We start from the raw sequence: 41,619 nt of genomic DNA on the forward strand, positions 1-41,619 counted from the left end.
AGATACCGTGCCGGGAATATCGCGCCAGCCCCAGGAATATCCGAAATTCAGCGAAGGGAATACCAGCGCGCCGGTTTCCTCCGAAACAAGGCCGGCCAGCTTCTCCGCCAAAAAAACGTCGGTGCCCAAAGGAAGGTGCGGTCCGTGCTGCTCGGTGGAACCGATCGGCACGATGGCAACCGGATACTGCCGGATACGCTCCGCAACCTGCAGCCGTGTCATGTCCTGTACGCGATACATCATTCCTTCGCCTGCTTTCCCAACGCCCCGACAAACGCTCTGGCATTCTCCGCGATAGCGGGCAGATCCGCGTCGGTGGCCCTGCGCGGCACCAGCCCGCCGCCAATGGCGGCTCCGTGGAAGCCGTGCTTCAGAAAGTCGGTGAAATTGTCCCTGGTAACCCCGCCGACCGCGACAAACTCAGCCTGCGGAAACGGACCTTTCAGGTTGGAAACATAATTCATCGGAAGGGAATCCGCGGGAAACAGCTTCAGGAGAGTGATGCCCCTGTTCAGCGCCTTCTGGACTTCCCCCGGCGTAAACACGCCGGGCAGAATCTCCATTCCCTTTTCCTGAGCGTATCCGACCAGCTCGTCGTCATAGCCGGGGGTCAGGATAAAATCGGCGCCCAACTCAGACACCCGGTCCACCTCGCTCCTGCGGACAACGGTCCCGACCCCCAGACGGAGCCGGTCCTTTGAAAAGGCCCGCTGCAAAGCCTCAATGCAGGCATATCCCCTTTCGGGGTTGCTGAGGGAGACCTCCACCGTATCGATGCCTTCCCTGAGCAGTACCTGCGCAATGCCGGTCACGTACCGCGCGTCCACATCCCGGATAATCGCGACGATTTTACTCTCCGTCAGCATTCCGGGCCCTCGAACACCGCGAGCCAGCGCTGCGGATTTTTAATAAAGATTTTCTCGATCTCGTCCTGCGTTACCCCTTCGTCCAGAAGGCGCGGAACAAACTTCGTCTTGATATAGCGGAAGCCGGGTCCGCCGCCGTAGGCTTCCAGATAGGAGGCCCTTCCCATGTCGCCGGAAATCAGAAGCTGGTCGATATGACCGTGGGCGATCAGGGATTTGATCAGGGCGACGCGGACGCTGTCCGGATAATATTTTACTTTTCCGGGGCCGTCGAACTGGATATAGATGCCGCGGTCGGCAAGTTTCAAAAGATAATACTCGTCCGGATTTCTGTCAAGGTGCCCCAGCGCCGTGGTGGTCAGATCGACCCCGTTGCTTTCCAGAAGATCGAGCACTTCCATGCCCATCGTTCCGGCCTCGGTGTGCCCCCAGATCGGCGCTCCGCATTTCTGCTGGGCGATCGCCGTGGCGGTGATGGTCTTCTTCTCCAGCGGATGGATCAGGTTGTAGTAGGTTCCGATTTTCATAAAACCGGCCCTTGAGCTGCCCCCGTCCCCGCCGACCAGAACGTCGTTGCTGAGGAGGTCCGCGATTTCTTCCACGGATTTTTCCGCAACCCAGTCCGGATAATAGATGTGCTTATTGAAGCCCGAGGTGGCAATCACGTTTACCCCGGTCTCTTCGGACATTTTCCGAAGCACGTTGAGATCCCTGCCGTAATCCAGAGTGGAGGCTTCCACCAGCGTACAGCCGCCCACTTCCTTAAAATTCAGCAGTTCGGCAGTACTCTTTTCATAGCTGCTGAGTTCCAGATCCCTGTCCTTCTGGCACGGAGGCGGAACCGCGTGAAGATGCTCATGCGTATATGTAAAGCCCATCTCCTCCGCTTTGATATCGCCAAGAACCGTTCTTGCATATTTCATTTTGAATACCGACCTTTCCGGCTCACAGACATAGGAATGCACAGCTTAACGTGAGCCCGGTTAAGATGTACATAAAACGGAATGAGAAATCAATGCGCGATGCCGAACAGCATGCCCAGCAGCTTCATGACTACGGAAACAATGATCGCGTCGGAGGATGCGAACCACAGTCCCTTTACGCCATAGCGCGCCACATCGATCAGCGGGTAAGCCACCGCGACCAGCATGGTGAACACAAAGCCGAGGAACAGGCCCGACACGACGGCGCCGCGTTTGCCGCCCAGCTTGTCGCCGAACACACCGGCCGCCGCGCCCATAAAGTACAGCCCGATGACACCGGGTAAAACCACGACGGACATCTGCGAGGTAATGGTCGTTGCGAGCAGTCCGCCCACCATGGCGGCGATAAATCCGACAGTCGTGGCAACCGGGCCGCTGGCATAGAAAATCGGGATATCCAGCGCGGGCCGCGCGCCGGGAACCAGCTTCTCACTGATGCCCTTGAACGCGGGGATGATTTCGCCGAGGAACATGCGCACGCCCTGTAAAAGGACGAGGACGCCGGCAACGAAGGTCAGACCCTGCAGGAGCGCGTAGAGAATGTAGTTTGACCCTCCGCTCAGCTCATTGACCACCGCGGGTCCGGCAACAATCGCCGTGACAACATAGACGACGGCCATGACGATCGCCATCAGGACGGACATATCCTTCAAAAAGCTGAGCTTCTCCGGAACATTGACCGATTCCCAGGTGTCCTTTTCAGGATCCCTGTCCTTCTTCGCCGTCAGCCCGCCGACCCAGCCGCTCAGGCAGACAAGGGAACTGCCCCAGAAGCCGAAGGCCACGTCGTCCGTTTTCAGGATCTTACGGACAAAAGGCTGGGCAATGGCCGGGAACAGCACCATGGAAACGCCCTCCACCACGGAGCCTATCGCGACGGCGGCCCAGCCGCGTACGCCGAGCTGGTCGAGCACAATAGCCATGGTTCCCGCAAAGGAAAACATCATATGCCCTGTCAGGAAGATGTATTTGAATGGTGTGATTCTCGCGAGAATCAGGTTAATGACAAAGGAGAACAGCATAATCAGCGGCGTTTCAAAGCCGAGAACCGTCTGCACCGCCGCCACGAGGGAATTATCCTCCGGGACGATTCCGGCAAGGCCGAACGCCTGGGTGAACATCGTGCTGAACGGAGCCAGAGCCCCGCAGATGATGGTGGAGCCGGCGCTCAGAACCATAAAGCCCAGGATGGTTTTCACGGTTCCGGTAACGACGGTCGCGGTCTTGTTTTTCATCGCAATCAGGCCGACGCATGCCACAAGGCCCAGTACGATAGCCGGTTCGCTAAGAAGTTTGACTAAAAAAGATACCATGGTGGTCCCTCCCTTTCGCTCGTTATTTCGTTAATAACGGCATGATTTTTTCCTCAATTTCACTTTTGCTCAAAAGATTGTCAATGGAAACAACCGGGACATTCTCCCCTTGAATCTGCTTTGCGATTTCCGAGGATGCCGCAATGAAATCGCATCTTTTTCCTTTGTATGAGCCCAGGTCAACTGCTTCGCCGCTGATTTCCATGCCGTGCTTTTTTCCAATTTCCTTGATCGACATCAGCAGCATCAGGCTGGTTCCGAAACCCATACCGCATACTGTAACAACGTGTATCGTGCTCACCTCCTTTGAGGGGTTTTCCCTCTTCTGATCATCCGCCGTCCCCTTTTACCGGACGCTCTGAATGAGCTTTTCCAGTTCTTCGTAATTCTTTAAGGAAAGCAGCTGTTCTATGTTCTTCTCGTCGCCCAACAGCCCGCTCAGGGCCTCCAGGACTTCAAGATGTCCATTATGTTGGACCCCGCCCAGCGCAAACACCAGTTTTACGGGGTCGTTTCCCGGATGATGGAATGCAACCGGATTTTTCAGCCTGACGAAAGAGATGCAGGGTTCCAGAACATCCCCCGAGGGTCTGGCGTGCGGAAGGGCGATCCCGGGCGTCATAACCATGTACGGCCCGATCGTTTCATACGCCTCCACCATTTTCGCAACGTATTCCTCTTTCACTTTTCCCGCCTTCACCAAAAGGGATCCGCTATAACGAATCACTTCCTGCGGTGAATGCAGGCCGTCCACATCCAGCGCGACCAGTTCTTTCGTAAGAATTTCCGACAACATTCCATTAGCCTCCGTTAAATTTTTAAATTCTCCAGGAATTCATTGTAATTGGTACTTGATATTAGATTTGCGGCCCTGCGCGGGTCAGAAACAATGGCAAACAGCTGGGACAGCAGCTTTTTGATCTGCGCGTCCCCCTCATGGAAACAGCCGAAAATCAAAAGGCTGATTTTTGCTTTGCCCCACATGACCGGCGTGCGAAGGATATAAAAGGAGATAAAGCTCGGCCCCTGAATGATGCAGTGCGGCATGGCGATATTTTCCGCGATCTCCGTTGACACCAGCGCTTCGCGGTCAAAAACCGCCTGCTTTTCTTCGGCGGTGAGCAGCCCTCGCCGCACAAAATCGTCGGTCAGCATTTCGAGCAGCTCCATCTTTTTACAGGGTTTTTCAATAATGGAAAACCGTTCGGGGGAACAGATGTCCTGAATGGTTTCCGTCTGGGAAAGCTTTGCAAGCATATCGGCCAGCGCCTTTTTGTCATCCTCCTTCAAAAACGGGGACAGCAGCAGGACGGGCTTGCCGTTCAGGGACGTTTGCTTCATGGGGACCGTGGTGATATAAAGATCGACGTCGGAGCGGGTTCGCTTCGCGTCGTTGATCGCGCACACATCGACGACCTTGATTTCCTCGTACTGGGTGGAAATCCGGCTGTTCAGAAGCGCGGCCGTACCAAACGCCGTGTTACAGAGGATGATCACACGGTACTTGTCGCGCTTTTCATTCCGCTCGATGGACGACGCGAAGTACAGCGAAATATAGCCCAGCTCGTTGTTGGAAATCCGTATTCCCGTCTGTTTCCAGATACACTCGGACAGCTCGATGGAATAGTAATACGCGCTGGGATAGTTCTTTCTCGCTTCCGCAAGAAACGAATTGTCCGTTTCCAGATCGAGCAGATATTTGCCGAAGCAGGACGAGATATGATCCACAAGCCCGCTGAAAAGGTTCGCGTCCCTCGTAAGATCAACCCCGTACTTTTCCTCAATGTTCTTCAGAGAATTTTGCACGAGCATACGGAAAAACGGCGCGGAGGACGGATTGTTTTCCTTTCCGGGGCTGCGGGTAAAAAAGGACTGCTCCCAGATCAGAGTAAGATAGGTGATTTCCTCTTTTGCCGGATGGGCCGATTCAAAATTGGGGATAAAAAGGGACAATAAGCTGGAAAGAAACCCGCGGTTCTCAGAAAACTGCGAAGACAGGGCGGCCTTTACCAGAGGAGCCGCCTGTCTGTCAAAGCGGATCCCATGGCCGCCTCTGACCCGGTAAACCGTCACAAACAGATATTTCAGAAACTGTTCGTAGCTCTGTGCGGTACAGCGAAGGCTGTTTTGTTCCACAAAGCCGTCAACGCTCTGTCTGGCACCGGAAATCTGCTCTTCGGAAAGCTGCATATTCAACGCCGTTTCCTCAAGCCCGGCGCCGGAAAAGAACACACGGCACATGCAGTTGCGCACGGCTGTTTCCTTTCCCTGCACGGTCAGGCCCGCGTGGGCCCTGCTTCCCAGCCGGACGCCGTAGCTTTTGAACAGCTTTGCGACGGAAGCGGTCATGCGGGACATGCTCGAGCGGCTGTAATGGAACTCTTCCGCCAGATCATCCAGTCTGATATTGTCATAAGTAAGGATGAGTGCGGCAACCTTCATCAGAATCTTCTCCGAGGGCGGCAGAGGGAGACTGTCGCCGCCCCCGCCGAGAAACCGCCCGAACTTTTCCCGGTCCGTAACCGCAAGCGTATATCCGCGCCCTTTGTGCGCACGGATCTCAAAGCCGTTTTCGGCACTGACCCGCTGCGCTTCCTGAACGTACCGGAGCGCCGAACGGCTGCTTACGTTCAGAAGGTCGCTCAGCTGCACGGACGTTGTATATTCTGTTTTCGCATTGGCCAAACATTTGACAACCGACATCACTTTTGCACACATTTGGCTGCCCCCGCTTCTCATTTTGCTTACTCCTTTGTAATCATTATATTTTTTTTGATCCGGAAAGTCGACATCAACAAATGACGGCTTGTAAGTGACATTTTCCATCTGTTTTAAGATGGGGAAATGGCGTCTGGCAGCCGAAGAATGATTGTGTTGACAGTCTTTTCGGAATGGGGCTATAATTTTTTTATCGATCATCAGGCGTACTTTATAAACACTGTTATTCTGGAAATGAGGAAGAAACATGAAGAAATTAAAATGGACGGTACGGGACGAATACGGGCTGCACGCAAGGCCGGTCGGCCTTCTGGTGAAAATCGCGGGCAAATTCCCCTGTAAAATCACCATCGCAAAAGACGGAAAAAGCGCGGACGGAAAGAAGCTGTTCGCCGTAATGGGCCTGGCCGTCACAAAGGGACAGACCATCGAATTCTCTTTCGACGGGGAAAACGAGGAACAAGCCTGTCAGGAAATCAAAGCCTTCTGTGAAGGGAACCTGTAACCGGCAGCATCCGATGGGCAAACCGCGGAATCCGGCAAAAAATCGGATATTTCTATTTTACAGCAGGCACGGGTATTGGTATTTCCTCAGATGATTTGCATACACGCCCAGCTTTATATTCCCCTAAACGGAAAGGAATAGCCCTCTCGGCTGAAAACGCAGAGAGGGCTTAAAAGTCTGTCCGGACCCCGTATTTTACGGATGGTTCCCGGTAAAGGAAAGCTTTCACACACCCTGGAATTTTCACATATATTGTGAAAAAGAAGGTGACGTTTTATGTTTATTCATGTGGTCGTGCCGGGCGAAACGCTTTGGCAGATTGCAAACCGATACGGTGTTTCCGCGGCGGAAACAGCGGCGGTGAACGGGCTTCAAAATCCCAATCGGCTTGTTATCGGTCAAGCCCTGGTGATTCCCGGTGAGGATTTTTATACCGTACAGCCCGGAGACACCCTGTGGAGGATCGCTCAGACATACGGGACCACCGTACGGGAGATCGTACAGGCAAACCAGATCACGGACCCGGACAGTATCCGCCCGGGGATGCTCCTGTATGTCCCCGCCCCCCGGCACCGGGTACAGCCCGGGGAAACCCTGGAGGGGATCGCGCAGAGGTACGGCGTATCGCTGCAGTCCCTCATTACAGTCAACCGGATTACCGATCCGGACGTGATCCTTCCCGGGACCGTACTGGTCATTCCGCGCAGGGCAAGGCTCCCTCTCAATGTAAACGGGTATCTTTACATGCTGGGGGAGGACGCCGTTCCGATCGTCAGGGAGGACGGCGGATTTCTGACCTATCTGAGTCCGTTTGCTTATCTGATCAGGGAGGACGGGACGCTGCAGCCGATCGACGACGAACCCGCCGTACAGGCCGCTCTGTCGGAAAGAGTGGTCCCCATGATGTCCATCACCAATTTTACTTCGACGTCCCAGGGAGCGAATCTTGCGTCCGTCGTGCTGAACAGCCCGCAGCTCGTGGAACGTCTGCTGACTGAAATCATTACCCTGATGAAAGAAAAAGGATACCGGGGATTAAACATCGATCTGGAGAACGTACTTCCGGCCGACCGCGAAGCTTACAATCGCTTTCTCCAGCGCGCGGTGGACCGCCTGCATGCGCAGGGCTTCTTTGTATCCACGGCCCTCGCGCCGAAAACTTCCGAGGGGCAGGCCGGTCTGCTCTATGAAGCGCACGATTACGCGGCGCACGGCAGGATCGTCGATTTCGTGATCCTGATGACTTACGAATGGGGCTATCGGAAAGGGCCGCCTCAGCCGATTTCCCCACTGAATCAGATCGAGCGGGTCCTTGACTATGCCGTCACAGTCATTCCGAGGGAGAAAATCTACTTCGGTTTCCAGATTTACGCCAGAGACTGGTTACTGCCCCATACCGAGGGGCGGGAAGCGGAAACGTTCAGCTCCCAGGAGGCCATTGCGAGGGCCGTCAGGTACGGCGCGGAGATTCAGTACGATTCGGTCGCCCAGGCTCCTTTCTTCCGGTATTGGGACGAACAGGGAAGGGAGCACGAAGTGTGGTTTGAGGACGCGCGCAGCGCTCAGGCAAAATTCGATATGGTGAAAAGCTATAACCTGCCGGGGATCAGCTACTGGGCCCTGGGCTATCCGTTCCCGCAGAACTGGACCCTGCTTGAGGATAATTTTACGGTCAGAAAATGGAATTTCTCCTCATGATCCCTCCCGCAACGCTTTCCACAAAAGCGGATTCCGTTCCGAAGCATCGGCCGCACTTCCGCGGAATTCCACAGCCCCCTCAGATGCAAAGCCCGAAGAAACGCTGAAAAGCGTTTTCGGGCTTTTTTTAAGAGGTCCTCAAAATGATACTTTTTTTCATCTCGTTCCACCGAATAACGGCGATATCACTTTGGCTGTCCGACAGGCGGCGGTAAAGCTTTTCCACGATTCCGGCGTCAACCGACAAATCGAATTTCCGCGCAAAAAAGCATCCTGAAGTCACCAGTTCCTCATAATCCTGTTCCCGAAACACATAGGGGCTTCCCCTTTTCCAGTCAACGTACCTCAGGCTGGACAGATAACTTCCGAACCCCTTGTAAAACAGCCGGTCCCGAAACGGCGAGTTCGCAACCAGCAATTGCAGGAAAACCTCATCGCAGCAGAGCGTCCAGCGGTACATTTTCCGGATTTCCTCTTCCTTTGCGAGGACATATTCTGCAAGATCATCCGTGATATCGAACCAGTTGGTCCCTTTCTGGAACACGGAAACGCCGTATTTTTTACAGTAACGCTTTGCCCGGCCGATCCGCAGCAGATGCTGCAGGCGGATGGAGGCATGCTCAATCCGGGAAAGCACCGAACTGTCCCGGCCGATCTTATCCTGGAAAAAGTGGTATACGTTGAACCTGTCGAATTCGTCGGCACTGATTTCAGGGCGGGAAAATCCGACGATTTCCTTTCCGTCAATCCGCTCGAAAAAAGTGTGGAATTCATTTTGGGAAACCAGCGGAACATCCGCTCCGGAAATCAGGTGGTAATAGGAATATCCTTTTTTGACGGCATTTTTCAGCAAAAGGAGCTCGCAGCGAATCTGACTGTATCCGCCCCAGACGACAGGGATGCGCTCAGTCAGAAAAAGCCCGGCGTTACGGGTAAGCGACCGGAAATCCTCCGGACGAAGTTCGGCCGATTTCCGGTCGATGTGGAGATAGATGTCGTTTCGTTCATCATCCAAATAAGCGATCAGCTGTTTCAGCAACTCCGGCTGACCGTGCGCCATAATCAGAAATGCGTGCTTTTTCATGGAAACACCTCCCCATGTCTCGAAAAGCAAAATATCCGGGATGACCGGCTTCCGGCAACGGTCTGTTCATCCGAGGGGATAACTTTTTACGCCGTGCCCGGTTTTTGCCTTGGTGTATTCAACTGTCACGGAGTCCGGCAGACGATAATATTTGCGGATGGCGGTTTCATAACCGTCGGCACTTTTGTCCGGTTTAAAACTAAAAGTCGCGTTGCAGAACGTCCAGTCGAATTGATTGTAGTCGATCAGGACGGTGCTCAGCCGGCCGTTCTGCGCCTTCAGGAGCTGCTGCTCTATTTTCCCGAAGGCAATCCCGTTAATGGCGGTGCCGCGCGCAATGCAGGCAAAGGAAACGATTCCTATCAGTGCCAAAGAACCCCGCAAAAGGCCCGCCCAGCGAATCGAAACGCCGTAATCATAAAGAATGCAGAAAATCGTCAGCAATACGAAAGCATACAAAGGCATTCTCGCGCGGCCGCTGCTGGGCGCCGCGACGGCCGGAATCGCCTGGGATGCCCACATGCCGACATACAGCACCGGCAAGTAGCAGCGGCTTCTCCCTTCGTCGGGTTCTTTCTCCCGCGCGAAAACAAGGAGAGCCACAAAAATCAACAGGATATACAGCAGCCAATAAAGAGTGAGCAAGCCCTCCGCCAGCAGTTGGAAGCGGCTCTGCGAATGCACTTTAAGGGGTACCGGCATTTCCGGTAACTGCAGCATAGGAAAGCGCAGGCTCCAGCTCAGAGGGATCAGCAATGCGCCGAAACACAAATAAAGCTGAATAAGCTTTCCCGATTTCCCCCTGTTTAACCGGCTCAGGAGGAAAACCGCCGCAAGCCCCATCGCAACCAGCCACGGCCAATAATCATTTACCAAAGGGACCAGATAGTACTTAAAGTTCCGCGCAAAATTCGTTATTGCGCCTTGTTCCGCTCCGTTTTCCTGCTGTACGCGGGAATAAGCCCCCGGCGCCGTCAGCATAAGGATCAGCGCGGCGGCGTTGATCGCGGTCAGTACTTTCAGACAAAGCGGAATTTTTTCCTTTTTATTTTTTCCCAGATAAAAGAGCGCCGAAACGCACATGCACAGCAGCATCATCGTCACCTGCTCATGCAGCAGTGCCGCGGCAACAAAGCAAACCGGGGAAAGCCATAAAAAAATTTTGGGCAGAGCTCGTCCGCGGAGCCTGTTGTAAAACGGCAGGAAGCCCACCATCATCAGCAGGAACGGATAGAGATAATTTGTGGAGCCGTCCAGCCAAAGGAAGGAATCGGAAAAGAGCTGCGAGGACATGGGCAGCAGTCCCGGGAACACCGCGCACACGCACGCCGAAAGCATTATACGCCGGTCGTGGATTTTCTCCGGACGCAGCGAACCCACGATATAATAGAAGAAAATCAAAGAGAGTGCAGCGGCCGCAAACGCGGTCGTCACTTTCCAAACGCGCAGATCCATCATAAGGAATACGCCGGCCAGCAGATTGCCCATTCTGGCGCCGCCGTATGTGTAATATTCCAAATAGTGCCGCCATATCTTCGGAAGGCTGCCGCCGTTGTTGGCGAACCGGTAGTCGTCCCCCTGCAAAAAAGTGTGAGAATAAATGATCAGCCAAAAAACAAGCGCCGCCAAGAAAGGAATATACAGGACGCCGCGTTTCCAATGGATTGTTTTTTCGCGCATTTTTTCACTCCCCGGCAGTTTTGGCAGCCGCAATTTTGTTTTTCCCGATACTGCCCAAATATTAAGCTTCCCATCTTTTTTGAAATTACCAGAGCGAGTATGCAAATCGGAAAAACGACGGCTATTTCGCTGAAAAGGACTTCGTATCCGGAGCATTTTTGACGACGAAGGAGTCCTTCTCAGCAGAAACAGACTGAATTTAGGAGTTTGCATACACGTTCCAGAGCGATTGCATTTATTTTAGAGTAAATTACCCCGCTCTTGAGAATAATAGCGATGATTCTTGCGCTCACCAAATATTTTGCTCACATGAGGAAGCAGACAGAATGACGAATTACAAAATAACGGGGAAACAGATGACAAGCCTTTTTTATCTGTACTGGTTTGGGACTCTTGTCCTTTTCGGCGCCGATAAGGATGTAAAGCAGGATTTTTGGGTATCGATTTTACTCGCGGCTGTTTTTATGATCCCGATGGCCGCGCTGTATATCCGGTTAGTAAAGCTTTACCCGGAAAAAAATCTGTACGAAATACTGTTCGCCGTCTTCGGGCGTTTCTTCGGAACCGTCATGTCGCTTGTCGGCGTGTTTTTCTCCCTCTTTATCGGGTACAGGGTGCTGGGCTCGTTCACTCTTTACATGAAAGCGACCGCTCTGGACAGTACCCCCAGAAACGTTACCGCCATATTTTTCATTATGGTGACCATATCGGCCGTTATGTGCGGAGCCGAAACGATTGCCCGCACTTCAAATTTTGTGACAAAAGCAGTGGTCGCCTTCGTATGCATTACAACCCTTATCTGCCTTGGTAATATGGAGTTGGACAATTTAAAGCCGGTGATGAATGCCGATTTGAAAATAATTTTGAATTTATCCTATAAAATATTCATCATTCCCTTGTCGGAATCCTTTATTTGCCTGTCTTTCTTTTCTAAAATAGATCGAAAAGAAAACATCGGGAAAATCTTTACCAACGCCCTTCTGTTTATCACCCTGACGCATTTGGTGATAGGACTGCGGAACGTGCTGGTTTTAGGCCCGTCGGCATCCCTTTATTATTTTTCGTCCGATGCGGCGATCAGTACGGCTTCGCTGGGCGATTTTTTCGAGAGATTTGAAATATTGGTAGGCGTAAATATGATCCTTGCCGGGTTCATAAAGCTTTGCGTCTGTATTTACTCCGCCTCTTTAGGGCTTTCCTGCGTCCTGCGCAATACGGACAGGAAGCTTCTGGTTGTTCCCTGCACCCTCATTATCCTGACCGTCAGCCTGTTTTCCCTTCAGAAATTGGACGATATATTCGTACCGATTCCTTCTCTGATGCTTTTTATGACTCCTTTTGAAGTGATTTTTCCCGTAATCATATGGATTACCGCTGAAATCCGAAACCGAAAAAAAACGGATCCGGCCGCCGATCTTCCCGGCGATCTTCCCGGCGCCGTCCCGTAATGCCGCGGCCGGACAGCAGTACAGCCGGTGCAGATGTTTTTAACACCCGCACCGGCTGTATGGCTGAAGACAGAGCGTCGGGAAAACGGCGCTCTGTCCCAAGACTGAAAAACCAGCCAATTTTCATTGGCTGGTTTTTCGTCATTATGATTTTATTCTCTGGTAATCTTTTTCCGCAGCACCACCACGGCTAAGATCGCCGCTCCCATGGCGGTCCCCAAAGCGGGCAGGGAAATCGGGGTTTCTCCCGTTTTGGGAGAAGGCCCGAACTTGCCGACGTCGTCGTCTCCAACGGTTTCATTCGGGTTCGCGGAGGAAGAGCTGCCGGGTCCGGCCTGACCCGTGGGATCTTCTCCAATCGATTCCGTGGGGTTGACGGAGGAGGGATTGACCGAAGACGTGCCGCTGGACGTCGTATCCGAACTGGATCCGCCGCCGCCACCGCCGCCGGAATGGCCCGGGTTGCCGATCTTCGTGTTGTCCACCGTCAGGGTGATATTTCTGGAATCGGCTTTCACCACAATACCGCTTTTATAATAAGTACTCTTTTTGTACCCGTCCGGCGTTTTTGTCTCACGCAAAGAATAGGTGCCGTAGCTCAGTCTGCTGAAAACGGCCTTACCATCCCCATCCGTCGTAAGGATCTGCACCGGATTTCCGTATACATCGTAAAGGGTGAATTCGGCGCCGGAAAGCGGGGTTTTGTCTTTTCTGTCCTGCTTTAACACCGTAATACTGCCCAGCGGGAGGGAACCCCACCCGTCGCCGCCCGCCGACTGGTCGACAACCGCGACCAAACCGCTGGTTGAGTCCGGGGCCTTGATGACGCCCTGAAAGTTCACCTTGTTTTGGAAAGGGCTCTTGGTCTTATCCGTCACAAAGGTCCGGAATTCCAGCCGGTATGCCTTGGACAAATCCGTATCTTTCGGGAACGTAAACACAAACTCCCTGGTAGCCTCGTTATAGCCGACATTGCCTCTCTGCAGGGACACAGGGGCTCCATTGGTAAAGGTATTTCCGTTGTCGGCGGTAGTCACCGGATAGAACGCCACGGAGCCGGTGTCCAGAGACAGGCCCTCCTGAAGGGTGTCGGTAACCTTGATCACCTTGTCTGTTCCGTTTCCGATCGGCACCTGATTGCGGTTAATCAGCACCTTCCAGTCAATATAGAGATTTCCGCTTGTATATTCAAACCCTTTTTCAATCACGGAATGGGCTATGATCTTGGTGTCTGTGTCGGATTCTCCGGAATCGGTTCCATTGCCAAAACGGAGATTCGCCGTATTTTCGTAGGAAAGGGCCTGGTTGTTATCCTGAAACTGGCCGATATCGACCGCCGTCTGATATTGAATGGTGCCGGCCGCAGACAGGTCGCCCAGATGGATGGTTAATAAAGAGTCTGTCAAAGTGTAATAGGGAGCTGCACCGCCCGGCGCTGTCTGCTTTTTCACGGCAGTATCGCCAAAGGTAACGGAGTCCTCTTTCAGGGTAAGCCCGGCCGGGATGGTGTCGGTGATCACGGCGTCCGTCATGGTCATCCCGTTTTGGTTGACGTCGATCTTCCAGCTTATCAAATGGCTGTCATCATAACCGTAGCCGAGAGCGGTTTTTTCGATGACCTTGCTTGTGACCTCCTGGCTGGCCGTCGCGGACTCGTTGACGTCACCCGTGTCGCTTGTCCCGGTAAGAACCGCTGTGTTGTACACCGTGTGTGTGTCGTTGACCGCATAATAGGCCGGGTCCGTCACTTCGGAAACGACCGTAAGAACGACGGGATCGTCGCCGGCTGCAAAGTCCTTTAAATGAACGGTCAGCGTCTTTCCATCGATGAAGTAGAAAGGAACCGTTCCAGTATCGGCGTCAGTTCCCGCGTTGAGCGTAACCGGGACATCAGGAATATCCGGGTCCCCGTTATGTTTGACAGCGGTGACGCTGATAATTTTCTGGTGGTCGCGCTCCGTTTCGCTCGACTTTGGGTCGATCGTATCCGTGACGACGGGATTTTGAATAGCTATTTTGTTGCTGTTTACCGTAATTTTCCAGCTCAATTGGTGAGTGGAAGGATTGTAGGAACCGGATGTCCCTTTTTCGATAACATGCGTAGCCGTACCGACGATGGTTCCGGTTGTCGAAGAGCGCTCTTCTCCGATGCCCTGATTGTTTTCCGGAGTTGTCAAAGTAGCTTTATTGGTAAACCCGCCGGAGTTGGTGTTGTAGTATTTGTCGTCGATCTTCGTGGTAAAAGTAATGGTCTGCTGGGCGGTCGTTGCTTCGGCAAAATGGAATATCACGGTCGTCTGTCCGCCGGAGGAAGAGGTCGTATAATAGATAGCGTCATTGATTTTTCCGGTCGCGCCGGTTTTGTCCGGGATATCCGACCCGTTCACCTGGACGGTATCCGTATCCAGATTGAGGAACTTGGCCAGCGTATCCGTCACGGTCGCCCCCGCGGGCAAATGCTGGTTCCGGGGATTGACCTGAATGGTCCATTTGATCTGCTGATTGGGAGCGTCGTATTCGCCGCCTTTATAAATCCAGTCCACCGGCACATCGACCGTATCGTCGTCGGAAGGAGTTTTCGTAATGTTGTCGGCCCCCAGCTCCGCCTTGTTGGTAAGCGTGACCTGATCCTGATCCGACTGATAAATATCGTTGGAAACTGTGGGGGTATAGATGATTGCCGCGTCCGTGTTCGCGGGGATATCGCCAAGATGGAATTCGATTTTACCGTTTTCCAGCTTCTTATAATAAGGCGTTTCTGTACCGTCGTCGCCTTCAGCGATCGGCTGGGAATCGTCTCCGATCTTCAGGGAAGCCCCCTCGAAAGTCTGATGTTCCCCGAGCGTATCGGTAACGACCGCATTTGTCAGGCCCGCGTGATCGCGGTCGCTGCCGGAATGGATCGTCACCGTCCAGGTTACGCCGGAGTCCTTGTCATAACTGCCGTCCTTTTCGATGGACGGGTCCTCTACGGCATAAACGGTGGTCACGGGAACCGTAACAGTTTCCCCATTGATATTGAATTCAAGTTCCTGGTCGGAAGAGCCGTCTTCCGACGTGCCGCTGAACGAAGTCTCCACGTAAAAATTGCCGCCGCGGGACTTGTGCTCCGCCGCATACTGATTAAACGTAAGGGTTACCGTCTGATCGTCGTTTATTTTATAAGTACCCAGCTTTCCAATATCCCCCGTTTTACCCTTAAAGTTGTCGGCAACGGGTAAATTTGCGGGGAGGAAGAGCGTATATTGGGCGCCATTCTGGATCTCCAGTTTATCCGGAAGGGTAAAGTCATAGGTCAGGCGCACAGTGGTGCCCGCCTGTATTTCGACGGGACCCGGTTCGGGCTCCGTGATGTTTACCGTGTGCTGGCCGGAATCATTGGTATAAACAATCTCCACGCCGGTAATGTAAGGATCCATGAGATTGGAATCCCTGGCTTCCGCGTTTGCAACCGGAGTCATGATGATGATGGAGCACAGCATTGAAAAAGCAAGCAGTAAAGCGGTTGCCGAATTTTTAACTTTAATCATTTTCTCTCCTCCTATACGATTCCCAAAAATCAATAACGATTTCTATTATTTTATTCAAATTATACTCGTCAAAGGAGGAAAAAGATATTCGCGATTTAGCAAATAATTCCCCGATCCCATGCGGAATATCTCAACATTCTGCGGTGGCGCTGAACGCCGAAAGTGCAAAGTGATTCGGGGGCGCTATTTTTGTGACCGGATTATCCGAAATAAATGGAAATTCTGTCAAAAAACAAGCCGTTTTTCGCAATCAGAATTTTATTGAAAATAAGCGTCAGACCACGATCAGCTCATTTTCCTCAGCCATATAGCGGGTCAGGACAAACAGCGCGCACAACAGGCCGCCGTCCGTTATAAAGCTGCTCTCCAACTCATATCCCCGAAAGGGACGGTACCCCGACAGAGTCCCCAGCGTCCGGTTCTGCTGATCGTAAATCCGGCAGGAGCCGTCCCGTTCCATACGGATGGTCATGCCGGACTGCCCGGGCTCTTTTGCCTGTATATTCAGGCGCTCCGCCCGCGGCAGCTTATAGGGAAGACGCCGCGCGTCTTTCCCGCCGGAGGCTTCATAGCCTATGGAGGCTGTCAGCACCGGTTCCGTTTCTCCGGAGCCGCGGCAGACGATATACCGGCGGGAATCGGGCCCGCCGGCGGACGCAAAAGAAGCTTCCGGGACGATAATGTCGGTACAGTACAAAATTTCATGATGACCGGCCGCGATTACTTTTTGAGGGCTGAAAGGGCGGCCCTTTATCTGATAGAGCGGTTGGCCGGAAGGGTCACGGGCCACCGTCTGAAACAGGCGGTTTTTCAGGATCAATTTCACCACAATACCCTCTTTCATGTATCACAAGGAAATACGCGCGCAGGCAGACAATTGTAAAATAATACGATACTATAAACTTTATATCATAAATCCTGTGATTGCAAGGGCAATGCCGTCTGAATTCCGCCCCCGGACACGGAAAAACTGCCGGAGTTCTGACCCCGGCAGTTTTTATAAGGACGCGGACGGATTCTGTTTGTTATCGCTTCATAGACGCGATCAGGCTGTCGGCAAGGGCGTCCATTTCCGGCAGGTTATCCTCGTTCATGGCGGAATTCAGCGTCAGCTTCTCATCCAGCACGTTGATATCCTTCATCTCATTTTCGAGGAATTCGCGCATCAGGGTCCCGGACTTGCACGCCCAGGAGCCGTTTTCCACAATCGCGACGGTGCGTTTCTGAAGATTGAGCGCCTTCATATCCATCAGGAAATTGTGCATCGGCGGGTAAATCCCCAGATTGTAGGTAACGGAGGCCAGCACAATATGGCTGAGGCGGAAGGCTTCTGAAATCAGGTAGGACACATGGGTTTTGGACACGTCGTACATCACGACATTGGTCATGCCTTTTTCCGCCAGCCTGGTCGCGAGTGCTCCCGCAGCGCTTTCGGTATTTCCGTACATGGTGGCGTAAACAATCATGATGCCCTGCTCTTCCGGCTCGTAGCTGCTCCAGTGAGCGTATTTATCGAGAAAATATCCCAGATCGGTGCGCCAGACCGGCCCGTGCAGCGGACAGATGATCCTGATGTCGATCCCGCCCGCCTTTTTCAGAAGCGCCTGCACGTGCGGCCCGTACTTCCCGACAATGTTGGTGTAGTATCTGCGGGCGTCGTCGATCCAGTCGCGGTCGAAGTTCACCTCGTCGTTAAAGAGCTTTCCGTCCAGAGCACCGAAAGAACCAAAGGCGTCCGCGGAGAAAAGCACTCCGTTGGTCGTGTCGAAGGTCACCATTGCCTCCGGCCAGTGCACCATCGGCGCGGACACGAAGGTCACCACATGTTTCCCGAAGGATTTTGTGTCGCCCTCCTTCACTTCCTCCATGCGGCCGTCGATATGGAAACCAAACTGACGCATGAGCATGAAAGCTTTTTCCGTGCTGATAATTTTTGCCTTGGGGTAGCGCAGCAAAATTTCCTCTATGGACGCGCCGTGGTCGGGCTCCATGTGGTTGATAACCAGATAATCGAGCGGCCTTCCGTCCAGAAGATACTCCACATTCTCCAAAAACTGGCGGCAGGCCGACCAGTCCACCGTATCGAACAGAACCGCCTGCTTATCCAGAAGCAGGTACGAGTTGTAGGAAACGCCGCGCGGAATCGGATGAATATTCTCAAAAAGGGCAAGCCGGCGGTCGTTGCCTCCGACCCAATAAAGATTTTCCGTTACTTTTCTGACACAATGCATGGTTCAATCCTCCTTGATACGAAATCATTGTTTTCCGGCTTCCATACCGGGTCAGACCTCAATAAACTGGTCTTTTTCCTCACCGCACTCCGGGCAGATCCATTCTTCCGGGAGCGCGTCGAACAGGACGCCGGGACGGATATCGTTTTCCGGGTCGCCCACCGCGGGGTCATATTCGTAACCGCAGCCGTTGCAGACATAGGTGTGCCAGGAGGGCTTTATCTTCTTCACAACGGCGCGTTTCATTTTCTTCATGGGAGGCGCAGGCTTTTTAGCCTCCCCGTTGTCCAGTGCGGCAGTGAGCAGCGGGAGGATTTCCAGCACGTCGCCCACAATGCCGTAGTCGCAGTTTTTGAAAATTGGCGCGTTGGGGTTGTTGTTGATGGCAACAATGGTGGCGGCGTCCTTGATGCCTTTCAGATGCTGGCCCGCTCCGGAAATACCGCAGGCTATGTACAAATTGCCGTTGAATTTCTGGCCCGACATTCCCACATAGCGGTTCAGCGGCACATATTTCAGCGTTTCCGCCACCGGGCGGGAGGAACCGAGCGCCGCACCCGCCTGAACGGCAAGAGCCCTGACCAGTGCCATATTTTCCTTTTCCCCGATGCCCTTTCCGGCGCTGACCACCCGCTCCGCCTGGGTGATGGGAGTGTCGATGTCGATGCCGACGGTAAAGTCGTAGCCGTCCGCTTTCAGGGCCTCCACCAGCGTGTTCACCCGCTCCCCGGCGGCGCCTTCCTTGAGGATCATCTTCTTGCGCACGCCGGTAACGGGTCCATGCTGGGCACCGGACGGAACCGCATCCTTCGGCATCTTTCCGATAATGTGCGAAGCGATGACCACTCTCTGAATCTCGTTGGTGCCTTCATAAATGGTGCAGATTTTCGCGTCGCGGTAGGCACGCTCCACTTCCATGCCCTTGAGGTACCCGTTGCCGCCGAAAATCTGGAGGGCGTCGTTGACGATTTCCAGACAGACATCGGAAGCATACTGTTTTGCCATGGCGGACTCCATGCCGTAAGGCTCGTGATTTTCCTTCAGCTCGGCGGCGCTGTAGACCAGAAAACGGGCCGCGCGAAGCTTGGTCGCCATATCCGCCAGCTTAAAGGAGATGATCTGCTGCTGACAGATGGGCCTGCCAAACTGGACGCGCTCCTTGGAATACTCCAGCGCGCTTTCGTAGGCGCCCTGCGCAATGCCCAGCGCCTGCGCGGCGATCCCGATTCGGCCGCCGTCCAGCGTGGACATGGCGATTTTGAAGCCTTCGCCCTCTTTTCCGAGAAGATTTTCACAGGGGACCTTCACGTCGTTGAAAATCAGCTCCGCGGTGGAGGAGGAACGGATGCCCATTTTGTCGTAGTGGTCGCCGAAGGTAAAGCCTTCCCAGCCCTTTTCCACAATGAACGCGCTGATTCCGTGCGTGCCGATGTCCGGAGTGGTGACGGCAAACACCACATAGGTATCCGCCTTGTCGGCGTTGGTGATAAAAATCTTGCCGCCGTTCAAAACGTAATGGCCGCCGTCCAGCACGGCGGTGGTTTCCGTTCCGCTCGCGTCGCTGCCCGCGTTCTGCTCGGTCAGGCCGAAAGCGCCCAGCTTTTCGCCTTTGGCCAGCGGAATCAGGTATTTCTGTTTCTGTTCTTCCGTGCCGTAGGCAAAGATCGGCCAGGACCCGAGCGAGGTGTGCGCGGACAGGATGACGCCGGTTCCGCCGTCCACCCGGGCCAGCTCCTCCACGGCAACGGCATAGCTGACCATGTCCAGCCCCGCGCCGCCGTACTCCTTCGGATAGGGGATTCCCATCAGCCCTATTTGCCCCATTTTTATTACAATGTCTGCGGGAAATTCATTCTCCTTGTCCAGCAGGAATGCCAGCGGCTTCACCTCCGCCTCGGCAAACTCCCGGACCTTCGCACGGAGAGTTTCGTGGTCTTCCGTCGTTTTAAAAGACATATTGATTCCTCCCTTTAATAACCAGTTATATTTCATTTTATGAATTCCATAAGAAATTTATAAAACAGAATCGTAAGGAAACGCGGCGGACCGGGAAAACCGGCCTCCGCTCAGCAATATACTTGATAAATCTTATCCAGTTTGGCCGCAAAAAACACCGGCTATGCCGAAGTATTTTCAATCCGCCTGAAACAGCATCTGATGAAGGCTGACCGCACGCAGCTCCGCGTCCAGAATGCCCTGAATCCGGGAAAGCTGCCGATGAACCGTACAGGGAGCGCTGCATTTCTGCTGCCACGCGCACTGAAACCCGGGCTGCATACAGGCGCTGATGAGCTTTTCCGCATCCATCACTTCCGTCAGGTCGTAGAGGCTCACCTTTTTCAGATCCGCCGCCAGCCGGCAGCCGCCGCCCGCACCGCGGGTGATTTGAACCAAGCCGGCCCGTTCCAGCTTTTTGAGAATTTTATATACAAACTGCTGCGGCAGCAGTTCCCGCCGGCAGATTTCCCCGGCCGTAAGCTGTTCCCCGTGGGACACCGCGCGCAGGATGCGCAGCGCGTAATCCGTTTCCCTTGTAATCAGCAGATAAAACCCCTCCGCTCCATAAAATGGAAGTTTCTATTCATCGATTATAGTGTATCATTCTGGATATAGTTTGTCAAGTTTATAGCCAATATTTTCTGCTGTTCGCTGATAAAATTGTGCCTTTTTTCCAAAAGCCGTCCGTATCGGTTTCGTACCGCCCGAAAATAAAATATTGATTTTCATCGTGGGAATATTGCATCTCCTCCGTCGTCATACTATCATAGAGACAGCACAGCCCGATTTTATTTTAGGAGGAATCTCTTTTGAAAAAATGCCTGATTGTTTACGACTCCTACCATCACGGCAACACGGCAAGGGTCGCCTCCGCTATGGCGGAGGCTGCCGGCGCGGAGCTCTGCAAAGCGGACGGAATCAAAAATAAAAATCTTTCGGATTACGATATCATCGGATTCGGCGCGGGCATCGCCTACGGGAAACATTACGGCGGGCTGATGGAAGCCGTGGAGGGGCTCAGCCTGAACGGCAAACCGGTCTTCGTGTTTTCTACGAGCGGAATGGGAGGTACCGCAGGCCACGGCGCCCTGAGTGATCTGCTGAAAAAGAAAGGCGCCGTCATCGCCGGAAATTTTTCCTGCAAGGGATTTGACACCTATGGGCCGTTCAAGCTCGTCGGGGGCATTTCCAAAGGGCATCCCGACGACGCCGACCTGGAAGCCGCCAGTCAATTCATTCTGGAAATGGTAAAATAGAACCGCGCGCCATCTCCCTCACAGAGGGCGGAACAGGGAGGGACGCGGGGCTTATCGGCAAGCGGGCCGGGGCAATCTTACCGATTGCCCCGGCCCGCCGCTTTGCGTGGGATATTATTCAGAAAAAAGTGGAGTGGATAAATATCTTTCCCCGGTATCGGGCAAAAGCGCCACGATCGTTTTCCCGGCGTTCTCAGGCCGCCTTGCCAGCTCGGCGGCCGCCCACAGCGCCGCCCCGGAAGAGATCCCCGCGAGCAGGCCCTCCGTTTTGGAAAGCTCCCTGCCGGTCCGGAAAGCGTCTTCGTTTTTCACCTTGATAATTTCGTCATACACCGCCGTATTGAGTACCTTCGGTACAAAGCCCGCGCCGATTCCCTGGATTTTATGCGGCCCGGCCTTGCCCCCGGAAAGGACCGGTGAATCGAACGGCTCCACCGCGACGACCTTGACGCCGGGATTTTTGGACTTCAGATATTCCCCGACCCCCGTGATCGTTCCGCCGGTGCCGATCCCCGCGACAAAGAAATCGACCTTGCCCCCGGTGTCCTCCCAGATTTCCGGACCGGTGGTCTCCCTGTGTATCTTTGGATTGGCGGGATTGTCAAACTGGCCGGCGATAAAGGAATTCGGAATCTCCCCTGCAAGCTCATCCGCCTTATCGATCGCTCCCCTCATGCCCTTGCCGCCGTCCGTCAGCACAAGCTCCGCCCCGTAAGCCTTTAAAAGGTTCCGGCGCTCCATGCTCATGGTTTCCGGCATGGTGAGAATTACCCGGTATCCCCTGGCGGCCGCGACGGAGGCAAGGCCAATCCCGGTATTGCCGCTGGTCGGTTCAATAATGACGGAATCCGGATTTAAAAGGCCCTTTCCTTCCGCGTCGTCAATCATGGCTTTGGCAATTCTGTCCTTTACGCTCCCCGCGGGATTGAAATACTCCAGCTTCGCGACAACCGCGGCTTTCAGGTCATGCTTCTTTTCAAAGTTCGACAGCTCCAGCAAAGGTGTTTTTCCGATCAGATCGGTCAGACTATGATAGATCTTCGACATTTACGGGAAACCTCCGTTCAAATTTAATGATTTACAGCATTTCCAGTTGATTCTGCAGCAAGATTACGTTTTTCCCCCGCCGAAGGCGGGGGAAAAACGTGCTTTGTCTCTCAAACCGAAATGAAATTGCTGTAGATATGCAAATTTTCATATATGTTTAATATATAAAAATATTTTAACCGGAAAGAATCCGCTTGTCAAGGCCGCAAAGAGCCAGCAAGCGGGATTTCCCGGCCGCGGCTGTTGGCAGGATCTCTGTTTTCGATACCCGGAAGACCCGCGCCCTCTTGACGAAATCCTTCTTTCAAGATATGATAAATAGGTATTATAAAAATATGATCTTTATAAAGGAGAAACCCATGAGAATTTCTTCAAAAGGAAGGTACGGACTGGCCGCCATGATCACCATGGCGCAGAATTATGCCGCCAACGAATGTATTACGATTGTGAGCATATCGGAAAAGCTGGGGATTTCCAAAATTTATTTGGAGCAGGTGTTTTCCCTCTTAAAAAGGGCCGAGCTGGTAATCGCCGTCAAAGGAGCACAGGGAGGGTACAAGCTTGCGATGCCCCCTCAGAAAATAAACGTATACGAAATCCTGCGGTCGCTGGAACAGTCCCTGTTCGAGAAAACGGAAGAGTCGGTGGAAAAGAAAGCCCCCGCAATGGAACAGGCCATGCAGCACTCCGTTTTTTCCGTCATCGACAACGCGGTTGAGGCGGAGCTGAAAAGGATCTCCCTTTATGATATTGCGGATGACGTGGAAAAGAGGACGCAGGAAGGCGGGTTCATGTTCTATATCTAAAACCGGGCCCGGAGGGACGTTTGGACGTACCCCCGGGTCTTTTCTGATTTTGAACCCCCGGCGCGACCCTCCCCGGAGGAGCTTACAAAACAGATTTCTTAAAATTTTCAGATCAGCTTCACCATAAATACACATAATATGCCTATACTATAATCATCGCAAATACATTTGAATCCCCGGTCTTTGTCAGTGACGCGACGTCTGCGCAAGGGCCGGAAAATCAATTACAAGCACCTCGGGTGAGGGTTTCAATATCTTTTTCATATTTCTCTTCTTTCTTAAAATACCGCCCGTAAAACGGCGGTATTTTTCTGTATATAAAAAGCCGCGCGTAAAACGCACGGCTTGCCCCGGATCGCTGTTGTAAGCCTGCTCCCAACGAAGAAGGCTCTTTGATAAAAAACGCAGGTCAGGACTGTGCCTGTACCGCCGTCATGGCGACGACGCCGACGATATCCTGTGCCGAGCAGCCCCTGGACAGGTCGTTGACCGGCTTTGCGATTCCCTGCAGCACCGGGCCGAACGCTTTCGCTTTCCCCAGTCTCTGTACCAGCTTATAGGCGATGTTGCCGCAGTTCAGGTCCGGGAAAACCAGAACGTTTGCCTGACCGGCCACGCTGCTTCCCTTTGCCTTGGACTGGCCGATGCTCGGCACCAGCGCCGCGTCCGCCTGCAGCTCCCCGTCGAGCGTAAGCTCCGGCGCTTTTTCCTTTGCCAGCTTCGTCGCTTCCGCCACTTTGTCTACCAGCTCGTCTTTGCCGCTTCCGTAAGAGGAGAAGGACAGCATGGCGACCTTCGGCTCCGCTCCGACCATATTTTTGAACGACTTTGCCGACGCGATCGCGATTTCGGAAAGCTCGTCCGCGTTGGGGTTAATATTCAGCGCGCAGTCCGCGAAAACAAAGTTGCCCTCGCAGCCGTATTCGCAGTCGGGAACGGAAAGGACGAAAAAGCTGGAAACGAGCTTTACGCCCGGAGCGGTCTTAATAATCTGCAGAGCCGGACGGATCGTATCCGCCGTGGAGTGCGCCGCGCCGGAAACCATTCCGTCCGCATCGCCTTTTTTCACCATCATCACGGCCCAGAAAACGTTGTCCGACATGATTTGCTCCGCCTTTTCCGGCGTGATGCCCTTTGCTTTTCTCAGCTCATAAAATGTATGAATATAGTCCTCGCGGCTGGAGGAAGTCAGAGGATTTACAAACTTTGCTTTTGAAAGGTCCAGCCCGCCGGCCTGTTCTTTGATCTTCGCTTCGTCGCCCACAAGAATCAAATCGGCGATTCCCTTTTCCAAAACCTCCGCGGCGGCCTGCAGGGTTCTCATATCGCCGCTCTCCGGCAGGACAATGGTCTTTTTTGTCTGTTTTGCTCTCTCAATGATACTCTCAATAAATTCCATGCTTATCACCTTTCTGCTGTTTTAATGATATCGACGTTTTCACTATAACACTCATGTTTCAAGATTACAATCCCTTCATCCGCTGTTTTCATAAAACGCGTCGGCATTCTGTTACCAAGTCACAGAGAAAATAAAAGAATCCGGTTATATTAATAAAAAAGAAAGGCGATGAAAGAATGTTCAATACATTACTCAGAACAAAAACATATGAGGCTGTTTCCCCGAAAGAGGCAAAAAAAAGATTGGAGGAAAACCCGGATCTTCTTCTGCTTGACGTCAGAACCCCCGAGGAATACAGGGAAATCCGTATTCCGGGAAGCAGGCTGGTCCCTCTTAACGAGCTTGAGCAGGGAATCAAGAAGGCTGTGCCGGATAAAAGCCGGGAGATTCTGGTTTACTGTCTGAGCGGCGCGCGGGCCGAAGCCGCCTGCAGGCGGCTGTCCGCAATGGGGTATACCCGCGTCGGCAATATGGGAGGAATCCGTTCCTGGCCGTATCAGACGGTAAGCGGCCGGTAAAATTTACGAAGGATGCTTTTGCAGGATTTACTGATTATCCGGATTTCGGCAGGCTGACTGTAAAGACAGTTCCCCTGTCAACCTCGCTCACGACCTCCATGGTTCCCCGGTGGGCTTCCACAATGGCCTTCGTGATCGTAAGCCCGAGGCCCAGGCCGCCGGTCAGCCTGTTGCGCGACCGGTCCGCCCTGTAAAACCGTTCGAAGATGTACGGCAGGTCCTCCGGCGGAATCCCCTTCCCGCTGTCGCTGACGATCAGCTCGGTACTGTGCTCTTCCGTGCGCACGCGCACCCGTACCTGTCCGCCCTCCGGGGTATATTTGAGCGCGTTGGAAACAAGATTGGTGACGACCTGGCTGATTTTATCCCGGTCGGCGCGGAGGATTTCCGGCTCCCCCTCAAAGGAGAGCGCGACGCCCTTTTTGCGGAACTCCGATTCAAAATTATGCAGAATGTGCCGGATCAGATCGGACACGTCAAATTCGGAAAGCGAAAGGGATGCGTTTTCCGCCTCATACCGTTCCAGCTTTTCCAGGTCGCCGACCAAGCGGTTCAGCCGGATGATTTCTTCATGGCAGCTTTCCAGCCGGGTCTCATCCGGCTCCCAGATCCCGTCGAGCATTGCCTCCATGGAGCTTTGCAGGTTTGCAAGGGGCGTTCTCAGCTCATGCGCGACGTCGGCGGTCATCCGCTTCCTTAAATCCTGCTGCTTTTCCAGAGAGTCCGCCAGATAGTTGATGGTATCCGTCAGGCGCGCCATTTCCCTCGTTCCGGAGCTTTCCGTGATTCTCTGTCGAAAATTCCCCTTTGCGATCTGCCCCGCGGCACGGATGGATTTGGAGATCGGCCCGCTCACCCGCTTTGCCATAAAGGTCCCCAGAATCAGTGCCATCACGAGCGACAAAATGCCCACCGCAATCAGGATGGTGTTGACGCTGTTCAGGAAAGCGATGTCGTTATCCGTAAAATAATAAGGGCCGTAATACCCCAGCTCGACGTGCCCGACTTCCTTTGCGCCTGCCCTGACGGAATACGTCTTCTGCTCATACCCGCCCTTGAAGCCGGGATAGCGGCTGTTCATATTTTCGGACATATGGGTCAGCATCTGTACGCAGAGGCCGTTATTGTGGACCGTGGCGTCCCACACCGTTTTCCCTTCCGCGTTTTTCAGCCTGACAATGACTCCCTGTTCCAGGGCGTTCACGCCGATATTTTCAATGACGTTCGTATTCCAGCCGCCGTTCAACCCGTTATACTGCTTTTCGATCATGCTGACGATTTCGCTGTTCCTCTGCTCCCGCTGGTTGATGACATAGTCCTGAAAACGGTTCTGCAGCAAAACATTGATGCAGAAGCTGATAATCGCGACCATCAGAAGCGACATCACCGCATAGGAAAACGACAATTTTGATTTTAAACTGTATTTCAGCTCAATCGCCTCCGAACTTGTATCCGACTCCGTGAACCGTCAGAATGTACTCCGGATTTCTGGTGTCCGTTTCGATCTTCTGGCGGATATTTTTAATATGGGTATCGATGACCCTGTCAAATCCGTTAAAATCGTCCCCGCTGACAATGGCGATCAATTCCTCGCGGGTAAACACCTTGTTCGGGTGCCTTGCCAGCGCGCCGACAATTCTGAATTCATTGGGGGTCAGACCGGCCGGACGGCCGCTCAGCATGACGTCGTAACCGTCCATATCCACGATCAGTTCTCCCCGGCGGAAAGAAAGGACCGGGGACGAATTGCCTTCCGTCCTGCGAAGAACCGCCTCCACCCGCGCCACAAGCTGGCGGGGGCTGAACGGCTTGGTTACGTAATCGTCCGCGCCGATCTGCAGCCCGCGCAGGATGTCCTCTTCCTCCACCTTGGCGGTCAGCATGATGATGGGGACGTCGGACTTCTGCCGCAGCGTCCGGCAGATTTCCTCCCCCGTAGTGTCCGGGAGCATCCAGTCGAGGATCACAAGGGACGGCTTCTCCCTTTCGAAGCTTTCATAGGCTTCTTTTCCGCTGAAAACGCCGCGCACGGCGTATCCGCTTTTTTCAAGATAGGACGTCACGACCTCCACAATCTTCGGCTCGTCGTCCACAACCAAAATCCACTTTCTGTTCCGGTTCAATCCGTTTTCGCCTCCAATGACAAAAGCCCCTTTCTCAAAAGGAGCCTGCCGTTTTGATTATTATACCATATTTTCCTGCCGATTCTGAAAGCGGCGTATTATTTTCGTGGCCGGTCGTTGGTCTGACGGTTCATTTTACAGCAGTCGGGTACCCCGCCGCCGAACTGCTTCTGGTTTTCCTTTGCCATGCGGTCCAAAGATCGTTTGACGGAAGCTTTCATTCGTCTAAAAATTTTCAGCATTCAAATTTCCTCTTTCACAAAATTATCCGCAGCAGCCGGAGCCGCCGCCCGCGGGAACATAGTTCTGCACCTCGGCTTTGATCGCATTCAGGTCCGCCTTGCCGAGGTCGTCGACCACCTTTACGTAGCCATGGAGCATTCCCATTCCGCACTGGAAAGTAAAATCCTCCTCGGGCGTGATCGGCGGCGTTTCCTTATCCGTGCTCAGATTCAGCTGACCGCCGTATTCCGGAAAAACCATGATGCTGTTACAGGAATTCAGGCTGCCGGTATCAAATTTGATCTTCGCCGGAATCCCCTTTTGAAGAACGACCACCGCGGGCGTGTAGCCCTGATCGTCCACCTTAACCGTTACTTCCTGCTCCTTGCCGCTGATTTTTGCAACGCCGATGCTGTCCGTGGGGACCCCGCCGTCCGCGAATCTCGCCGGGGTGTTGCCGCAGCACCCGCCCGCCGCAGCCGCGCCGCCCGCGGAAAGGTCGGACTCCTGTGCAACCTCCTGCCCGGTAATATTACCGAGATCGTCGACGACCGTAATATTGCTCCGGATCATCCCCATCCAGCAGGTATAGGTGATTTTACCGGTCTCCTGCGGGGTGAAATCGATCTCGTTATCGCCCGGTTCCAGCGTTCTGGTAATGTTGTACTGCGGAATCGTGATGGTCCGGTTGCAGCCGTTCAGCGAGTCTGCGTCGGCCCTGATCGTCCATTTTACCGGGACGCCCTTCTGTACGACAAGCGGGCTGTAGCTGCCGGGCTGCAGCGTTGTCGACACGGTCTGCACATTGTTTTCGATTCTGGCGATATTGCCGCCCCCGGCCGCCGCCGCGGAAACGCCGGGAAACCCGATTCCCGAAAGGGAAAAGCCCCGGTTGAGCATCACGACGCCCAGAAGCATCACCAGAACGGCGCTGGCCTTCATCATTTTATGGGTGAATTTACCGCTCAGGAAAGAGCTGAGCGCGCCGAAGCCGAACATCAGCGGCACGGTGCCGAGGCTGAAAACGAACATGGAGGCCGCTCCGGCCAGGACGCTCCCCGTACCCAGCGCGTAAATCTGCATCGCCTGCAGAGGGCCGCAGGGCATTAACCCGTTCAGAAGCCCCACATAGAACGGTCCGTGCTTCCCCTGATTCCGGTAAATCCTGCTGCCGAAAAATTTGGGCATACGGGGAACAAATTTACGCAGCCACGGGAACAGGTCGAGCATATTCAGACCCATCATCACCATAAACACGCCGGAAAGGATCGCGACGATCCCCTTTGCCGTCCCCGAAAAGCTGACGATGGAGCCCAGGCCGCCGACGACGCCGCCCACAGCCGTGTAGGAAAGCACCCGGCCTGCGTTGTACATCAGGCTTGGTTTCAGCTTTGCCCATTTGCCCGTATCGTTTTCCCCGTACCGGTAGGACACGCACTGCGAAAGATTGATTCCGCCGCACATCGCCACACAGTGCAGGGAGGTAATCAGGCCGACCACAAACAGAATTCCGTATCCCATATTCTGGGAGACCTCGGGAATAAAATTCAGGCCGACCGTATTTTGAACAATCAGATAGCCCGCGAAAAGAAGCAGGCCGACGCCGATGAGCTGGCTGACGAATTTTTTGTCCGCCGTCCCGCCCGCCTTTTCCTTCCCGGCGCTTTCTTTTTTTGCGCTCCGGCGGTTTTTATCGTCTGTTACATGATAATCCAGCTCTTCAATCGCGGCAATAATTTTCTCAAGGCGAATGATTTCCGGGTCGTAAACGACGGTCGCCGTCCCGCTGCCGTAGCTTGCGGACACCTTTTCCACCCCGGAAAGCCCGCTGAGTGTACTTTCAATTTTCAGGGCACAGTTCGCGCAGGTCATGCCCTCTATTTTCAGTGTTTTCTGTGCCAGCTTCCGTTCCATACCATTTCTCCCGTCCGAAGATGATTGTAGCTGCATCCTACCAGCCCGCTGTGAAGATTTTATGAAGATCGAAGAAGAAAATGAAGACCTGACCGAGAAAGCAGTACCGCCGGCCGGCGGTACTGCTTTCTATCCTCTTTTCCAGTTTTCAAACAGGGTTTTGCTCTGCTGGAGGAAATCTTTTGAAATGGTTATCGTCGTTCCGCCGTCCGTTTTACCGTCCTCCGGAATCGGCACGGGGTTGCAGCCGTTTTTCTGCTTTTCCACCTGACTGATCTGGAACCGGTTCCCGCAGTTCTGGCAGACCAGCTCGTCGCCCTCCTGCACATAGTACCCCCTGCCGGAGTCGTAGCAGACCTGACAGGTGTTCAGCGCCGTCCTGATCGTGCCGTCCGGCGCTTTTACGGCGATCAGTTCCATATTGATACCCCCGGCGCTATAGGGAATAAACTTCGCCGTTTCGGTGATCTCGTTTTTGGCAATGGAAACGTCCGCGCCCGTCTCTGCAACGCTGGTCAGCGACGCGCCGGACGGAGCAGTCGTTTTGGGGACGGTCAGCCCCTTCACAAGAAAGAAAGCCGCGGCCAGAAGGACCAGAAAACCCGCGCTCAGATAAATCGCGCGATTGCTCTTTTTCTTCGCGTCCGCCCTTCGGCCGGAATTTGGTTTTTGGGAATTTGCCATTTCATGCACTCCTCTGATCTGTTTTGGCATCATCTTATCAACAGATTGTGGAGAATTTATGAAGATGGAAGCGAACGCAGAAGCAAATTACCGCCCTACGACGGCATTCACCGCACTGCAGATATCGTCCAGCTCGGCGAGCGCGCCTTTTCCAAGAGTTCCGCACGCAAGCAGGCTTTCCTTCGGTTCTATCAATTGGTAACCATATTTTTTCAATTTAGAAATATTCCCCTGCACAATCGGATTTTCCCACATATTCGTATTCATCGCCGGAGCGATCAGCACCGGTTTGTTCCTGACGGCCAGAATCGTGGTGGAAAGCATGTCGTCCCCAATGCCGGAGGCGATCTTCCCGATGATGTTGGCGGTAGCGGGCGCGATCAGCACGACGTCCGCTTTCGTGGCGAGGGAAATATGATTGATTTCCTGCGGAAAATCGTCCTGAAACACATCCGTGTACACGCGGTTCTGCGTCAGGCTGCGGAACGTGAGCGGCGTTACGAATTTCGTGGCGCCGTTCGTCAGGATCACCTCTACCTGATAGCCCTGTTTATAAAAGCGGTGGGCCAGATCGGCGGCCTTATACGCCGCAATGCTTCCGGTCACTCCCAGTATCATATTTTTCATCCTTGAGCCTCCATCAGTTTTTTCAGCACGCTGTCCGCGACGCCCTTCGCAATCTGTTCCTTTCCGGAAAACGCCGTATAGCTTCCGCTCTCGTCCACCAGAAACCCTTCGTGGTTTCCCCGTGCGACGGAATCCATATCGTTGGCGAGGACGTAAGTACAGCGATTCTTTTTCAGCTGGCCGTACGCCGTATCGATCAGCACTTTCCGGCTGACCCCGCTGAGCAGCTTGAATCCGACCAGAAGGGTCTTCGGGCTGGCGTCTTTGATCAGGCCGATAATCTTCGGCGTTTTTTCCAGCACCAGCACCGGATGCTCCAAGTCGGAGCTGATCTTGTGCTCCGCGCTGAGCGGCCGGGCAAAAACCGCCTGCGCGACCGCCCGCTCCCACTCCGCTTCGGGAAGCGGAAGCGGCGCGCTTCGGAATCTTTCCATCAGCGCCCGCGCAATGTGCTCCGGCGTCGTCACGCTGCCGACTTTATAATCGCTCACCGCCATGGAATGGATGACCGCGTCGATCTCCCGTTCTTTCAGCAGGCCGATCAGCGTATCCTGCAGCTGATCGGTCCCTTCAATATGCAGGACGCGTATCTTCCCACTCTCTGTTTTTGGAAGGCACGAGCCCGTACCGCAGAGAAAGTAGACGGTGTGTTCTTTTCCCGAAAGCCTTTCGGCCAGCTCTTCCGCAATCAGGCTGCCCAGCTTCCCGGTGGCCTCGTTCGCAATGGTCCGGACCGCGTCGATTCTTTCCCGTGTACCGCCCGCGGTAACAATGAAATTCAAGCGCTCACATCCTTGCTTATCCATATCAATTTCCTGTGGTTTTAATGTATATGATTTCGCGGAATTTGTCAACTCGCCGCGTTCCGGTTCCATCCGTGTCCCATATTAGAATTCTTCCTTTTTTTCCGTTTACTCCGTCGATTACAGAAACCAAAAACGCTCTTTCAAAATATTATGGAAGGAAGGCCCTTCTGGGACTATTTCATAATGGAAAGAAGCGCGATTAGGATGAATTCGGGCTACAACGGTCCCATCGGTTATCTGGACCGTATCAGACGCGCGCGGGGAGCGAACTTCTGCAGAAGCACTTTCCTGAGAACGGAAAGGGGAAACAGGCAAAACGCCGTCAGGCTCATCAACGACGATAGGCTCCTCTTTGCCACCCTGTTTGTCCTGCAGCCGGAGATCCGGGAGCGGAACCTGTATCAGGAGCTCAGTGAACGCAGCCGCACTGCGCTGAACATCTGCCAAAAAATCAGGAACGCAAAAAAGCCGCAGGACGGTACGGGCGGGGAAATTTCTTTAAAAAGCGAGGACGTCCACTCCGTAATGCTCTGGATGTTCAACACCGGCGCGGGCGAAGACGGGCTGAGCGCCGAATTCGACCAGATTCTGGATATCATCGCGTCCGTGCTGGTGAAAACGCACCATGAAAAAACGGTTCTGCCGGTCATAGCGGACCTGATTTTCCGACGCAACCGCAGGGGCGTTTATAACCACGACCTGATCTGGGCTTTCTTCCGGGCGCGCGACCCGCAGTCGCTCACACACATTGCGGCGAAGCTGCGTTCCCCCTACAAAAAGGACGTCGAGCTGGCCTGCCAGCTTCTGCACATTCCGGAGGATACGCCGCTGAACACAGGCAGTGACAAACAGAAGCAGTACGACGCGTACCTTTCATGGCTGAAGGAAAACAGCCCCTATGTCTATTTCACGGGGGAAAGCCTCCAGCTGACCAACGCCCCCTCCGTCTGCGGGGTCAATCTGGAAGCAAAGTACCTTTGCAAGGATGTTTCCCCGCGCAGCAACAGGCCTCTCACCCCCCTGACCGATGAGGAAATCGCCAATCTGGAGCATTTCCACGAGGTGGAGGAGGACGAAAGGGCCGCCCTCGCGACATTTTCCCACAACCTCCATACCAAAAACGAGTCCTCGTGGAACGAATGGATGCAGTATCCTGTCAGCAAACAGGTCGACATTGCCAAATATGGCCGGAGGGAACTGGCATGATTGTGATAGCAGGAAATACGGTTCAGCCCGACAGCATAGGGGAATACGCCCCCGGCAGCATAGAGAGGACCATCCTCGATATGCTCGCTTCCAGCAGCGCGAAAAGCGTCTACGACTCCGCCGATCAGCTGAAATTTGAGCTGACGCTGCGCAAAGAAATCATAGCAGCCTCCCTGCAGCTTTACCGAAGCGGGCTGGGGTTCGAAATTTTCCGTGAAACCCGGTGCAACCCGGATTACTGGAAAAGGACGCAGGAGGGGGGCTTCCTGCTGAAAGACGGCGTAAAGCCGTCCAAAGCGATCATGGATATCTATGAAAACGGCTCCAAATACGGCACGGAATGCGCCACCGCCATGATGATCGTCTATTATAAGGCGCTTCTGTCCGTCTACGGGGAAACCCTGTTCGACAGGACCTTCCCGAAAATCGAACTGATGAACTGGCACCATATCGACCCGCTTCTCCGCGAAGTCGGCTATATCAGCAAAAGAGACGTCTACCTGCCGGGGGACCGGCGGTATTTCGCGAATCCCGACGTCGACCCGCTGGTCCCGCAGTGGCAGGGTGAAAATGTCATCGACCTGGGCGACGGCAAATACTACGGGCACGGCATCGGCATCCGCAACGCGGACCAGATTATCCGCGCACTCAACCAGAACCGCAGCGAGGACGCGGACGAATACGCTCATCTGCTCGATTCGGCCGGACGGCCGAACTTTAACCGGCTCTACGGTATCTCCCGGCGCAGCGCCGCCTGACGTGTTGTTTTCTCCGGCGCCGCCCCTGTAAAAGCGGGAGCGGCGCTTTATTTTGCTTGTATTTGACAGATAAGTATTTTATAATAGAAGGCAATCCGTAAGCACCGGATGAATAACGAAGATTTGAGTGATGACAGTGGTCTTGATCGATATCCTGAAAGCGCTTGTGCTGGGAATCATAGAAGGGCTGACCGAATGGCTGCCCATCAGCAGCACCGGGCACATGATCCTTGCCGATGAATTTATCAGGCTGAACGTAAGCCCCGCGTTTAAGGAAATGTTTCTAGTGGTCATCCAGCTCGGCGCCATCATGGCGGTCGTCGTTCTGTATTTTCATAAGCTGAATCCCTTCTCCCCCAAAAAGACGGCCGGTCAGAAGCGGGAAACCGTCGATCTTTGGCTGAAAGTTCTCGCCGCCTGCATTCCGGCGGGCATCATCGGGATCCTGTTCAACGACCAGATCGATAAAATCTTTTACAATTACCAGACTGTGGCGGTCACCCTGATTCTCTACGGCGTGCTGTTTATCGTGATTGAAAACCGCAACCGGAACAAGCGGCCCGCTGTTCGCAATTTTTCGCAGATGACCTATAAAACAGCCCTTTTCATCGGCATCTTCCAGGTGCTGGCGCTGATTCCCGGGACCTCCCGTTCCGGGGCCACCATCGTCGGCGCTATGCTGATCGGGACCTCCAGAAGCATCGCGGCGGAATTTACCTTTTTCCTTGCGATCCCCGTGATGTTCGGCGCCAGCTTGATCAAGATGCTGAAATTCGGATTCGCCTTTACCCCCGCGGAAGGGATGATTTTAGCGACCGGTATGATCACGGCGTTCCTCGTTTCCGTCTTTGCCATCAAGTTTCTGATGGGGTATATCAAGAAGCACGATTTCAAGGCGTTCGGTTATTACCGGATTGTCCTGGGAGTGGTGGTGGTCCTGTATTTCCTTCTGGCTGGAAAATAATCTTCATAAAAACTGCCCGCTCCGAAAAGGAACGGGCAGTTCTGTTTCTGTCGGTTTTGCACGGCGGACTTTTACCGGATAAAATTCGTGACCTGCGGCTCTTCCGCCTCCGGGATGGAAACGCCCGCCTGTTTTCCGGCCTCAATGGACTTTAAAAGCCAGGCCATGTTTCTGCCCAGAGTCCTCATGGTCTGCATCCCCTCCAGGTCCCGGCGCACTTCCTCGGGCGTATTCCCATGCACCATGTTCCAGTACTGGGAGGAAACCACCGGCATGCTCGAAATGGTAAAATATTTGTTCAGCTGGTCGAACGCGGCCGCTGCCCCGCCGCGGCGGCAGCTTACCACGGACGCGCCCGGTTTATACTTCAGGACGGTGCCCGCATAGAAAAACCGGTCCAGAAAAGACGTCAGCATTCCGGACGCCGCCGCGTAGTGGACGGGAGAGCCGAAAACAAAGCCGTCCGCTTCTCTGGCCTTTTCCAGCGCGTGGTTCACGGGATCGTTGCCGAACACGCATTTGTTGCCCTTGTTCTTCTTGCAGAAGCCGCAGTCGATACAGCCGCGGATCGGCTGCTGGCCAAGCTGAAAAATCCCGGTTTCCACTCCGGCTTTTTCGAGCTCACCGGCAACCTCGCACAAGGCCGTATACGTGCAGCCTTTTTCATGAGGACTTCCGTTGATCAGCATGACTTTCATTTTGAACCCTCCATCCTATTTTAATCTCACCGCGGACGGCGGAGAGATTTCCTTCAAAATCTCCGGAACAGCGATCCGTCCCGTAAGGTGATCGGACCGGGCCGGTTACAGCAACCGGTCCGGTCCGATCTGCACACAGGAATACAGACTGAATTTTCAAAACGCAATACGTCAACGATCTATTCCGATTAAATTATGACTCCTGATCGCCGTAATGTCAATAACAATATGAGGGATTTTGAAATATTTTCCATCCGTTTTCAGAAGCGCCGCGCCGTCGCTCAATTGACAAAAGCTCCGCGCTGTGGTAAAATAATATCAATATAAGCCATGAAGGCCGCGATCAAACATTTCTTTTGAATTTGATGAACCCAAAAAGCAGCTACTGAAGTAGTTCTTTTTGGGTTATTTTTTGTGATTGGAGAGGTTGTAACATGCATATTCCCGACAATTATCTGAGCCCCGCCACCTGCGCGGCTTTGGGCGCGGCCGTCGTCCCGGTCTGGGCGGTTTCCGTGAAAAAGGTAAAGAAGGAAATCACCAGGGCCAAAATGCCCCTGCTGGGAATCGGCGCTTCGTTTTCTTTTTTAATGATGATGTTCAATGTTCCGCTTCCGGGCGGCACAACCGGCCACGCGGTGGGCGGGACCCTTCTGGCGGTCCTTCTGGGGCCGTTTTCGGCCTGTATTTCCGTTTCGGTGGCACTGCTGATACAGGCCCTGTTTTTCGGCGACGGCGGAATCCTTTCCTTCGGCGCAAACTGCTTCAACATGGCGTTCGTGTTACCGTTCGTGGGATATTTCGTTTATAAGCTCATCAGGGACAGGGTGCGCTCTGAAAAAGGCGAATATCTCGGAATCGTCATCGGCTCGTACATAGGCATCAACGCCGCCGCGCTGTGCGCCGCGATTGAGTTCGGCATTCAGCCGCTTCTGTTCCGGAACGCCGCCGGTCAGGCGCTTTACAGCCCTTATCCCCTGTCCGTCTCCGTCCCGGCCATGCTGATCCCCCATCTTCTGGTTGCCGGCGTTGTGGAAGCGGTCTTTTCCGCCGCCATTTTCGCATTCATTAAAAAGGTATCCCCGGGCACGATATACGAAGGCGCAAAGGAAAAAAGCAAAGCCGTATACGGGCTGCTTGCCGCTTTGATTCTGCTGACGCCGCTCGGCCTGCTCGCCACCGGCACCGCCTGGGGCGAATGGGGCGCCGACGAAATCCGGGAGGTCGTCTCCGACGGCAAAGCGCTCGGCTTTATCCCTCAGGGAATGCAAAACGGCTTCCGCTTTGAATCGATGATGCCCGACTATTCGGTCGGCGGTATCCCCGAAGTCGCGGGATACATTCTTTCGGCAGTCGCCGGCGTCGCCGTTTTGCTGATCGTATTTAAAATCGTATCTTCCCTGAAAAAGAACAATCACGGCGTTCACGAATAAATTTGGAAGGAAACCGTAAGATATGCCCGAATGGCTGCTGAAGGATGAAAATTACCAACCGCTTCCCGACAGGGACACCTTTATCGATAAAAGCATCTTTTCCCTGCTGCGCATCCTGTCGCGCGTCCGGGCGCAAAGCGGCTACACCGGCGGAAAACACAGCGTACACGCGCTCTGGAAGGTTGCCGGCACGTTTCTGCTGATCGTACTGCTCTCCCTTTCCAAAAACATCTGGTTCCTCGCCGCCGTCGGGGCGTATCTGCTGGCGGCTTTAAGCCTGATGCCCGCCGAACGGATTCTCCGCGTTTTAAAAACGGGGCTGGTCATTTCGTTCTTTTCGTTTCTGATCCTCCTGCCGTCGTTTTTTATGGGGAACCGGTACAGCCTGGTGATGATCCCGCTCAAAACGCTCGCGACCGTCACAGCGGTCGGCATTCTTTCCCACACCACGGGCTGGCACAGTGTCACCGGCGCGCTGAAAAGCTTCTTTATTCCGGATATTTTCATTTTTGTTCTGGATATTACCATTAAGTATATCGTCCTGCTGGGCGAGTTGTCGCTGGACCTGTTTTATTCGCTGAAGCTGAGATCGGTGGGAAAAAACACGGGAAAATATTCCTCCCTTTCGGGGATCGCCGGGACCCTGTTCCTCCGCTCGAAGGAAATGGCGGAGGACATGTACTCCGCCATGGAATGCAGAGGATTTACCGGCAGCTACCGCGTCCGGCGGCGTTTCCGTTTTACGGCGTCGGATTTTCTGTATGTCATGGTCCATGCCGCGTTCATCGTCATTTTTGTTTATTTAGGATGAAGAAATCAATGATTGAATTAAACGACGTATCGTATTCCTACGAGGGAATTCCCGCGCTGAAGCATATCAGCCTGCGTATCGAAAAAGGCGAGTCCGTCGCGCTGATGGGCGTGAACGGAAGCGGGAAATCCACCCTTTTAAAGCTTCTGAACGGCATTCTCTTTCCCGACGGCGGAGAATACCGTTTCGCGGGAGAAAGCATTACGCGGAAAAAAATGCAGGACCCCGTGTTTTCCAAGCGCTTTCATCAACGGATCGGCTTCGTGTTTCAGAATTCGGACACACAGCTGTTCTGCTCCGACGTGTACGACGAAATTGCCTTCGGCCCGCGCCAGATGGGCATGGATGAAAGCGAAGTCGAAAAAAGGGTGGAGGATTGCCTCGCACTCCTGAATATCCGGGATTTCCGCCACCGCCAGCCGTATCATCTGAGCGGCGGCGAAAAGAAAAAAGTGGCCATTGCCTGCGTGCTGGCGCTGAACCCCGAGGTCCTTGTTTTCGACGAGCCGCTGAACGGGCTTGACCCGCGGACACAGCGATGGTTCGCCTCTTTCCTGATTCAGCTGCACGAGTCCGGAAAAACGCTGATCTCCTCCACACATGACCTGGAGATGGTGCAGGAGATTGCGGACAGAGCGGTCCTGTTTGACGAAAACCACACCATTGCCGCCGACAAACCGGCTCAGGAGCTGCTGGAGGACACAGAGCTTCTGAAAAAAGCAAATCTGATCGACGAATACTACCACAGGCACCCGGGAAACGGTCACCAGCATTTCCATATTCATCCTTTTTAATTTTTTGTTTTGCAAAGTTCAAACTCTTTCCAATGATATTTTGCATTTTCATGGACAAAATAACTGTTGGAAAGGAGGTCTTTTAAAATGATGAACAATGGAAAAAAAGCCAATGAAAGTATAAAATGTTCTGTTGACCAGTGTGAATATCACTGCCAGAGTCAGGACTACTGCAGCCTGGACTGCATCCAGGTCGGTACCCACGAGGCTAGCCCGACAGTGGAAGAGTGCACCGACTGCGAGTCCTTTCAGCGCAAACAGTAATTAAAAGCGAAATCATTACGAACCGAACGGGCAAAACGCTTTTGCTTCTTCGGTTCTTTTTTACCGCTAAAGCTAAAAAAGCACGATAGCCGTCCGCATCCGCGCCCGGCTATCGCTTTCCCAGAAGATTTCTATTTTCTGCTTGTTCGGAGCAGAATATTCAGCCCTGCGGCGTCCAGATAATTCAGCTCTCTGACAGAACGCACAATCTGGTCAGCCGCCAGCGTATCGTATCCGTTGCTGAAATACACGCCGGCCAAAGCAGTCAACGCCGCGGGACTGTTTATGTCGTTTAAAACATACAGCAGCTTCTGAAACAGATCGAACTCCCCCGCGCGAATCAGTCTGTCAAAAAGGACCGTCACTGCATTTAAAACTCTCTTCCAGTTTTCATCCTTCCGGAAAGCAAGCCCGCCGTTCCCCCGGTATACGTTCCAGATCTGCCGGAAGGTACGGACGGTTGCTTCGTCGCAGCCGCCTTTCGCCAGACGGATGCACTCCTCCGTCTTTCCGTTTCCCAGAATCAGGGATAAAAGATACAGGTACTCCGCGCTCTCCCCTCCGGCCTGCCGCAAAACGGCGCCCGCGGGGGTCGTGGCCGCCAGCGGTTCAAACAGCTTCCATGCCTTTTCATACTCCCGCGTATAAAAATACAGCTTCGCCCGCAGAAAAGTTTTGTCCGTTTCGTATGCGGGCTGCTTCGCAAGAATATCCCAGTAAACCACGCCGTAAGCGTAAAGCTTTTCCTCGATCAGAATATCCGTGAGCACGATGAGGTTGGGCGGATCCTCCAGATTGGAAAAAAACGCCGTCAGCTTTGCGACGGCCGTCCGTTTGTCCTCATACATCTGGTTGAGGACATGCCCGACGGAATAAAGGGTCTGGTAGTGGAAGGGTTCCTGCACGACCGCCTGCTTGTAGCATTGGAAAGCTCTTTCGTAATCGCAGAGCCGCACGTACAGATCCGCAAGAAGCAAAAGCGGCCCGGCCGGATTGTCCCCGGCCAGCCTCAGTTCGGGCGGAGGATCGCCCATCCGCATACCTCGCTGAAAGCTGTCGATCGCCAGCGTATATCTTCCCCATTCCGAATAAACCGCGCCCCGGAGCAGCTCCAGATCCGTGCACTGGGGATAAACGGCAAGCGCCTCTTCAATCGCTTTCAGGGAGCGCTCATACTGCTTCAAGCGATCATATGCGATTGCGCGCCGGTAAACCAGATGGGGCGCGTAGGGCTGCGTCTCATCCATATTGGCGTATGCCCTGTCATAAAAACAGGCCGCGTTTTTATAATCGGAATCCGACAGATATTCATTGCCCAGATGGAACTGAAGGAACGGATTCTCCGGCTCTTCTTCGAGCTCTTTCAGAAGAACCGCGCAATTCTCTCTTCTCTTTTGTTTTTCCTTCGCGGCTTCCTCAAAGCGGCTGAAGCGGTAAATTCTGAAATCCTTTCGCTCAAACAATCCCTTCGCGACCTTTTTGCCGTCCTTTCTGCAAAGCTGCTCCCGTACCTTCCCCCGAAAACAGTAAAGTCCGTCGTTGCGCAGCAGGCGCAGGGTATTGGACATCGTATAGCACGGTCCGCCTTCGGGATTTTCCGCGGGACTGAGGACGGTAAAATGGCATCCATGGTTTCTGGAGTGCTGAACGTACTCCACAAGGGCTTCGCGTCCGCTCTTTTCAAACACCTCGCAGTCGTCCATCAGCAGGACCCATTTTCCTCCCGCTTTACTGATGGAATAATTTCTGACGTCGCTGATGCTGCCGTTCCACGGAAGGGAATAAACCTTTGCTCCGAATTTTTCGGCGGTTTCCGCGATTTTTCCGGCTGAACCGATATCGACAAGAATAATTTCGTCAGCGGCATCCCCCACGCTCTCAAGACATTCTTCTACAGCGCTTTCGTCCTCTTGCACAATTACACACAGGCTGAGAGTTCTTTTACGACCCATATCTGCATCACTCCCTGTGGATTACTGAAAATGACTAAAAACGGGATTTGCGTACAGCTTTCGTCCTGAGACGGGCTCTGATCCGCAAAAATACGGGCCTGTTTTCTTTCAGGCTTTCAATATATTCACTATCATTCTATGAATTTGGAATATATCTGGTTCGATATATTTTTCCTGTCCATCGATATTTTTTTCGCAGTCAGTTTCGTAAAAAGCAGTCTGCCGGTTCGCTCGTAGGAACGAACCGGCAGACTGCTAAAATAAAGGACAATGCGTAAATTCTAAAAAGATGAAAAATCAGGATGAAAGAAGTAAAATTACAATTGCCTGAGAAAGCCCAAAATTACATACAGTGCGTCAGTGCCCAGGCGACGCCGCGGTCGCGCTCTTCCGTCGGAACCACAAGCGCACCGCCGGGCAGCTTCGGAATTGCGGAGCCCCGGCGGACAAACACCGCCGTCTCCGCAAAATCAAGCATAGGCAAATCCGTTTCACCGTCCCCGACCGCCATGACCTCTTCCGGAGAAAACCCCAGCCGCCCGCACACAATGGAAAGCGCTTTGCCCTTGTTGGCCGTCGGCGTATTGACCTCTCCCAGATAAGGGTAGGAGCGCCCCGTTGCAAGATGCCCGATCTTCTCCGGCCATGTGGCCAGCGCCTGTGCGACTGACTGGGCGTCGCCCAGAAACATGACCTTATTCACCCGCTCAAGCGGCAGGTCGATCGGCGCAGGGACGCCGAACCGCTTATAAAGCCGGAACGAATCCAGAATATCCGACAGCCAGTTTTTGTCCATGTCCTGCGGGAACCAGTAGGGGATGACCTCGGGCTGAAAGGCCAGCATAGAGACGCCGCCGACCGTGATTCCATGCTCATAAACAGCGCGCAAATCCTCCGGGCTCAGAAAATCCTGATACCACACCTCATCCCCCGACAGGACCAAAGCCCCGTTTCCCAGAATCAGCGGCCCGTTCATTCCCAACTCCCGGCAGATGGACTCCACACCCTGGAGCGGCCTGCCTGTGGCCAGGATCACCCGGATTCCAGATTCCATGGCCGCTTTGACCGCGGAAGCATTTTCCGCGCTGATTCTGCCCTCTTCATCGGTCAAGGTACCGTCCACGTCCAGCGCAATCAGCCTGATGGACATTCCTCCGCCCCCTTTTTCAGTGATGTATGGCAAGGATGGATCTTATAGATAGGGAATGATTTGCTTAACAGAGTCAAAGATCAAATGGGGTTTGACATCCGAATCCGGAAGGTCCTTCAACTGTGCCTCGCCG

The 41,619-nt window shown here is 53.6% G+C and carries 39 protein-coding genes (1 of these 39 running past the window's edge); 13 read left to right on the forward strand and 26 right to left on the reverse strand.

Features of this window, described 5'->3' with window-relative positions; all coding sequences use genetic code 11:
* The 7 genes from ACQGQ5_RS10125 to ACQGQ5_RS10155 all read right to left on the reverse strand — a co-directional run.
* A protein-coding gene (locus ACQGQ5_RS10125; RefSeq protein WP_455736382.1) for a creatininase family protein crosses the window boundary here: on the reverse strand, positions 1-243 show its beginning. Its footprint begins 489 nt before the window's first position; the window shows 243 of its 732 coding nt (coding positions 1-243); its start codon is at positions 241-243; the stop codon falls past the left edge of the window.
* Entirely contained in the window at positions 240-866 is a 627-nt protein-coding gene (locus ACQGQ5_RS10130; protein ID WP_455736383.1) for a bifunctional 4-hydroxy-2-oxoglutarate aldolase/2-dehydro-3-deoxy-phosphogluconate aldolase, read from the reverse strand. Before ACQGQ5_RS10130 ends, ACQGQ5_RS10125 begins: the two co-directional genes overlap by 4 nt.
* The gene (locus ACQGQ5_RS10135) at positions 860-1,789 is read right to left on the reverse strand and encodes a phosphotriesterase family protein (protein ID WP_455736384.1); all 930 of its coding nucleotides are present in this window, start codon (positions 1,787-1,789) and stop codon (positions 860-862) included. The genes ACQGQ5_RS10130 and ACQGQ5_RS10135 overlap by 7 nt, the downstream gene beginning before the upstream one ends.
* Before the next feature lie 89 nt (positions 1,790-1,878).
* On the reverse strand, positions 1,879-3,162 hold the full coding sequence (locus ACQGQ5_RS10140; protein WP_455736385.1) for a PTS ascorbate transporter subunit IIC: 1,284 nt from the start codon (positions 3,160-3,162) through the stop codon (positions 1,879-1,881).
* 22 nt (positions 3,163-3,184) lie between these two features.
* Positions 3,185-3,463 (reverse strand): PTS sugar transporter subunit IIB, encoded by a 279-nt coding sequence (locus ACQGQ5_RS10145; protein ID WP_455736386.1) that lies wholly within the window; start codon positions 3,461-3,463, stop codon positions 3,185-3,187.
* 45 nt (positions 3,464-3,508) lie between these two features.
* Positions 3,509-3,958 (reverse strand): PTS sugar transporter subunit IIA, encoded by a 450-nt coding sequence (locus ACQGQ5_RS10150; protein ID WP_455736387.1) that lies wholly within the window; start codon positions 3,956-3,958, stop codon positions 3,509-3,511.
* A 14-nt stretch (positions 3,959-3,972) separates the two neighbouring features.
* Positions 3,973-5,880, reverse strand: coding sequence for a BglG family transcription antiterminator (locus tag ACQGQ5_RS10155; RefSeq protein ID WP_455736388.1), 1,908 nt, complete (start codon positions 5,878-5,880; stop codon positions 3,973-3,975).
* A 247-nt stretch (positions 5,881-6,127) separates the two neighbouring features.
* Here ACQGQ5_RS10155 and ACQGQ5_RS10160 point away from each other — a divergent pair, with 247 nt between their 5' ends.
* Positions 6,128-6,385: an HPr family phosphocarrier protein gene (locus ACQGQ5_RS10160; RefSeq protein ID WP_455736389.1), complete on the forward strand. Its 258-nt coding sequence runs from the start codon at positions 6,128-6,130 to the stop codon at positions 6,383-6,385.
* 276 nt (positions 6,386-6,661) lie between these two features.
* The gene (locus ACQGQ5_RS10165) at positions 6,662-8,083 is read left to right on the forward strand and encodes a LysM peptidoglycan-binding domain-containing protein (protein ID WP_455736390.1); all 1,422 of its coding nucleotides are present in this window, start codon (positions 6,662-6,664) and stop codon (positions 8,081-8,083) included.
* A 127-nt stretch (positions 8,084-8,210) separates the two neighbouring features.
* Here ACQGQ5_RS10165 and ACQGQ5_RS10170 read toward each other — a convergent pair whose 3' ends face one another.
* Positions 8,211-9,167: a beta-1,6-N-acetylglucosaminyltransferase gene (locus ACQGQ5_RS10170; RefSeq protein ID WP_455736391.1), complete on the reverse strand. Its 957-nt coding sequence runs from the start codon at positions 9,165-9,167 to the stop codon at positions 8,211-8,213.
* Positions 9,168-9,233: 66 nt separating this feature from the next.
* Positions 9,234-10,847, reverse strand: a complete 1,614-nt coding sequence (locus tag ACQGQ5_RS10175; RefSeq protein ID WP_455736392.1) for a DUF6056 family protein — start codon at positions 10,845-10,847, stop codon at positions 9,234-9,236.
* Positions 10,848-11,173: 326 nt separating this feature from the next.
* Between ACQGQ5_RS10175 and ACQGQ5_RS10180 the strand changes: the two genes are divergently transcribed.
* Positions 11,174-12,295: a GerAB/ArcD/ProY family transporter gene (locus tag ACQGQ5_RS10180; RefSeq protein WP_455736393.1), complete on the forward strand. Its 1,122-nt coding sequence runs from the start codon at positions 11,174-11,176 to the stop codon at positions 12,293-12,295.
* A 152-nt stretch (positions 12,296-12,447) separates the two neighbouring features.
* Here the strand turns inward: ACQGQ5_RS10180 and ACQGQ5_RS10185 are convergent, their stop codons facing one another.
* From ACQGQ5_RS10185 to ACQGQ5_RS10205, 5 genes are all read right to left on the reverse strand, one after another.
* Positions 12,448-15,825, reverse strand: coding sequence for a collagen binding domain-containing protein (locus ACQGQ5_RS10185; RefSeq protein WP_455736394.1), 3,378 nt, complete (start codon positions 15,823-15,825; stop codon positions 12,448-12,450).
* A gap of 274 nt (positions 15,826-16,099) precedes the next feature.
* Complete coding sequence (locus ACQGQ5_RS10190; protein ID WP_455736395.1) at positions 16,100-16,654, reverse strand: hypothetical protein; 555 nt, start codon at positions 16,652-16,654, stop codon at positions 16,100-16,102.
* A gap of 196 nt (positions 16,655-16,850) precedes the next feature.
* Entirely contained in the window at positions 16,851-18,056 is a 1,206-nt protein-coding gene (locus ACQGQ5_RS10195; protein ID WP_455736396.1) for an FprA family A-type flavoprotein, read from the reverse strand.
* 51 nt (positions 18,057-18,107) lie between these two features.
* Positions 18,108-20,012 (reverse strand): acyl-CoA dehydrogenase family protein, encoded by a 1,905-nt coding sequence (locus ACQGQ5_RS10200; RefSeq protein ID WP_455736397.1) that lies wholly within the window; start codon positions 20,010-20,012, stop codon positions 18,108-18,110.
* A gap of 177 nt (positions 20,013-20,189) precedes the next feature.
* Positions 20,190-20,600 carry an RrF2 family transcriptional regulator gene (locus ACQGQ5_RS10205; RefSeq protein ID WP_455736422.1) on the reverse strand — a complete coding sequence of 137 codons (411 nt, stop codon included), beginning with the start codon at positions 20,598-20,600 and terminating at the stop codon, positions 20,190-20,192.
* A 263-nt stretch (positions 20,601-20,863) separates the two neighbouring features.
* Here ACQGQ5_RS10205 and ACQGQ5_RS10210 point away from each other — a divergent pair, with 263 nt between their 5' ends.
* Positions 20,864-21,310: a flavodoxin domain-containing protein gene (locus ACQGQ5_RS10210; protein ID WP_455736398.1), complete on the forward strand. Its 447-nt coding sequence runs from the start codon at positions 20,864-20,866 to the stop codon at positions 21,308-21,310.
* A 114-nt stretch (positions 21,311-21,424) separates the two neighbouring features.
* Here the strand turns inward: ACQGQ5_RS10210 and cysK are convergent, their stop codons facing one another.
* Positions 21,425-22,357 (reverse strand): cysteine synthase A, encoded by a 933-nt coding sequence (gene cysK / locus ACQGQ5_RS10215; RefSeq protein WP_455736399.1) that lies wholly within the window; start codon positions 22,355-22,357, stop codon positions 21,425-21,427.
* Between the two features lie 359 nt (positions 22,358-22,716).
* On the opposite strand from cysK, the gene ACQGQ5_RS10220 reads away from it, so the two are divergent.
* Positions 22,717-23,163 (forward strand): RrF2 family transcriptional regulator, encoded by a 447-nt coding sequence (locus ACQGQ5_RS10220; RefSeq protein ID WP_455736400.1) that lies wholly within the window; start codon positions 22,717-22,719, stop codon positions 23,161-23,163.
* 409 nt (positions 23,164-23,572) lie between these two features.
* Here the strand turns inward: ACQGQ5_RS10220 and pta are convergent, their stop codons facing one another.
* Entirely contained in the window at positions 23,573-24,562 is a 990-nt protein-coding gene (gene pta / locus ACQGQ5_RS10225) for a phosphate acetyltransferase (protein ID WP_455736401.1), read from the reverse strand.
* Positions 24,563-24,738: 176 nt separating this feature from the next.
* On the opposite strand from pta, the gene ACQGQ5_RS10230 reads away from it, so the two are divergent.
* Positions 24,739-25,080: a rhodanese-like domain-containing protein gene (locus ACQGQ5_RS10230; protein WP_455736402.1), complete on the forward strand. Its 342-nt coding sequence runs from the start codon at positions 24,739-24,741 to the stop codon at positions 25,078-25,080.
* 34 nt (positions 25,081-25,114) lie between these two features.
* Here the strand turns inward: ACQGQ5_RS10230 and ACQGQ5_RS10235 are convergent, their stop codons facing one another.
* The 7 genes from ACQGQ5_RS10235 to ACQGQ5_RS10265 all read right to left on the reverse strand — a co-directional run bounded on the left by ACQGQ5_RS10235 (position 25,115) and on the right by ACQGQ5_RS10265 (position 31,432).
* Positions 25,115-26,485, reverse strand: coding sequence for a sensor histidine kinase (locus tag ACQGQ5_RS10235; protein ID WP_455736403.1), 1,371 nt, complete (start codon positions 26,483-26,485; stop codon positions 25,115-25,117).
* 25 nt (positions 26,486-26,510) lie between these two features.
* Positions 26,511-27,203, reverse strand: a complete 693-nt coding sequence (locus tag ACQGQ5_RS10240; RefSeq protein ID WP_455736404.1) for a response regulator — start codon at positions 27,201-27,203, stop codon at positions 26,511-26,513.
* A gap of 98 nt (positions 27,204-27,301) precedes the next feature.
* Positions 27,302-27,445 carry an LDCC motif putative metal-binding protein gene (locus ACQGQ5_RS10245; RefSeq protein WP_444644223.1) on the reverse strand — a complete coding sequence of 48 codons (144 nt, stop codon included), beginning with the start codon at positions 27,443-27,445 and terminating at the stop codon, positions 27,302-27,304.
* 22 nt (positions 27,446-27,467) lie between these two features.
* Positions 27,468-29,339: an urease accessory protein UreH domain-containing protein gene (locus tag ACQGQ5_RS10250; RefSeq protein ID WP_455736405.1), complete on the reverse strand. Its 1,872-nt coding sequence runs from the start codon at positions 29,337-29,339 to the stop codon at positions 27,468-27,470.
* A 129-nt stretch (positions 29,340-29,468) separates the two neighbouring features.
* Positions 29,469-30,023, reverse strand: coding sequence for a DUF2318 domain-containing protein (locus ACQGQ5_RS10255; RefSeq protein WP_455736406.1), 555 nt, complete (start codon positions 30,021-30,023; stop codon positions 29,469-29,471).
* Between the two features lie 87 nt (positions 30,024-30,110).
* Positions 30,111-30,650, reverse strand: a complete 540-nt coding sequence (coaBC, locus tag ACQGQ5_RS10260; RefSeq protein WP_455736407.1) for a bifunctional phosphopantothenoylcysteine decarboxylase/phosphopantothenate--cysteine ligase CoaBC — start codon at positions 30,648-30,650, stop codon at positions 30,111-30,113.
* On the reverse strand, positions 30,647-31,432 hold the full coding sequence (locus ACQGQ5_RS10265; RefSeq protein ID WP_455736408.1) for a phosphopantothenoylcysteine decarboxylase domain-containing protein: 786 nt from the start codon (positions 31,430-31,432) through the stop codon (positions 30,647-30,649). Before ACQGQ5_RS10265 ends, coaBC begins: the two co-directional genes overlap by 4 nt.
* A gap of 207 nt (positions 31,433-31,639) precedes the next feature.
* Between ACQGQ5_RS10265 and ACQGQ5_RS10270 the strand changes: the two genes are divergently transcribed.
* The 3 genes from ACQGQ5_RS10270 to ACQGQ5_RS10280 all read left to right on the forward strand — a co-directional run bounded on the left by ACQGQ5_RS10270 (position 31,640) and on the right by ACQGQ5_RS10280 (position 34,384).
* Complete coding sequence (locus tag ACQGQ5_RS10270; protein ID WP_455736409.1) at positions 31,640-32,662, forward strand: hypothetical protein; 1,023 nt, start codon at positions 31,640-31,642, stop codon at positions 32,660-32,662.
* Complete coding sequence (locus ACQGQ5_RS10275) at positions 32,659-33,420, forward strand: protein-glutamine gamma-glutamyltransferase (RefSeq protein WP_455736410.1); 762 nt, start codon at positions 32,659-32,661, stop codon at positions 33,418-33,420. Before ACQGQ5_RS10270 ends, ACQGQ5_RS10275 begins: the two co-directional genes overlap by 4 nt.
* 130 nt (positions 33,421-33,550) lie before the next feature.
* Entirely contained in the window at positions 33,551-34,384 is an 834-nt protein-coding gene (locus tag ACQGQ5_RS10280) for an undecaprenyl-diphosphate phosphatase (protein WP_455736411.1), read from the forward strand.
* Between the two features lie 71 nt (positions 34,385-34,455).
* On the opposite strand, the gene ACQGQ5_RS10285 is transcribed toward ACQGQ5_RS10280, so the two are convergent.
* Entirely contained in the window at positions 34,456-35,082 is a 627-nt protein-coding gene (locus ACQGQ5_RS10285; RefSeq protein WP_455736412.1) for a flavodoxin family protein, read from the reverse strand.
* Positions 35,083-35,516: 434 nt separating this feature from the next.
* Between ACQGQ5_RS10285 and cbiM the strand changes: the two genes are divergently transcribed.
* The 4 genes from cbiM (at position 35,517) to ACQGQ5_RS10305 (ending at position 38,384) form a co-directional block, all read left to right on the forward strand.
* A complete protein-coding gene (gene cbiM, locus ACQGQ5_RS10290) occupies positions 35,517-36,515 on the forward strand; it encodes a cobalt transporter CbiM (RefSeq protein ID WP_455736413.1) in 999 nt (332 codons plus the stop codon).
* Between the two features lie 22 nt (positions 36,516-36,537).
* A complete protein-coding gene (locus ACQGQ5_RS10295) occupies positions 36,538-37,326 on the forward strand; it encodes an energy-coupling factor transporter transmembrane component T (protein ID WP_455736414.1) in 789 nt (262 codons plus the stop codon).
* A gap of 8 nt (positions 37,327-37,334) precedes the next feature.
* Entirely contained in the window at positions 37,335-38,120 is a 786-nt protein-coding gene (locus tag ACQGQ5_RS10300) for an energy-coupling factor ABC transporter ATP-binding protein (protein WP_455736415.1), read from the forward strand.
* An 87-nt stretch (positions 38,121-38,207) separates the two neighbouring features.
* The gene (locus ACQGQ5_RS10305) at positions 38,208-38,384 is read left to right on the forward strand and encodes a DUF1540 domain-containing protein (RefSeq protein ID WP_455736416.1); all 177 of its coding nucleotides are present in this window, start codon (positions 38,208-38,210) and stop codon (positions 38,382-38,384) included.
* A 131-nt stretch (positions 38,385-38,515) separates the two neighbouring features.
* On the opposite strand, the gene ACQGQ5_RS10310 is transcribed toward ACQGQ5_RS10305, so the two are convergent.
* Both ACQGQ5_RS10310 and ACQGQ5_RS10315 read right to left on the reverse strand, forming a co-directional pair.
* Positions 38,516-40,336 carry a glycosyltransferase gene (locus ACQGQ5_RS10310; RefSeq protein WP_455736417.1) on the reverse strand — a complete coding sequence of 607 codons (1,821 nt, stop codon included), beginning with the start codon at positions 40,334-40,336 and terminating at the stop codon, positions 38,516-38,518.
* A 343-nt stretch (positions 40,337-40,679) separates the two neighbouring features.
* On the reverse strand, positions 40,680-41,486 hold the full coding sequence (locus ACQGQ5_RS10315) for an HAD-IIB family hydrolase (RefSeq protein WP_455736418.1): 807 nt from the start codon (positions 41,484-41,486) through the stop codon (positions 40,680-40,682).
* Positions 41,487-41,619: the final 133 nt, after the last annotated feature.

This window comes from Caproiciproducens sp. (assembly GCF_053840905.1).

What these genes read in the sequence shown, in the direction of transcription:
- ACQGQ5_RS10155 (WP_455736388.1), bottom strand. Translation starts at nt 5,880, where the DNA reads ATGTGTGCAAAAGTGATGTCGGTTGTCAAATGTTTGGCCAATGCGAAA.
- cysK (WP_455736399.1), bottom strand. Translation starts at nt 22,357, where the DNA reads ATGTCGAAGATCTATCATAGTCTGACCGATCTGATCGGAAAAACACCT.
- ACQGQ5_RS10255 (WP_455736406.1), bottom strand. Translation starts at nt 30,023, where the DNA reads ATGGCAAATTCCCAAAAACCAAATTCCGGCCGAAGGGCGGACGCGAAG.
- ACQGQ5_RS10135 (WP_455736384.1), bottom strand. Translation starts at nt 1,789, where the DNA reads ATGAAATATGCAAGAACGGTTCTTGGCGATATCAAAGCGGAGGAGATG.
- pta (WP_455736401.1), bottom strand. Translation starts at nt 24,562, where the DNA reads ATGGAATTTATTGAGAGTATCATTGAGAGAGCAAAACAGACAAAAAAG.
- ACQGQ5_RS10310 (WP_455736417.1), bottom strand. Translation starts at nt 40,336, where the DNA reads ATGGGTCGTAAAAGAACTCTCAGCCTGTGTGTAATTGTGCAAGAGGAC.
- ACQGQ5_RS10175 (WP_455736392.1), bottom strand. Translation starts at nt 10,847, where the DNA reads ATGCGCGAAAAAACAATCCATTGGAAACGCGGCGTCCTGTATATTCCT.
- ACQGQ5_RS10285 (WP_455736412.1), bottom strand. Translation starts at nt 35,082, where the DNA reads ATGAAAGTCATGCTGATCAACGGAAGTCCTCATGAAAAAGGCTGCACG.
- ACQGQ5_RS10195 (WP_455736396.1), bottom strand. Translation starts at nt 18,056, where the DNA reads ATGCATTGTGTCAGAAAAGTAACGGAAAATCTTTATTGGGTCGGAGGC.
- ACQGQ5_RS10270 (WP_455736409.1), top strand. Translation starts at nt 31,640, where the DNA reads ATGGAAAGAAGCGCGATTAGGATGAATTCGGGCTACAACGGTCCCATC.
- ACQGQ5_RS10305 (WP_455736416.1), top strand. Translation starts at nt 38,208, where the DNA reads ATGATGAACAATGGAAAAAAAGCCAATGAAAGTATAAAATGTTCTGTT.
- ACQGQ5_RS10295 (WP_455736414.1), top strand. Translation starts at nt 36,538, where the DNA reads ATGCCCGAATGGCTGCTGAAGGATGAAAATTACCAACCGCTTCCCGAC.
- coaBC (WP_455736407.1), bottom strand. Translation starts at nt 30,650, where the DNA reads ATGAAAAATATGATACTGGGAGTGACCGGAAGCATTGCGGCGTATAAG.
- ACQGQ5_RS10245 (WP_444644223.1), bottom strand. Translation starts at nt 27,445, where the DNA reads ATGCTGAAAATTTTTAGACGAATGAAAGCTTCCGTCAAACGATCTTTG.
- ACQGQ5_RS10230 (WP_455736402.1), top strand. Translation starts at nt 24,739, where the DNA reads ATGTTCAATACATTACTCAGAACAAAAACATATGAGGCTGTTTCCCCG.
- ACQGQ5_RS10250 (WP_455736405.1), bottom strand. Translation starts at nt 29,339, where the DNA reads ATGGAACGGAAGCTGGCACAGAAAACACTGAAAATAGAGGGCATGACC.
- ACQGQ5_RS10165 (WP_455736390.1), top strand. Translation starts at nt 6,662, where the DNA reads ATGTTTATTCATGTGGTCGTGCCGGGCGAAACGCTTTGGCAGATTGCA.
- ACQGQ5_RS10200 (WP_455736397.1), bottom strand. Translation starts at nt 20,012, where the DNA reads ATGTCTTTTAAAACGACGGAAGACCACGAAACTCTCCGTGCGAAGGTC.
- ACQGQ5_RS10180 (WP_455736393.1), top strand. Translation starts at nt 11,174, where the DNA reads ATGACGAATTACAAAATAACGGGGAAACAGATGACAAGCCTTTTTTAT.
- ACQGQ5_RS10170 (WP_455736391.1), bottom strand. Translation starts at nt 9,167, where the DNA reads ATGAAAAAGCACGCATTTCTGATTATGGCGCACGGTCAGCCGGAGTTG.
- ACQGQ5_RS10315 (WP_455736418.1), bottom strand. Translation starts at nt 41,486, where the DNA reads ATGTCCATCAGGCTGATTGCGCTGGACGTGGACGGTACCTTGACCGAT.
- cbiM (WP_455736413.1), top strand. Translation starts at nt 35,517, where the DNA reads ATGCATATTCCCGACAATTATCTGAGCCCCGCCACCTGCGCGGCTTTG.
- ACQGQ5_RS10130 (WP_455736383.1), bottom strand. Translation starts at nt 866, where the DNA reads ATGCTGACGGAGAGTAAAATCGTCGCGATTATCCGGGATGTGGACGCG.
- ACQGQ5_RS10150 (WP_455736387.1), bottom strand. Translation starts at nt 3,958, where the DNA reads ATGTTGTCGGAAATTCTTACGAAAGAACTGGTCGCGCTGGATGTGGAC.
- ACQGQ5_RS10275 (WP_455736410.1), top strand. Translation starts at nt 32,659, where the DNA reads ATGATTGTGATAGCAGGAAATACGGTTCAGCCCGACAGCATAGGGGAA.
- ACQGQ5_RS10280 (WP_455736411.1), top strand. Translation starts at nt 33,551, where the DNA reads ATGACAGTGGTCTTGATCGATATCCTGAAAGCGCTTGTGCTGGGAATC.
- ACQGQ5_RS10220 (WP_455736400.1), top strand. Translation starts at nt 22,717, where the DNA reads ATGAGAATTTCTTCAAAAGGAAGGTACGGACTGGCCGCCATGATCACC.
- ACQGQ5_RS10140 (WP_455736385.1), bottom strand. Translation starts at nt 3,162, where the DNA reads ATGGTATCTTTTTTAGTCAAACTTCTTAGCGAACCGGCTATCGTACTG.
- ACQGQ5_RS10185 (WP_455736394.1), bottom strand. Translation starts at nt 15,825, where the DNA reads ATGATTAAAGTTAAAAATTCGGCAACCGCTTTACTGCTTGCTTTTTCA.
- ACQGQ5_RS10160 (WP_455736389.1), top strand. Translation starts at nt 6,128, where the DNA reads ATGAAGAAATTAAAATGGACGGTACGGGACGAATACGGGCTGCACGCA.
- ACQGQ5_RS10300 (WP_455736415.1), top strand. Translation starts at nt 37,335, where the DNA reads ATGATTGAATTAAACGACGTATCGTATTCCTACGAGGGAATTCCCGCG.